Genomic DNA, 54,254 nt, shown 5'->3' on the forward strand with positions numbered 1-54,254 from the left:
CTGCCAATGAAGGCATTGAGTTTGACAACGACCTCGCTCCACAACTCCGGGTGGAGACCCGCGTCATAGATAGTCTCGATCAACTCGGACGGTTTTGGAGGTCGGGGCATCGGAAGAGCCAATGGTGACACATGGAGATGGCGAAATGTTCTTCATGCCTGGCGGCTTCCGTGAGTCTTTCGCGGGAGCGAAAGGTTCAATCGTGAAGGCAAAATTCAACAGTCTAATTCACAAGCGGATTGGAGAATCCTGCCGCGAGCTTAACGAGATCGGCCTGACGCGAAACGCCCGTCTTGGCGAACACGCGATGCAGATGCGTCTTCGCCGTCGTTTCCGCGATACCAAGCGCGACCGCCGTCTCCGGGACGCCGCCAACCTCGACGATCGACAGGAACACGCGCAGCTCGGCCGGCGTAAGGTCGAATGTCCGCGCGATCAATTCGCCATAGGACTGTCCGCCGAGCGATACCTTACGCAGCAGCAGCGCACCGACGGCATCGACCACCCGCTCGCTGCCGTCCCGCAGGACGGACGACAGCGGCAGGATGTGCGCGACGTAGCGCTCGCCCGAAGGCGAAAGCAGCGAAAACGCGTGCCCCTTTGCGGCAAGCAGCGCAATTTCATGGCGGGTCGCGAACGCTTCCCACAGTGTCTGATTGGCCTCCGCACTGCTGGTCACCAATTGCCCGGCAACGGACCGAACCAGATCGTCGGCCGCAAGCAAGGCGTGCCCTGCGGAATTCGCGTGCACCACCCGGCAGAAGCCATCGAGCAGGAAGATGCCACAGGCCAAATTGTCCAGGACCTCCGCCAACGCCGTCGCCAGCGTCAGTTGCGAGGTCATGGCGCGGTTGATCAGCAACGCTCGGCTGGCGTGCGGCAAGATCAGCGAGAGGCGCTGCTTCATCACCGGATCCACCATCCGGCGGCCCGACAGCACCGTCATCATCACGGGGCAGCTCGCATTCGAATTCTCGAGCACGACGTTAGCCGCATCGCTGCAACCCTGCGGCCGCATCCATTCCTGGTAAAAGCGTCCTCGCCGATATTCATCGAAATTGACGAGATCCGGGATGCTGACGATCTGGCCATGCGGCGGCAGGACCGTCAGCGGATCGAACTTCGAATGCGTCTCGGAATAGAGCCGGATGTAGTGCGGGTCCGCCCCGCAATAATAGTGCGTGACGCCGAATTTGCTGATCGAGTCCTTGGAAAACAGCCCGCAGGCCTGGCCGCCGACGAAGTCGCGGATGCCGGTGACGACGTTATTCCACAGCGAGGGATCGAGCCCGGCATCGTAGATGGCCTCGACCAGGTCGGGCAGTTTCCGTGGTCCGTGCATGGCTATAAATGGCCTGGGTGATCAATATCACCAAGCATACCACAACCACAGCATGCGGCATCCTCCGATCGGATGAGGCGTCGGCCGGTAACGAGCGGATATTCGTTTCGGGTGCTACTGATGCAGAGTCGCGATACCGCACCGGGATGCTCACATCTCGTCCCAGCCGACCTTCTCCAGATTCTCCGACCAGACCGCGGCGCGATAGATCTCGCGCCCGTCGGCGTTTCTGACCCGGATGCAGGCATCGCGGTCGCGCAAATCGTCGCGCCAGACGAACAGGTGGCTTGCCATCTCGTTGGCCACCACGAATGTCGCTTCGGGGCATTCGAACACCATGCCGCCCGGATCGATCTTCACGATATTGCCGATCATAAGATCAAAGAAAAAACGGCGCATGCAACACTCCAACTGGGGGCGGCGCACGCCCGCCCCTGCCGTCTCCAAGCGGCATTTGACTTGAAACTCAGTCGTGCGCGGTCACGACATTTCGCCGCTCCTGACGTCACTGGGCGTGGCGCCATAAGTTCGACGGAAGCAGCGGTTAAAATAGGAGAGATCGCCGAAGCCGACATCGTAGGCGATCGAGCTGACCGTCCGCTCGGCGTATCCGGGTTCCCGCAACATGCGATGGGCGCGCTTGACGCGTTGTTCGATCACGAAGGACGAGAACGTCTTGCCGTCGGCCTCGAACAGGCGCTGGAGATAACGCGGCGTCACGCCGAGCTCCTGGGCGACTGTGGCCACCGACAGGTCCTGCCGCCAGCAATTGTTGGCGATGGAGACTTTGGCCTTCTGCAGCCGTGCCGCCTTCACGCCGCGCCGCCCGGCCAGCTCCCGGGGCTCGTTGGTGGCACCGAGAACGATTGCCAGAAGATCGTGCAGATGCCCGACCCCGAGCTGGCGCAAATTTGGCGTCGCGAACGCCTTCTCCCGCACCAGTGTCTCCGCATAGTTGACCAGCAATCGAAGTCCTGTCGAGCTCTCCGGCATGACACGCATTACCGCGTCATCGACATCCACGATCATCGGCGCCAGCACGCGTCTCGGCACGCGTAGGGAGAAGCAGCTACCCAGCGACAATCGCTCGAACGTCGTGACGTCCTCCGCGCTGGTCAGGACCGCCTCCCCTGCACGAAGGCTCAGATCGTGTCCCCGCTCGGATATTCCAAGTACGCGAGATCGATTCACGATCAGGGCCAGGCTGTCGTCGCCATCGGCAACCAGGTGTTTGGTGCGACTGACGCGCGCTCCGCACAATCCTCCGATCAGCAATTGGGCTTCCGGCAAGACGTGGGACGTGAAGCTCGCCGTAGCCGGCTTTCCTTCTCTCGCCTCGACCTCCGCCTTCAACACCCCGCGGCAGTAGAAATCGCGAAGCAGCGGGATACGCTCGTTTTCGGGAATTTCGTTCGTCGAAACATTAATAATGGAAAAATCAAACTGGCTCACTGCAATCCTCCAACCGACGAGCAGGTCCGGCCGTGCGCTGTCGTTTCCTCACACTCGCGTTTGACGCCGTCGTCGCATCTCTTCGTGGCGCTTGCTGCTCTTCACTTTTCTGGATCGCGATATACGAAAGTATCAAATGACTCGCGTCCTGCATTCGGAGGACACGGGAGCTGGGCTCATCACAATGCATTGAGATCGCGGCACGTATCGGCGAGCCTTGTGAAATGGATCACACGGCGTCGTCACCGCCATTCGTTCGATGCGCGAATGGAACGGCAAAGCCGGTGGCGATCTTGACCAAGTCGGCCTGCCTGCCGGCGCCGGTCTTCTCGAACAGGCGCCCGAGATGCGTCTTCACCGTCGTCTCGGCGATGCCGAGCTTTGCCGCAATGTCGGGGACACCGCCAATCTCGATAATGGCCATTAAAACACGCAGTTCGGACGGTGTCAGCCTGAAGGCCGCCGCAATCGCATCAGCCGCGAGCCATGTCGCCGCCGATGCCTTCTGAACGAACAGCACCGTGGCTGCAGCATCTCGCGATGGAGTGCGATAGCGCTTCAAGGGAAAGGCGTGGAGCAGATAATGCTGTCCATCGACTGATGTCGCAAGCTCGATCTGACGGCGGGCGGCGGAACGAGTTTCGTTGCCTGCATCGATTTCGCTCAGGCCGCGGAATATTTTGTCGGTCTGGGTGTTGCGGGCCACGATCCGGTCGCCGACCATTGCGAGCAGGCTGGCATCGGCGAACAGCCCGCGGCATGCTGCGTTGGCATGCACGACGCGGCCATCTGCGTCGAGCAGGCAGATCGCCGTGCTCAGCCCATCCAAGACCTCGGCAAGGTCGTCCACGGTATGCGAGCGTGCCCTGATCTGTCGGCCCATGATCCTGGAGCGCTGAAGGTGCGGAGCCAGCAGCCGCATGCGCTCACGCATCGGCTCGTCAACCATTCCGCGCGACCGGTGGCGCAACACCTGCAGGATTGTGGTGCGCGTGTCCGACTTCTCGAGTGCAACGGTTGCAAAGTCTATCGCTCCTTGCGGTTCCACCCACTCGCGATAGAAGCTCGTTGCCAGGAAATCCGCCTGAGGCATGATGTCGGCTACGCCGATCGTCTGCTCCGCCACGAGCGTAAAATGGCGATCGAGCAGAGGGTCCAGCTCCACATATCGGTCGCGATAAAGCTGGCGGAAGCGGGATTCGGTGCCAAAATGCTCGTGGATCTCGATCGAGAGCCTGGCTCTGTCCCTGGACAGGATGGTCGCGGCACATCCGCCGACGAAATGCGAAACCTGTTCCAGCACCCCGCTGCGCAGCGCGGGATCGACCGCGGCGTCGTAGATCTCGCCGACAAGGGACGAGAATCGATTTGCGTGGAGGATTGTCATCGGCCGGACGACGCAATCTGCGTATGGCTCGGGCGTGCGAGAAAGATCGCGATCCGGGGACTGGCGAAGGAGACGGGCCGTTCAATGGCCGCCTTCGACTGGGAGAAAACGTTGCAACGAAATGCTGGAATATCGAACATCGTCCTTGCGTAACGTCAACCGCAGGATGCGGCTTGGACGTTTTCGCCAAAGACTAGGATAAATGCGAACAGCGCGCGGACTGTGTGCGATGAGTCACGCGTGCGATGCGTCAGGCAGCGCGCGCACCGCAGAACCCTGTCGCCACCGATCCCGCCGGCCTCGCATTCGGCTCCGGCAGTTTACTTGCGATTCTCCTCGCAGAATTTCAATGCCGCCAGCGCTTCACCGGCACGCGGCACCTGCATCTCGATGCTGTCGTCGTCATCGTCCTCGAAATCGAGCGAGAGACGCTTGGCCTTGGACAGCCGGTCCATCATGGACTGCTCGTATTCGAAGATGCCGCGCACGGTAGTTTTGTCCATGACCTCCCACTTCGCCTTCTTCATGATATCGGCGTCGTCGGTGCCGACATCGGCCCGGAGGATCTCGCCGACCTTGTCCCACTCCCAACCGTCATAGATCATCACGATCACGATCGCCTTCTCGGAATAGGTGATGACGATGACGTAGTCCCGGTTCTCGTCTTCCTTGTCCTTGTAGCCGCGGCTCGCATTGCAATGCGCGTCCTGCATACGCTTTTCGATGGTCCAGTCGCCGACCTTGGATTGTTGCGCCTGCACCGGTCTTGCGGTCAAAGCGACTGCGCTCAAGGCGCCTGCCAGGAGCCCGGCGGCGAGAAGATATCGTTTCATGTCAGCCTCCAGCGTGTTCCCCGGACAGAGATGACCACCTCTGCCGGTGACCCGCAAGGGCTTCAGGCGGTTCGCCGCGGCACGATCGCGATCGGGGTGAAGGTGTAAACCTCCTCGCCGTTCTGATTGAACATCGTCCATTTCACCAGTGCGATGCCCTGCGGCTTCGACTTCGATGGCGTCAGGCTCATGACCTCCCCGACCAGATGCAGGCGGTCGCCGGGCCGCACCGGGATGGTCCAGCGCAGCCCGTCGACGCCGGCACCGATCAGCGGATGCGGGCCGAACGGACGGGTCTGGATCGCGAGGCTCATGGCAATCGCGGCGGTGTGCCATCCCGAGGCAGCGAGACCCCTGAACAGGGTCTGCTTGGCGGCTTCGTGGTCGAGATGCATCGGCTGCGGATCGAACTCGGCCGCGAACCGCTTGATGTCGGCCTCGGTGACGTGAACTTCGGGGGATTTGAACTGCATTCCAATGGTGAGATCGTCGAACCACTCGACCTGCGCCATGATTTCGCCTCGCAATGTGATGCGCCGCCTCGCGGCTAATGGGATTGAGCAAGAGCGGGATGTAGCGGCTCCGCAGCGCACAAACCAGCCCGGGGTTCCCCAAGAAACCCGTTTCCAGATGCGACGAAACACGCCTGAAACAGATGGTCGGTTATCTCGTTGTCAAAAGCATACAGGGACGGCCACCATGCAATTCTTCCTCAACCTGATCTGGGATTATTCCTGCTGTCAGCACCTCGTCGCCCTGCCGCCGCAGGAGGACGAACTATGATCGAGCTGATCTCGGCCTTGCTCGCGCTTTGCAGCGTCGGCGTCTTTGCAGCGCACGCGGTGGATGCCTATCGCTCCACCCATTACTGATAGCCCACGCCCTAGAACGGCCGCCGGTAGAAGTGCTCCGAATGCGTCGCTGGCGGAAACCTGTTGGCGAGCGCGAGAGCTCCCCTTTCGTCGGTTTCGAGCGCGATCTTCTGTGCGAGCATCACGTCGCCGGGAACGAGAAAGCCTGACGGGACGAAGCACCACCCCATCGTCGCATTTCCGGCCTCGTCGATCTCATGGACGTTGGCGGCGGTGCCATAATGGATGCGATAGGTCTTGCCGGTATCGCCGCCGACGACATCGAAATACCGGTGCTGCTCGAATTGGGCGCGCTGCGCCGGTGACAGCCATTCGGCCAGGAGCCGGCGACCGCGAGCATCCGGCGTGTTCTCGCCGAAGAAGCGCCGATAGAGTTCGCGGAGCGCATGCAGACGCGCACGCGCCGGCCCACGGAGCCAAACTGCCGCGATCATGAGCAGCTCAGATCAACCGCCAACCAGGCGGGGATAGAACAGCGTTTCCTGCGCGGTCGGGTCAAACGATCGGATCCGGGTGACTTCGCCAGGTCCGGTTCGCAGCGCGGCGGTGAAGCCCGCTCCGGTCAGCTCCCGAAAGCGCCGCTCGGCTCGCGCCAGCGCTTCGGCATTGCCAGGATCAAACTCGTGGCGCGTGTCGCCAGTCTGGTCCATCACGATCTGGGTTGCCATGTTGAGTCTCCTCATGCCCAGCCCTGTTCGATCAAAGCAAACCTCGTGCCGTCGGTTCCAGTTGGCAACAACTTTCTCTTGCCGGCGCATCACGCCTTGCTGAGCAGGAGCGTTCTCAAGCGAAGTGGATGCCGGTTCGCATAAAGCAAACGCGCCAAAACCAAGAAGCTTGAGCCCCTTCGAAACGCGGCTCTGGTCAGCGCGAGGCGGCCGTACCTCCGCCCTCGTCGATCTGCCGTCCCATCAGGGCGATCGCTTTCTGATAAACGCCGGCGGCATTCCAGGCTTCGATGGCAGCGAAATTCGGCTCGCCCGGCTGGTAACCCGCTCCTGCACGCCAGCCATGGGCCTTGAGGAAATTCGCCGTCGAGTTCAGCGCATTGGCGGCAACTTCGAGATTGCCGGTGCCGTAGGCCAGGATGTTCTTGGGCATGAACTGGGTCTGACCGACTTCGCCGTGCATCGAGCCGCGGGTTGCCCCCGACAGCGTGCCCCGATCGATCAGCTTCAGCGCCGCATAGAGCTGCTCAGTGAAGAATTCGGGACGGCGGCAGTCATAGGCGAGCGTCGCGATCGAAGAGAGCATGTTCTGGTTGCCGCGCTGGCTGCCGAACCCGGTCTCCATGCCCCAGATCGCGATCAGCGGCCCCGGCGGGACGCCATAGCGCTGCTGGATCGAGGTGAACAAGGCGGCTTGCGACTGCTTGAGCTGGCGACCCTTGGCAACGATGGTGGTGGCGCCGCGCTTGGCGAGGAACTGGTCGAGCGTCAGCGAGAAGCTGCGCTGGCCACGGTCGGCCGCGATGGTGGCACTGGCGTAATTGGTCTGCATCAGCGCCGAGAGCGCAGTCTGGCCGACGCCCTTGCCCTGCGCCTCCGCGCTGAACTCGCTCTTCCAGGCCTCGAAGCCGGCCGACGAACTGCCGCATTGCGCGGCGTGGGCGGCGGGCGCCAGGCAGCCGAGCAGCGTCATCGCCCCAAAAACCGCCGCAGCTACAGTTCTGCCCCTGATCATGTCCGACGTCCTCTCCCTGGGTGATCCAATGCCCGAGCTTACCCGGACGAAGGCGCCGACTCCATGGCGTGATCATACGACAGTTCCAGTCCATCCAAATTGCCCTCCTGGCGCCACTTGTCCAGCAGCCGCAGGAATGCCACCGGCCCGCGCCAATACTGGCTGTTTCTCGCCGCGATCGGATCGAACACGCCTTCATTGTTGTAATAGCCGGGCGTGCATTCGGCGAGATAGGTCTGGCGGCCGAGCGCAGCTTTGACCACCTCCTCGACCCAGGCGTTCTCGGCATCGAGCGTCGGCTCCAGCGTCCGGGCTTTGCGCTTGCGCGCCTCGGCTATCACATAGGCGATGTGCTGCGACTGCTCGTCGATGATGTGCGGGAAGTTGGCGCTCTGGCCGGCCTGCACCATGACGATCAGGAAGCAATTCGGGAAGCCGCGACTGTAGAAGCCGTGCAGCGTCTTGACGCCATCGCGCCAGCGCGCCGACAGGCTCACGCCGTCACGGCCGTAGACCTCAAAGCCCATGCGGCGGGCGTAGTCGGTGCCGACCTCGAAGCCGCTGGCATAGATCAGGCAGTCGAGCTCATAAGCCCTGCCGTCGACCACGACCGCGTTCTCGGTGATGCGCTCGACGCCCTGTCCCCTGGTGTCGACGAGATGCACGTTGGGACGATTGAAGGTGTCGAGATATTCGTCGTGGAAACACGGCCGTTTGCAGAATGCCTTGTACCAGGGTTTCAACGCCGAAGCCGTCGCCTCATCCTTGACGATCGCATCGACGCGCGCTCGGATCTCTTCCATCTTGCGATAATCGGCCTGCTCGATGACCTTGAGCGCCTCCTCGATCGAAGTCACCGGCTGCGGCTGGCGGCGCGGCGCCAGCAGGATCTCGCCGAGCAGGCCGGTCCAGCCGTCCTGCACCAGATCCTGTTCGAATGGCTCGCCCGAGATCACGGCGGTGAAATTGTCCATGCGTTCGCGCTGCCAGCCGGGCCTGAGCCCCTGCGCCCAGCTCTGATCCGTCGGGCGGTCGTCGCGCACGCCGATCGCCGACGGCGTACGCTGGAAGACGTAGAGCTCCTTGGCCGAGCGGCCGAGATGCGGCACACATTGCACGGCGGTGGCCCCGGTGCCGATGATACCGACGCGTTTGTCGCCAAGACCACTAAGATCACCTTCGGCCGTGCCGCCGGTGTAGGCGTAATCCCAGCGGCTGGTGTGGAAGCTGTGTCCCTTGAAGCTTTCGATACCGGGAATGCCCGGCAGCTTCGGACGGCTCAGCGGGCCGCCAGCAAGGATGACGAAGCGCGCGCGGATGCAATCACCGCGATCTGTCTCGACCAGCCAGCGTGCCTCCTGCTCCCGCCATTCCATGTGGGTGATGACGGTCTGAAACAGCGCGCGCTCATAGAGGCCGAAATGACGGCCGATGCGGCGCGAATGCTCGTAGATCTCGGGGGCTCGCGCATATTTGCGCACCGGCATGTAGCCAGTCTCTTCCAGCAACGGCAGGTAGATGTAGCTCTCGGTATCGCAGGCCGCACCGGGGTAGCGATTCCAGTACCAGGTGCCGCCGAAATCGGCGGCCTTTTCCACGACCCGGAAATCATCGATGCCAGCTTCGCGCAGTCGCGCGCCGCACAGAAGGCCGCCGAAGCCGCCGCCCACGATCAGCACCTCGGTCTGTTCGCTGACGGCCTCGCGGGCAAATCCGGAATTGGCCCAGGGATCGTCGAGATAGCGCCCGAACTCGCCGGTCACTTCGACATATTGCGCCTTGCCTTCGGCGCGCAGACGGCGATCGCGCTCGTCGCGATAGCGCGCTCGGAGTGCGGCAATGTCGATTGTAGATTCGCCGGCTGCGCCGGTCTTGTGTCTTTGCGCTGACATCCGTTTCCTCCCCCGGCGGACACTGCTTCGCCGGCAGCTCGCATCAGTTAGCCCTGAAAAAGTGACGCATGCAATCGCGTCTCTCGCTTTTTGCGTGAACGTCGCGTGGCGTTCCGCTAACCTCAAGCGCACATCACAAGCGTACGTCATGCAGCGACATGGCGGTCCGGAGGAGACGATGCAGGGATTGATGATGGATATGCCGCTCCTGATCAGCGGCCTGATCCAGTATGCCGCCGACTATCACGGCGAGGCTGAGGTCGTCGCTCGCGAGATCGAAGGCGACATCCATCGCTATACCTATGCCGACGCACATCCGCGCATCAAGCGCATGGCGTTGGCGCTCAAGAGGCTCGGCATGATGTCCGGTGACCGCGTCGGCACGCTGGCCTGGAATACGCACCGGCATTTCGAGATGTTCTACGCCGCGCCGGGCATGGGATATGTGCTGCACACCATCAACCCGCGGCTGTTTCCCGAACAACTCGTCTACATCGTCAATCATGCCGAGGACCGGCTGCTGTTCATCGACCGTGCCACGCTGCCGATCGTGGAGGCGATCGCGCCGCAGCTCACATCGATCGAAGCCTATGTCGTGATGTGCTCGCGCGAGCGGATGCCGCAGACCAAGCTTGCCAACGTGCATTGCTACGAGGAGCTGCTGGAGAACGAGAACGACGCCGGCTTCGCCTGGCCGGAGTTCGACGAAAAATCGGCGTCCACCATCTGCTACACCTCCGGCACGACGGGCAATCCGAAGGGCGTGATCTATTCGCACCGCGCCGCGATCCTGCAGACCATGGTCTCCTGCAATTTCGACTTCCTGCCCGGGCACCTGGAAGGCGTGCGCGAGGTGATGATGCCGATGGCGCCGCTGTTCCACGGTAACGGCTGGAACATGCCGTTCACCGCGCCCTATACCGGCTCGAAGCTGGTGCTGCCCGGTCGCAATTACGAGCCCGACAAGCTTTATGAACTGCTCGAAGGCGAGAAGGTGACGCTGTCGGCGGGCGTACCGAGCTTCTGGCTGATCCTGCTCGACTGGCTCGGGCGCACCGGCAACAGGTTCTCGACACTTCGTGCAACATTGTCGTCGGGCTCGGCGCCGCCGCGCGCTATGGTCGAGAAGCTCAAGCGCGAATATGACATCGACTACGTCCAGGCCTGGGGCATGACTGAAGCCTTGGGCTGCTCGATGCCGGGCTTGCGGCCAGGCTCCGAGCATCTCGACGACAAGGAGAAGTTCGAGCGCCGCCAGGTGTCCGGCCGCGCCTGTTTCGGCACCGCCTTGCGCATCGTCGACGACGGCGGCAACGAGCTGCCGCGTGACGGCAAGAGCGTCGGCCATCTGCGCGCGCGGGGACCGTGGGTTGCGTCCGGCTACATGAAACTCGACGAAGGCCTCGACCGCGACGGCTGGCTGATCACCGGCGACATGGCCGTAATCGACCCCCAGGGCCACGTCACGCTGACCGACCGCTCCAAGGACGTGATCAAGTCCGGCGGCGAATGGATCTCCTCGATCCAACTCGAGGACGTGGCCTTGTCTCACCCCGATGTGCTGCAAGCCGCCGTGGTCGCGATCAACCATGAGAAATGGCAGGAGCGGCCGCTGCTCCTCGTCGTCCGCAAAAAGGGCGCGACCGTCGACGGCAAGACGTTGCTCGACCACATGCGTCCGAAAATCGCGAGCTGGTGGATGCCTGACGCCGTCGAATTTCTGGACGAATTCCCGATGACCGGCACCGGCAAGGTGCTCAAATCGGCCCTGCGCGAGAAATTCAGAGAGTATCGCGTCGCTTGAGCCGACCGCGCATCGCCCCGCCCATCGATCGAGGAGGCCAAAGATGCTCTACCCGATGTCCCCCAAAGTCGTCGAGCTCAAGCGCAAGCTCGACAGTTTCATGGATCGGCACATCTATCCCAATGAGGAGCGCTTTTATCGCGAGGCGGAGGAGCTGGGTCCCTGGAAAGTCTATCCGGTCGTCGAGGAGCTGAAGCCGCTGGCGCGCGCCGAAGGCCTCTGGAATCTGTTCCTGCCGGACTCCGGCCACGGTGCCGGCCTGACCAATCTCGAATATGCCCCGCTCTGCGAGGTCATGGGCCGCTCGCATCTCGCACCCGAAGTCTTCAACTGTTCGGCGCCCGACACGGGCAACATGGAGGTGCTGGAGCGCTATGGCACGAAGGAGGACAAGGAGCGCTGGCTGAAGCCGCTGCTCGCAGGCGAAATCCGCTCCTGCTTCGCCATGACCGAGCCTGCCGTCGCCTCATCCGATGCGACCAACATCGAAAGCTCGATCGTTCGCGAGGGCGACCATTACGTCATCAACGGCCGCAAATGGTATACCACCAACGCGACCGACCCGCGCTGCAAGATCTGCATCTTCATGGGCAAGACCGATCCCGACAATGCGGACCGCCACAAGCAGCAATCCATGATCCTGGTGCCGATGGACACAGCGGGCGTCGAGGTCAAGCGTGCCCTGCCCGTGTTCGGCTTCTACGGCGTGCCCGACCGTGCCTCCGAGGTCGTCTTCACCAACGTGCGTGTCCCCAAGGAGAACATGCTGCTGGGCGAAGGCCGCGGTTTCGAGATCGCGCAGGGCCGCCTCGGCCCCGGCCGCATCCACCATTGCATGCGGCTGATCGGGCTTTCCGAACGCACGCTGGAGAAGATGTGCCGGAGGGTGCGCAGCCGCGTCGCCTTTGGCAAGCCGGTTTCCGAGCAGACGGTGACGCAGGAGCGCATCGCAGAGGCCCGCATCATGATCGAGCAGGCCCGGCTGCTGACGCTCAACGCCGCATACGCGATGGACACCGTCGGCAACAAGGTGGCGACAGCGGAGATCGCGATGATCAAGGTCGCCGTGCCCAACATGGCCTGCCAGATCATCGACTGGGCGATCCAGGCCCATGGCGGCGGCGGCACGTCGAACGACTTTGGATTGACCCAGGCCTATGCGACCGCGCGTTTGCTGCGTCTCGCCGACGGCCCGGACGAAGTCCACAGGAACCAGATCGCGCGGTTCGAGCTGAAGAAATATTCGAACGCCTAGCGTCGCAAGCATTCCGCCCGTGCGGCTCGCTCTCTTTCCTTCTCCCCTTGCGGCAGAAGGTGGCGCGAAGCGCCGGATGAGGGGTCTGCTTCCGCGGAGACAAACCCCTCACCCCAGTGAGCTGCATCAACCAGCGGAGCTGCCCTCTCCCGCAAGGAGCGAGGGCAGGATGACACGCAGCCCGATTACAACCAGCGCCGTGGCGCCCTCACTCAATTCACCACGTACACATCGGGATCGAAGCTTGAGCTCGGCTTCTTGAAGGCGTTGCGCAAGGCGCCCGACATCGGGACGTTGTAATTGAGGCCGTTCGGCGGCGTCGGCGATTCCAGCCACTTCTTGTAGAGGGCCTCGATCTCCGGGCTCGCGTACAGCTCTGCAGTCGCGCGGTCGGCGAGCGCCTTGAACGGCGCGTCCTCCCGCCGTAGCATGATCCCGTAAGGCTCCGGCTTCGAGAAGGTCTCCTCGCTAATCATGAAGAGCTGTGGTTCTTTCGAGCGCGCGATCGCGACCGCGAGCTGCACGTCGTCGAGCGCGTAGGCTTGGGCGCGATCGGTTTCCAGCAGCAGGAAAGCTTCGGCCTGGTCCTTGGCCGGCATCACATTGATGCCGAGATTGCGCTCGGTGTTAACCTTGGCGAGCTGCGTCAGGTTGACCGAGCCGGCCACCGCCGTCACCGCTTTGCCCTTGAGATCGTCGATGGTGTTGATCTTTGCGGCTTTCTTGGCCGCAGATCGCGTGGCGCTGAGGAAGTGCGTGTTGGTGAAGGCGACCTGCTTCTGGCGATCGGCATTGTTGGTGGTCGCCGAGCAATGCAGGTCGAGCGTCCCGTTGACCATCAGCGGAATCCGGTTCGACGATGTCACGGCGAGGGTGTCGACGGCGATGTCGGGTATACCGAGCTGCTTCTTCACGGCATCCACGATCCTGAGGCAGATATCCATGGCAAAGCCGACCGGCTTCTGGTTGCCGTCGAGATAACTGAACGGGACCGAGGCCTCCTGGTAGCCCAGCGTGATTTTCTTGGTCTCTTTGACCTTCTGAAGCGTACCCGACAGGTCTTCGGCGGAGGCGGCAGTTGCAAGGCATGTGAGGGCCAGGACAACGGTGGGTAAACGCATCGGGAACTCCTTGAGGAGGCTTGCGCCCCCATGCCGGGCGCAGCAATCGCGCCGTTGATAGCGCAGGCGCGCGGCAGCCGCCAGACGAGCTTGCACCTATCAGCTATCGCGGCTTGCGATAGGGTGGACCGGCCTTTTGTCCCCCTGGAGTCGGGGCGCTCAAGCGCCAGGATGGCGCTTACGCGTCGATGCCGCGCTGGACCAGGATCCGCTCGGCGCTGTCGTTCCAGACGTCCATCTTGGTGATCTGGCCATTCCGCACCACGAAGCGGTCGACATAGCGGTTGCCCTCGAACGCGGACCCATCCATCCATTCGCCGTAGAGCGTGCCGACGCTATAGACCACGGTCTCGCCGTCGCCGGGGCAGACGTCGAAACGGTCCATCTTCTTCTTGACCCAGCGGTAGCGCTTGGCGTTGAAAGCGGTCGGGCCGCGCGGATGATCGAACTCGCGCCCACCGGTAAAGGTGATCACCGTGCCCGGCGCCATATAGGCAGCCGCGGCGTCCGGATCGGGGATCATCGACGCCGTGAGATAGGCTTCCACGATCTCGGCGTCGGACGACGGGCCGGCTTCGGCTTTTGCGGCAGCGGACATGGCTCATTCTCCAGGGCTTGCGAATACTAGCGCCGCTCTCGGGGAATACGTGCATATATTTTGAACATTTCCGTCGCTACACTGCCGACAATCTGGAGCCGCCAAACGCGGCCGAATGCACTAAATTCCTTCCGCAAGAGCCATGACCGCCCAATCCGCCTTTGACCTCATCTTTCGCAACGCCTTGCTGCGTGGTGCCGCCGACCCGATGGACATCGGCGTCACGCGCGGCCGGATCACCGCCATCGAACCGACGCTCGCTTGCGAGGCCGCCGAAGTCGATGTCGGCGGACGCCTCGCCCTGCCCGGCTTCGTCGACAGCCACATCCATCTCGACAAGGCCTGCCTGCTCGGCCGCTGCGGGCATGATCACGGCAGCGTCTCCGAAGCGATCCGCGCCCTCTCCGAGATGAAGAAGGGTTTCTCGGTCGAGGACGTCTACGCGCGCGGCGCCCGGGTACTCGAACGTGCCATCGTCCACGGCACCACGCGCATGCGAACCCACGTCGAGATCGATCCCCGCATCGGATTGCGCGGCTTCGAGGCGGTGAAGGCGCTGAAGCGTGACTATGCCTGGGCGATCGACCTGTCGCTCTGTGTCTTTCCGCAGGAAGGCCTCACCAACGATCCCGGCAGCGAGGAGCTTCTGATCCAGGCGCTGCGCGATGGTGGGGAGGTGATCGGCGGCTGCCCCTACACGGACACCGACCCGAACGCCCATCTCGCACGCATCTTCGACCTCGCCGAGGCGTTCGACCTAGACGTCGATCTCCATCTCGATTTCGATCTCGATCCCTCCTGGTGGCACCTCGACGAGGTCTGCCGGCAGACCGAGCGGCGCAACTATGGGCGGCGCGTGGCAATCGGCCACGCCACGAAACTCTCCGCACTGCCACCGGAGCGGCTGAGGGCCGCCACCGCGCAGCTGGCCAAGGCTGGCGTTGCCGTCACCGTGCTGCCGGCAACCGATCTGTACCTGATGGGGCGGGAAGCGACCCACAACGCGCCACGCGGGCTGACGCTCGCCCACAAGCTCGCCGCCGACGGCGTGCTGTGCTCGATCGCGACCAACAACGTGCTCAATCCCTTCACGCCGTTCGGCGATGCCTCACTGCTGCGAATGGCGAATTTCTACGCCAACGTCGCGCATGCCTCGGTGAACGACTTCGATACCTGCCTTGATCTCGTGACCGAGCTGCCGGCGCGGCTGATGAACCTTGGGGATTACGGCATCAAGGTCGGAAACCCCGCCGATCTCATCGTGCTCGATACGCAAGACAGCCGCTTCGCCGTCGCCGAGCTGCCGGATGTCGTAATGGGCTTCAAGAGCGGCCGGCAGACTTTTGCGCGGCAACGGCCCACTGTGTTCCGCCCCGGCTCCTGAGCCGCTCTGGACGCATATCTGCATTGAAGCGGGGCGAATTGCCGCGTTATTTCCGTTAGATGTTACCGTCGATCGCTCTCATATTCCGAATCCGGTAGAATACCGGATAGTCGATCCGCGCTGATTGCCGATAGCTGAGCGTATTGCCAGTCCCGCGGTGCCGTTCAAAGCAGAACCTGCACTGAAGTCTGCATTCAACGGGGAAGCATCGACATGTTCAGCGCATTCAGCAGCATCGACCATCGCGCCATTCGAGCGAGAACGCCCGGCGATGCCGCTATAATACGGCTCGACGGCATCGGGCATGTCCTGTCAAACCTCGATCTGGCGAGCATCCGGACCCAAGATGACTTGACGCGCATGCTCCTGACGCTCGACACCGCCGACAAGTGCATTCGGGTGATCCGCGCGGAATACCGGACCCAAGTCGCGAACGATCGGCTGGCCCGGAAGTCCGAAGACCTGATGGCGTTGATCGAACACGTCCGCGACGAGCTCACGGGCTGTTGCACCGTAAAATCCTGAGCAAGAGCCGCCCTATTTCTCGCGATTGATCTTCGCCAGGATTCGGTCCGCCTCGGTGCGCCAGTCAGCGTTGCGGGCGAACTCCTTGGTACCCTTCGTTCCGAACAGGCCCTCGTCGGCGAGGTCCGCCACCCAGGCCTGCCGCTCGGCGGTGCCCTGCGCGGACCACGGCGTCAGCCCGGCTTCACGCACGGTCTCGGCGACCTCGCGTACTTCCTCGGCGCGGCGGCGGCCATGCTCGATCACACGCTGGAAGCAATAAGCACCCTGCTTCTCCCAATCGATCGTGGGAAAGGTTTCCGCCAGTGAAGCCAGCACCGCATCCTCGACGCCATGGGCGCGCGCGGTGGTGAAGCTTTCGATGACCATGGCCTCCAGCCCCTTGATCATGATGCTGCGACACATCTTCACCGCCGATGAAACACCGAGCTTGTCGCTCGCAACCCTGGCCGCAAAACCCATCGCGTTCAAAAGCGGCTCCAGCTCCCTGGCCCCGGGACCGCCGAGCAGCAGCGGCACCTTGATGCGATAAGGCGGCACCGACGTCATAACCGCGCCCTCGACATAACGTCCGGCGGCGCCATCAATCAGCGCGGCAGCGCGCTGCTTGGCGGCGGGAGACGCCGAATTGAAATCCAGGAACCAGGTGCCCTGATTGATCGCGGCCGCGCAGGCCTTTGCCACCGGCACGGCCTGGCTCGCGGTGACCGCGGAGATGATGAAATCGGACTTGGCGGTCAGCTCGGCGTGCGAGGCTGCGCGCCCCACACCGAATTTTTCAGCATGCTCGTGCAGCGAACCACCCTGCTCGCCCGCGAGCTTGATGTCAAAGGCTGTGACCTTGATGTCCTGCTGGCGCAAATCCTCGGCCAGAATCCTGCCGACCTCGCCATAACCGACCAGCCCGACCTGCCATCGCTTGGGATCGCCCGCCATCAGTTCAGTCCTCGCGTTGTTGCGTCGAACAGGTCCTCAACCGCATAGCGGCGCGGGATCAGCGCCTGCTGGAACGCGTAGTCGACGATCAACTCCAGCGACCTTCTGTTCGCTTCGATTCCGAACGGAACCAGGTCCGGCGTTGCCGCAGGCCCCGCCTGCGCCTTATTTTGCTTGAGGAGATCATAAATGCCCGAAACTACGTCAGGACGCGATTTCGCTAGCTGCTCGGTCACGACCACGAGATGGTTGACCGGCACGACGCCGCGGCGCGCGTACCATATGGCGGCTTCCGCGGCCGGATCGGGGAACAGCGGCCTCAGCTTGGGATCGTTCGAGGCCTCACCAAGGACGACGTCGAGCTCGCCGTCGAGCAGCATCTGAAGTATCTTCTTGTGCTTCGGCGCGCGCTCGGTGGTGTCGACATATTCGGCGACATGCGGGTCTTCGAACGTGACCCAGCGGATCTTGTCGAGGTTGACGCCGTAGTCGTTGGCGAGGATGCCCCTGATCCAGGCGCCGGTCGTAGTCGTGAACGAACGGATGCCGACGCGCTTGCCTTCGAGATCGGACGGCCCGAGGGTTCCCTGCGCAGGACTATAGAGCGCGTAGGAATGCTGGAAGCGGCCGAGCATTGTGGCAGGCAGCAGCACCAAGGGCTTGCCTTGCGCCTTTGCCATCAGATAGGTGACGATCGCCATCTCGCAGACGTCGAACGCTTGCTCGCGCACCATCGGTTTGAACGCAGTGTTGGTCGGCGTGTATTCGATGAAGTCGAGGTCGAAGCGGTTGGAGCGGAGCTCGCCGCTCTTCACCGCCTGGACATGGGGGTGACTGCCGAGCACGGCCTTCAGCTTGAGACGATCCATCGGCCCACTCCGCTGATTGTTTTAGACGTCCTCGGGATTGTCGACATAGACGAGCCCGGCCTTCGCCAAGGCCTCGCGCATGCTGTACATGTCGAGGCCCAGCTCGCCCGAAGCCAGCCGCTTGCGTTTGCCGCCTTCGTCCGCGCCTCGCCTTCTCGGCGACCTCGGCCGCGTAGCGCTTCGGCACCGCCACGACGCCGTCGTCATCGGCCACGATGATGTCGCCGGGATCGACGTTGACGCCGGCGCAGACCACGGGGACATTGACCGAGCCGAGCGTCGCCTTCACCGTGCCCTTGGCCGAGACCGCGCGCGACCACACCGGAAAGTTCATCTCGTGCAGTGCCCTGATGTCGCGGCAGCCGGCATCGATGATCAATCCCTGCACGCCGCGCGCCTGCAGCGAGGTTGCGAGCAGCTCGCCGAACATGCCGTCGGTGTTGTCGGTGGTGCAGCCCACGACGAGGATGTCGCCCTTCGTGCACTGCTCGACCGCGACATGAATCATCCAGTTGTCGCCGGGCTGCGCCAGCACGGTGACGGCGGGGCCGGCGATCGCCGCGCCGGCCCAGACCGGCCGCAGATACGGCTTCATCAGTCCGAGCCGATCATAGGCCTCGTGCACGGTCGAGACGCCGTACTCCGCCATCCCAGCGGGATCGGCACGCTTGATGTTGCGAACGACGACCGGCTTCATGCCAGCTCCTCCGCAACCGTCGGAAACAGCCGCTGATAGGCCTCGCCATAGGTCATGGACACGCCGGTGTTGCGGCTGCCCTGGATGCCGCGGTTGAGCGCGACGCGCTCGTAATATCCCCACAGGTGCTTCTGCGCGGCGAGGATCTGGAACGCCTCGTACTTCTCCTTCCAGACCTCGTCGATCTTGAGGAGCAGGTCCGGCTTGTAGTTGCATTGCTCCGGCTGGTGCGGCTCGAACAAAAACACCGGCGGGGCCGAATATTTGTACTGCGCGCCGGGCTTGTGGCCCATCGCCTGCGCGACCACGCGGGTTTCCTGCGCGAAATGCGCCGCGTTCGGATGGTCGAAATTATAGGGATCCTCCAGCGCGTGCGTCAGCACGAAGCGCGGATTGAGCTCGCGGTAGATGTCGACCATGCGGTCGAAATGGGCCTCGGCGAGCTTCAGCGGATAGTCGCCGCAATCGAAGAACTCGATCTCGGCGCCGAGCAGCTTGGCCGCCCGCTCCGCCTCGTCCTTGCGGCCGGCCTTGACCGATTCCAGCGTCGCAGCCTTCTCCTTCCAGGCGAACTGGCTCTCGCCGCGCTCGCCGAAAGACAAGCAGACGATCTTCATGCGGTAGCCCTTCTTCGCATGCAGCGCGATGGCGCCGCCGGCGCGCCAGACGAAATCGCCCGGATGGGCCGTGATCACGAGACCTGTTTTCATGGGACAAACTCCCCTCTATCGTTCGTCAACGTCATCGGTTCATCGAGTCGCGACAGCGGATTCCTCGCCGTCGAGCACGCGCCTCAGGCGGTCGGCATCGAGTGCGCCTTCCCATTTGGCAATCGCGATCGTCGCGACCGCGTTCCCGATCAGATTAGTTGGCGTCAGCCCCTGCGACATCAGGCGGTGGATGCCGAGCACGAGCGCCACGCTCGTCACCGGAATGCTGCCGGTGGCGGACAACGTTGCCGCCAGCACGACGAAGGCGGCGCCCGCGATTCCCGCCGCGCCCTTGGAGGTCACGAGCAGGATCAGAAGCAGCTCGATCTGCTCGGCGAGCCCAAACGGCGTGTTGGTCGCCTGTGCTAGGAACACCGAGGCGGCGGCAAGGTAGAGGCAGGTGCCGTCGAGATTGAAGGAATAGCCGGTCGGGATCACCAGCCCAACGACGCTGCGCTCGCAGCCGGCCTGCTCCAGCTTGGTTAGCATCCGCGGCAGCACCGTCTCGGACGATGTCGTGGCGATGCAGATCAAGAGCTCTTCCCAGATGTAGCGGATCAGCTTGAGCAGCGAGAAGCCACACAGACGCGCGACCGGGCCGAGCGCCACGATGATGAAGATCACGCAGGTGAGATAAAAGCCGCCGAGGAGCTTGCCCAGCGAGGCCAGCGAGCCGACGCCGAACTTGCCGACCGTGAAGGCGATGGCGCCGAAGGCGCCGATCGGCGCAGCCCACATCACGAATCCGACGATGGTGAATACCATCTTGGCGGCGATGTCGATGAGATGGACCAGCGGCGCGGCGCGCTCGCCGAGCTGCACCAGCGCAAATCCGCACAGTACGGCGATGAAGAGCACCTGGAGGATGTTGCCCTCGGCAAAGGCGCCGACGAACGTCGCGGGCACAATGTTTATCAGGAACGGCACAAAGCCGATCACGCCCGACTGCTTGACATAGGGCTCGATCGCGCTGGCATTGATGCTGGCGGGATCGATGTTCATGCCGACGCCGGGCTTGAGCAAGTTCACCGCAATGAGACCGATGATCAGCGCGATCGTGGTCATGATCTCGAAATAGACGATCGCCTTGACGGCGACGCGCCCGACACGGGCCATATCGGCCATATGCGCGATGCCATTGACGACCGTGCAGAAGATGATCGGCGCGATCAGCATCCGGATCGCCTTGATGAAGGCGTCGCCAAGCGGCTGCATCCTGGCGCCCCCCTCGGGATTGACGATCCCAAGCGCGATTCCGGCCGCCATGGCGATGAGCACCTGGATCCAGAGCTCCTTCCACCAAGCGCGGCCGCGCGGCTTGTCGATCGCTAGCGCCGTCATTGGCCGAACTCGAACAGCCGCGCTGGATTATCGACGAGGATCTTCTGCTGATACTCCGGCTCCGGCGCGAACAGCGGGATTAGGTCGACGAGATCGCCGTCGTTCGGCATCGCCTTGACATTGGGATGCGGCCAATCGGTGCCCCAGATGACGCGGTCGGGCGCCGTCTCGACAATTTTTCGCGCGAACGGCACGGCGTCGGTGAACGGCGGACCGGCCGATGACACCCGCTCCGAGCCGCAGATCTTGACCCAGCATTTCTCGTCGCGCTGCATCAGCTCGACCAGGATCTTGAACGGCAGCTGGTCGAGCCCTTCGGACGCCTTCACCCGTCCCATATGGTCGATGGTGTAGCTCAGCGGCAGCCTTATCAGCGTGTCGGCATGTTCAGGCAGGTCGATCGCATCGAAATGCAGATCAATATGCCAGCCGAGCGGTGCGACCAGCGCGACGATGCGGTCGAACACCTGCTTGTCCGGGACCCCGCCGAGATGGCGGACGAAATTGAAGCGGCAGCCGCGGAAGCCGCCCTCATGCAGCACGCGAAGCTCGCGCTCGGTGATGGTGTCGTCGATATTGGCAACCGCGCGATAGGCCCCGTTGCTCTGCGCGATGGCGTCAAGCGCCACCGTGTTGTCGGTGCCATGCACACTCGCATTGACGATGACGGCACGTCCAACGCCGAGCTTGGCATGCAGCGCGCGGAAATCCTCGAGCGGCGCATCCGGCGGCGTGTAGGAACGCTCCGGCGCGTAAGGGTATTTCGCGCCGGGCCCGAAGATGTGGCAATGCGCATCGCAAGACAGGTTCGGCAGTCTGAACTTCGGCGTGCGCGTGTCCGGATCGGGCGGCGGAATGGTCGGCGTGTACATCATTGCCATCAGATAAACCGCCGAACCAGATCGTGTCTTCAAGTCTTGCTGCTGACGACCGGCCGTCGCCGTGCTGGCGCCTGATCCAGCGCCGGCGCCTGGAACGCGGCCACGGTGGCTTGCACCAATTGCTCGATGGCACTTGCGGCATCGCTGCCGTCGGCCTCGCCGCGCGACAGGCGCGAGACGCGATCCGGCGTCACCAGCGAATAATAGAGTGCGCCAAGCAGGAAGTGGCTGCGCCAGACGATATCGGTGCGCGGAACGTGCGGCAGGCTTTCGTGAACAGCATCGATGAAGGCGTGGCCGGTGTCGTCAAAAGTCTGTGCGATGATCTTTCGCGCGACTTCATTGCCCTCCGCGGACATCACCGCGCGCAGCCGCGTGAACCGCGCCCCGCCCCCGGCAAGATCACTGCCCGAGGTGAAGGCCGGCACGACATAGGCCCGCACCACCGCTTCGAGCCGATCCTGGAGATCGCGCACGCGCTTGGCGGCCGCGAGCAGCTCGGAACGGCGCAAATTCATTGGCCCGCAATGGCGCCGGTAGATCTCCAGCAGCAGGCCGTCCTTGGTCTTGAAATGATAGGTGACGCTGCCGGGATTGGCGCCGGCGGCCTGTGCGATATCGCGCACCGACACGGCGTTGAAGCCGTTGGTGGCGAACAGCTCCTCGGCCGCGGCGAGGATCGCCTCGCGCATGTTCGGCTTGCGGGCCGTTTCCTTGCTGGCGGGGTTGCGGATCATGTGATTTGTACTATCGTACAAAAGATCAGGTCTCGTCAACAAAAACCATGGATGACACCCGGAAAGGCCGAGAGACCGCCGCTGGGTGCAAAGGAGTGCTGGGAAATGCTGGGTTTCAACAAGACCATCAGCGGTCTGATGGTGGGCGCCGGTCTGCTGCTCGCGGGGACCGCCGCACAGGCCGACAAATATCCGAGCAAGCCGGTCCACATCCTGGTGCCTTATGCGGCCGGCGGCGCCGTCGACGTGCTCGCGCGCACCTTGGCTCAGGCGCTGGCCGGGACTTGGGGCCAGCAGCCGGTGATCGACAATCGTCCCGGCGCCGGCGGAATCGTCGCGTCCCAAGCGCTGACGCAGGCCGCGCCCGACGGCTACACGCTGATCCTCGTCGCGAGCGGCCATCCACTCAACCAGTTCATCTATCCGAGGGTGCCCTACGACACGTTCAAGGATTTCACCGCGATCAGCGAAGTCGCCTCCTCCCCGCTCGCGATCGTCGTGGCCAAGGACAGCCCCTATAAGACGCTCAGTGATCTCCTCATCGCGGCGAAAAAGGAGCCGGATAAGCTCTGCTACGGCATGTCCGGCAACGGCACCTCGGCGCACCTCGCGGGTGAGCTGTTGAAATACATGTCCGGCACCAAGATCGTCGCGATCCCCTACAAGGGCGGCGCCCCCGCGCTGACCGCCGTGATCGCCGGCGACATTCCGCTCAGCATCAATCCACTTGCGGAAGCCATCAGCCAGATCGAAGGCGGCGCGGTGCGCGCGCTCGCGGTGACCTCGGCCGAACGCTCCAAGGCGCTGCCCAATGTTCCGACCGTCGCCGAGTCGGGCGTGCCGGGTTACGACGTCTCCGTCTGGTGGGGCGTTCTTGGTCCCGCAAAAATGCCGCCGGAGATCGTCACGAAGCTCGAAAGCGATCTGAAGGCGGCGCTGCAGGACCCAAACGTACTGTCGACGCTCGGCAAGATCGGCGCGGCCCCGGTCGGCTCATCGTCGAGGGATTTCGGCGCCTACATGCATGCCGAGGCGACCAAATGGGAGCCGGTGCTGAAGGCCGCCGACATCCGCGCGCAGTGAGGTGCTTCGCATGAGGACCAGCGCGCTGGACACGATCCAGCGCCAGGCAGGCTTGTGCGGCGCCACGAAGGCCGACGCGCAAGTAGGTCAATTGCGTGCGCTCGCCCGCATCTTCTCCGGCGGCGCGGGACGCCGCACGAAATCGGCGTCATCGTCGCCTCCTCCCGACGGGATCAGGATCGCGCGCTCGCGCGGCAGCGCTTCCGGCATCTCGTCCCGGATGAAGGCGATGAGCTTCTCCCTCATCTCGCAGCGCAGGTCCCAGGACTGCGGCGCGTTCCTGGCGCTGACGAGGGCGCGGAGCTCGATGGTGCGAGCATCCGCGTCAACGACCTGGAGATTGACCACCTCGCCGTCCCAGAGCTTGGACTCCTTCACTGCTTCTTCCAGCCAGCGCCGGATCCGCGGCACGTCGGCACGATAATCGACATGAAACGCAATCACGCCGATCAGGGACGCAGTGTCGCGGGTCCAGTTCTGGAATGGCTTTTCGATGAAATAAGACAGCGGCACCACCATGCGGCGCCAGTCCCACAGCCGGATCACCACATAGGTCGCGGCGATGTCCTCGACCCAGCCCCACTCGTTCTCGATGATGACGGCATCCTCGATGCGGATCGGCTGGGTGATTGCGATCTGCATGCCCGCGATCAAATTGCTCAGCAGCGGCCGGGCGGCAAGACCAACGATGATACCGGCGGCACCGGCGGAGGCGAACAGGCTGACGCCGTATTGCCTGACCGAGTCGAATGTCATCAGCGCGGTCGACACCGTGATGATGACGATGATGATATCGGTGACGCGCTTGAAGACGCGGACCTGGGTGACGTGCTTGCGCGCGACAAAATTCTCGGTGACGTCGCGAAAGTTCTGGAGATACCGTGCCGCGCTCATATCCACGATCCGGATCGAGATCCAGCCGATCAGCGCAATGAAGGCGACGACGAACAGGCGCGTCAGCGGCGTGCGGAAGGCGTCGTCCAGCGGCGCGAGCGGCAGCACCAACGCTACGGCGGCAAGACTGAGGGCCAGCTGAGTTGGGCCCGCGGTGCGGGCGATGAACACGCTCACGAGCGGGAGGCGGGTTCCGAAGGCGCGGTTGAACAGCCAAACCGAAAGGCGATAGATCGACAGGGCGATCAGGATCGCGCCCAAGACTAGAGTGAGGCCGACGAACCACGACGGGATCCACCCGAACATCCTGTCGATGTCGGCCAAAAGGGTCTGCCAATCCATTAATGTCCCCGCATTGCATCCGCGCTTGCGTTCAACGCGTTGCAGCGTCGTTCGCTCCCCCGCTCGGTGCAATGCAGCATCCCTCTGGTGCAATCATCGCCGAACTGCGCTATTTGTGGTCAATCATGACTCGACGGACCGGCAGCGCCGATCTTCCCCTTCACACCGGCCGGGTTCCACCCTGGCTGGCGACCCGCATGTCGTCGCTCGGCGCGATCGTCACACAGGCGATCGTGCATCACTACGGACGCGATGCATTCCTCCAGCGGCTCTCGCACCCGTTCTGGTTCCAGTCGTTCGGCGCCGTCATGGGGATGGATTGGCACTCCTCCGGCATCACGACGTCGGTGATTGGCGCGCTGAAGCGCGGGCTGGGACCGCTCCAGGACGAGCTCGGAATCTACGTCTGCGGCGGGCGTGGCCAGCACTCGCGCAAGACCCCGGACGAGCTGATGCAGCTCGGCGACCGAATCGGCTTCGACGGCGCAAAGCTCACGCGTGCGAGTCGCCTCGTGGCGAAGGTTGACAGCGCCGCGGTCCAGGACGGCTTTGACCTTTACCTGCACGGCTTCTTCGTCACCGCCGACGCCAAATGGACCGTGGTGCAGCAAGGCATGAACGGCGACAAGCGGCAGGCCCGCCGCTATCACTGGCATTCCGAGGCGCTGAAGAGTTTTGTCGACGCACCGCACAGCGCGATCGACGGGCCGCGGCAAGGCGAGATCGTCAACCTCACCGACCATCGCGCCGAGATCTCGCGCACCGCGCAGCTCGAGCTTCTGAGCGATCTCGGCCCGGATCGTATCCTTTCCGAATTCGAGCGGCTCACCGGAACTGCGCCCGCGCCCGCACAGGCGACGCTGCCGCACCTGATCATGCCCGGGCATCACGACGTGCGGCCGAAGGACGTGTTTGCGCGCCGCCTGCACGGCACACTCGCTGCTGCGGCCGAGCGCGGCCCGGTCGACTTTCCGGAGCTGCTGCTGACTCCCGGCGTTGGCGCTCGCACCGTTCGTTCGCTGGCGATGGTCGCCGAAGTCGTGCACGGCGCGCCCTACCGCTTCAACGATCCCGCGCGCTTCTCGCTTGCCCACGGCGGCAAGGACCGGCATCCCTACCCTGTTCCACTCAAGGTCTATGACGAAACCATTCGCGTGCTGAAGGGGGCGATTCAGAACGCAAAGCTCGGGCGCGAGGAAGAGATGCAAGCCATCAAGCGCCTCGACGACCAGGCGCGGCGGCTGGAGCGCACCGCGCATGGGCCATCCGTCGAATCCTATATCGCCGGAGAGCGTGCGGCCTCGCCCGATCTCGACGGCCGTTCCGTGTTCGGCTGGGAGCGTGATCTCGGGTCGACAAAAAAGCAGACCGGCTGAAAGCCGGTCCGCGAGTTCAGCGGGAAGGAACGCCGCTCTCAGGTCTCGTCGGTGCCCGGCTCCTCGTCGAGCCGGTTGGCCGAGTGGTCCTGATATTGTTCGGTCTGGATCGCCTTGCCGTCCATGCCGCGAATGTCCGAGTGCTGCGCCTTGTCGCGGTTTGACAGCACCATGTTGTCGCCGATCTTCTCCTTGGGCACGTCCGTCATGGCGCCGCTGCCGTCGCCCTTGCCATGCATGCCCGATCTGAAATGCGTCTTGCTGCCACGACCACCTGGCATCTTTTTCTCCTCTTGCTTTGATCGCCCGTGCAGCTCAATGCTTCTGCTGTGCCGGCGTCGGTTTCGGCGGCTTGTGTCCGCTTTGGCCGGAATCATTGTGCTTGTTGTGATCGCTTTCCTGGTTGAGGCCGCCTCGGCTCACCGGGAATTCACTCTGTCGCGCCTCAGGTCGCGCCCGGTGAACGGCCGTATTCTCCGGATTGTGGCCGAGGGCGCGCTCAAGCTCTCGCGCGTCTGGAACATCCGGCTTGCGCTCGAGGATGCGAACCTGTTGCTCGTGGGTCTTCTTGCCTTGCATGCTCGTCCTCCGGAGCTATCGGCCTCTTCGGTGCGTGCCACTGCGTGCGATGTCCTTGTCGATGCCGCCAGCGGCGTTCACGTCGTTCTCGACGTCGCCTTCGATCGTGTTCTCGCCCAAGGCGTCCTCGAGGTCCTCAGGCGAGATACCGGCCATCGTTGCGCCCTTCGATCCGCCGATCATGGGGTTATTTTGCATATCCTTTTCCGTCGGTGCGTAGAGTTTGGGTTGCTTGTTGGTCATGCCTCACCTGCCTCCGCCTTTTCCGGCCTCGTCATGCCTGTGGTGTGAATCGTGCTCGCCACCTCCGCCGGAGACGCGGCTGTGGTTGCGCTGCGGGTCGTCCGCCGCGGGCTTCTTCACTTCGAGCGGTGCCTTCGCATTCTCATGCGATGCGCCTGGTCCGCCCTGACGGTTGCTGTTCGGTGTCTTGGTGGATGTCGACATGAGGGTCCGCTCCTCAGCGATCTTGCTGATAGCCTTGGTTGGTGGTGTTCTGCTTGATGTTGCCCTGCTGCCCTTGCTGGTCCGGATTTTGCGCACGCTGCTGGCCGCGCGGGGCAGTCGAGGACACTTGCTTGCTGTCGCCGGTTCCCTTCGGACTTTGATTCTCGGCGGGAACAGGTGGCATCTTGCCGGTCATGATGCTGTCTCCTGTTGTTGATCTGCGACATCGACCGGAGGAACTCGTCGCGGCTTTCGATGTCGCAAAAACAACTAGAGCAACGGCATGCCGTTCCTACCGACGAGTGCAGAGAAATTTTCCGCAAGGTGTAAGTCTCAGCAGGCCACTGGCTGGGAACGAACCAACATCGATCCAGCTGATGCTGTCGCCTGTGCTGCGTGGCCGTCGGGCACGACAGGGAGGTTCGCGATCGCTCGCATGCCCGGTCGCTTGCGCCAGTGGATCTGAGACACGTCCACAGCAAAGCCAAGCCGCGGCCATCGCACAAACAACGCTTCCAGGGCACACGCTGCCTCGATGCGCGCGAGTTGATGGCCGAGGCAGAAATGGATGCCCGTTCCGAAGGACATGTGACGGTTCGGCTTGCGCGCGGGATCGAGGCTCTCGGGGCGCTCATGCATCGCCGGGTCCATGTTCGCGGCGGCGAGCATCACCATGACGCGATCGCCCTTCTTGAGACGCACGCCCGCGAGCTCGATATCCCGCCTCACATAGCGGGGCTTGGAGAACTGCACCGGCGACACGAAGCGCAGGAATTCCTCCACCGCAAGCCCGACGCGGCTCCAGTCCTGTGCCAGCCAGTCGCGGACGCCGGGATTTCTGAGGAGCTCGTAGACAGAACCGCTGATGAGATGCGTGGTGGTCTCGGAGCCCGCCGCGAGCAGTAGGAACACCATCGACACCATTTCGTCCGGCGTGATCTGGCCGCCCTCGCGCTCGACCTGAACCAGCTCCGCGATCAGGCCTTCGCCGCCCCGCACGCGGGCAATCTGCAGCTGCCGTTCGAGGTAGGCTCGCATCTTGCGGAACGCGAACAGCATGCGGAAGAAGCTGGCGACGTTCGTAAGTGAGGACATCGTATTGGCCCAGGCGATGAAGCGGGGGCGATCGGCCAATGGCAATCCGAGCAGCTCGGAGATCACCGCGAGCGGCAGGATGCGCGCATAGCGCTGGACGAGATCGGCCGGGCTTCCTGCCAGGAACAGCTCGTCGGCGAGCCCGTCCGCGATGGCGCGGATGCGCGGCTCCATCGCGACGATCGCGCGGCGGCGGAAGGCCTCGTCAACAATGCTGCGCAGCCTTGTGTGGTCAGGCTCGTCCATTGTCAGCATGTTGTTGGCGATGGTTCTGACGTAGTTCGGCATCCACCAGCGTAAACCCGCGACGTCCCCATCCTCCTTGCGCAGCGTGAAATCGGTGCCGTCCTTCAGGACCTGCGCGGTGGCCTCATGGGTCGTGGTGATCCAAACATCGCCGACGAGAGGAAATCGCGCCGCGACCACAGGACCGGACATGCGCAACGTTGCGATCGCCTTGGGCAGATCGCGAAAGAAGGCCTCGCTGGTGAAATCGAGGCGTGGTGCCATGTGATCACCGAAGCGGTTGACGGGGTCTCACCAAGATGGTGCACGACGCCGCCCGCGCAAGGGAACCCGGAACCTCCGCTTCGGCTTCGGTGCAGGCGTGAGAGTCGAGTCTACCCCCGCCCCGGCGAACGCGGGCCGATCTTGCGCTGCTGCTGGTTGGTGTAGGCGTCCCAATTGCTCCAGCTGCCGTTGCTGAGGCTTCGCAGGTCGGTGGTGAGCGGACGGCGCGTGCGCTTGTCGTGATCGGCGATCACGCGCTCGGATTGCACGATCTTGCGCTTGAGTTCCCCGAGCGCCTTCTGGGTCTGGCCGTTCCGCTTCGAAGACGCGATCTCGCCCATCGTGAAGCGCGCGGTTTCGAGCGCCTTCAACTCGGCGCGGTTCTTCTTCAACTGAACCCGGTGCCAGGCGATATTGCTGTCGCTGTCCGCAACCATGTGGGAACTCCGCTGATTCGTTCCCACAGTGTATCGCGTGCCGAATCGACGCCGCAACGGGCGCGCGGCGGCGAAAATACGGTCTTCTTGCGCGGGGGTTCCGGGCTCAGCGCTCGGCGAAGGCCTTTTCGACCACGAATTGGGCCGGCTCGCCGTGATTGCCCTCGACAAGACCCCGCTCGCCGAGGAGCACGCGGGTATCCGCCACCAGCGCCGGGCTGCCGCAGATCATGACGCGATCGTGGGCCGCTTCCAGTGCCGGCAGGCCGATGTCGGAAAACAGCTTGCCCGACGTGATGAGATCGGTGATGCGCCCGCGATTGCGGAAGGGATCGCGCGTCACGGTCGGATAGTAGATCAGCTGGTTGCGGATGTACTCGCCGATCAGCTCGTCCTTGGGCAGCGTCTCGGTGATCATCTCGCCATAGGCGAGCTCCTTCACGTGTCGGCAACCGTGCAGCAGCACGACCTTCTCGAACCGCTCGTAGGTTTCGGGGTCCTTGATCACGCTCAGGAACGGCGCAAGACCCGTACCGGTGCCGATGAGGTAGAGGTTGCGGCCGTCCTCCAGATTGTCGATCACCAGCGTGCCGGTGGCCTTGCGGCTGACGATGATCTCGTCGCCTTCCTTTAGATGCTGGAGCCGTGAGGTGAGCGGGCCGTCCGCGACCTTGATCGAGAAGAACTCCAGCGTGTCCTCGTAATTGGCGCTGGCGACGCTGTAGGCCCGCAGCAGCGGCTTCTCGCCGACCTTGAGCCCGATCATGGTGAATTCGCCGTTGCGGAAGCGGAAGGTCGGGCTGCGGGTGGTCTTGAAGGAGAACAGCGTGTCGGTCCAGTGGTGGACGCTCAAAACGGCTTCCTGATTGAAATTGCTCATCTCACCCTTCCGTGGCGCGTCGTGGCGGTTTTCAAGGCGGCAGCTATGCGTCGTTTGTATACGATCATTTGTGTACTAATGAATAATCCGGCTTGATCCCGCGGTCAAGGCTGCCCAAGATCGGAAGCGTTGCAGTTAAGGACAAGGACCCATTCCATGGCGCATGACGCACCCCAGGCCACCGGACCCTCGAAGCTCGTGATCCGCAATATCGGCCTGATCCTGTCCGGCGCGCTGGAAAAGCCGATCCTGGACGGCGACACCATCGTCGCCGAGAACGGCAAGATCACCGCGATCGGCCGCTTCAAGGACCTCAACACCGAAGGCGCGACCACTATCGTCCAGGCCAACGGCACCACGGTGGCGCCCGGCCTGATCGACAGCCATGTCCATCCTGTTGCGGGCGACTGGACGCCGCGCCAGAACCAGATCGGCTGGATCGACAGCAATTTGCATGGCGGCGTCACCACGATGATTTCCGCCGGCGAGGTGCATATGCCCGGCCGCCCGCGCGACGTCGTGGGGTTGAAGGCGATGGCCATCTTCGCGCAGCGTGCATTCTGGAATCTGCGGCCTGGCGGCGTGAAGGTTCACGCCGGCGCGCCTGTGATCGAGTGCGAGATGGTGGAGGAGGACTTCAAGGAGTTGGCCGCAGCCGGCGTCAAGCTGCTCGGCGAAGTCGGCCTGGGCGGCGTCAAGGACGGCCCCACGGCGCGAAAAATGGTCGGCTGGGCTCGCAAATATGGCATCCAGAGCACGATCCACACCGGCGGTCCTTCGATCCCCGGCTCCGGATTGATCGACAAGGATGTGGTGCTTGAGGCAGACACCGACGTGGTTGGCCACATCAATGGCGGTCACACCGCGCTTCCCGACGACCAGATCCGCTGCATCTGCGAGGGCTGCAAGCGCGGCCTCGAGCTCGTTCACAATGGCAACGAGCGCTCGGCGCTGTTCACGTTGCGCATTGCGCGCGAAATGGGCGATCTGCACCGCGTCATCCTCGGCACCGATGCGCCGGCCGGCTCCGGCGTGCAGCCGCTCGGCATTCTCCGCATGGTGTCGATGCTGTCCTCGCTTGGCGACCTCCCGGCCGAGGTCGCGTTTTGCCTGGCCACCGGCAACACGGCGCGGATGCGCGAATTGGATTGCGGCCTGATCGAAGTGGGCCGCTCGGCCGATTTCGTCATCATGGACAAGGCGCAGCACTCGGCCGGCAAGAACATTTTGGACAGCGTCCAACTCGGCGACCTCCCCGGCATCGGCATGACCATCATTGACGGTATCGTGCGCACCCAGCGCAGCCGCAACACCCCGCCGGCCGGCAGGGTGCCCGAGGTGGTGGCGAAGTGACGCAGCCGGAGCGGCTCGCCGCTCCCGTGCTCCCTTGACAGCATTGAACAAGTCGTCGGCCTGCTGCGTCTAACGCAGGCAGTTCATTGCTGGAACGCCGAGGGAGACATGAAGAATTCGTCGCGGATTGCCGCCGGTGTTGCCGGTGCGGTCGGAGGTTATGTCGCGACCTTTGTGCTGTTTTCAGTGCTCGATCTGGGCAACCGGGCGGACCCGATCACGTCTGGCCTGTTGGCACTGTTCGTCTACTCACCCATCGGAGGGCTGGCGTGGTGCTTGCCAGCTGGCTGGTGACGCGTTCCGGCACGGATGCAGGCAATAGCGGTCTCGCGCGCAACAGCCTGAAATCGCTTGGTGTCGTGGTCCTGCTTTGCGTGGCCGCCGCCGCCACCTACCTGGGCGTCGCGTACATGACGGCCACGCCCTGGCTCAACCGAAACGGCGCCACTCCTCTGCTCGTCTTCGAGGTTCGCCTTCCGGCCGGCGCAACCGTGCCGAAATCACCGCAAGATATCACCATCGAATTGCAGACGGACCTCAACACCATGCCGGGCGAATTGAACGCAGCTGGCTTCCATAGTGACGGCGATCAGCCCGTCATCGCAGGCGAAGTCGAACTGGCGTTCCGAACCTCGCACCGGCAACTCGCCGTCACATCCAGGGACAGCCCAGCCGAGTCTACCCGATCGGATTGACGGCCTCGGCTCCGCACACACCGGAGTTCGGGTCGTGGCGACGGCTCGCCGACGGCAGCGAAATCCGCTATCGCGCAAAATGGCCGGGGAAGACGTAGCGGGATCACCGCGGTTTCGCTATCTCACAACGCACATAGGTCTGTCGCTTGCCCGGCCCGACCGGGCTGTTGTCCATCACCAGCTTGCCATCCGCGGCAATGGAAACCCGGGGACTGGAGCGATACTTCTCGCCCTCGCCTTCGCAGGCGAGCTTCATTTTCCAGGCGAGCTTCCCGTCGGCAGTGATCTCGCTGGCGCGGCACCGGGTCTCGTACCAATAGAGACGGTTGCCGCCCTCGATGCTCATGCGGTTGGCGCTGTCCTCGTCGCGGCAATCCTTTTTGGTTGACGCCCAGAACCCCTCATAGGCTTGCGCCGCCAGGGCGGGAGCAGACTGGCCCGCCAGCATCACACTCATGCTCAGAGCCATAGCAAACCGGGTCGCCGCTCTCATGTCAAAAACCTCGACAAGACCTTCACCGAGGTTAGTCGCGCCTCACCGCAGCTTGTTCAACAGCGCCATCAGCATCTCGCGCTCCTTTGCCTCGAGCGGCGCCAGCGTCTCTCGTGTGATCGCAAGCGCATTCGGCGCGACCTTTTCCGCCAATTGCTGGCCCGCGCGCGTCAGGCTGACCAGAAGCCGCCGTCCATCCTCCGGATCCTGGCTGGTCTCGGTGAGGCCGCGCGCCGTCAACCGATCGATCACGCCCTTGATGGTCGCCACGTCCATCGCCGTCAGGCGCCCGAGCTGGTTCTGCGAGCATGGCCCGGCCTCGGCGAGCTTCGACAGCGCCGCCCATTGCGTCGGCGTAATGTTGGTGCCGATCTCGCGAGAGAAGATCGCGCTGTGGCGCTGCCAGACCTGGCGAAGGATGAAGCCGACCTGCTCGTCGAGCACATAAGGCGGCTTTGCCGGTTTGACGCTTTTCTTCGCCGCGACGCTTCTCGCCATCCGCTCGATGCCCTTGCCCTTTGCCTTCACAACGACAGATGCGCGTCGCGGATATCCGGACGCGCGTCGAGCTCGGCCATGGTGCCGCCGAAGCAGATGCGGCCGCGCTCGATGATATAGGCGCGATCGGAGATCAGCCGCGCAAAATGCAGATTCTGCTCGGAGACGACGATGCTGACGCCCTCCTTCTTCATGGTCAGGATGGCCTCGACCATCTGCTCCACGATTTTCGGCGACAGGCCTTCCGAGGGCTCATCCAGCAGCACCAGCGATGGATTGCCCATCAGCGTGCGCGCGATGGTGAGCATCTGCTGCTCGCCGCCGCTCATGCGGCCGCCCGGGCGATTTTTCATCTCGCCGAGGTTAGGGAACAGCGAAAACAGCTTGTCGCGAGTCCAGTGCGGCGCGTTCGGGCGCTTCGGCTGGCGGCCGACCTCGAGATTCTCTTCCACCGTCAAATCGGTGAAGATACGCCGCTCCTCCGGCACGTAACCAAGCCCATCCCGCACGATCTCATGCGTGGGACGTGCCGATACATCCTTGCCTTCGAACATGATCCGCCCCGACCGCTGCGCGACGAGCCCGACGATCGAGCGGAACGTCGTCGACTTGCCGGCGCCATTGCGGCCGAGCAACGCCACGACTTCCCCCTGGCCGACCTCGAACCCGATGTCGAACAGGATATGCGCCGGGCCGTAATGACTGTTGAGATCCTGTACTGTGAGCTTCATGCCGATGCTCCCTCGCGATGCCCGGCCTCGTAAAGGAGGCCCTCGCCGAGGTAGACCGCCTGCACTTGCGGATTGCCGCGGACCTGGGCGGGCGAGCCCTCGGCGATCAGCGTGCCGCGGTTGAGCACGATGATGCGATCGGCGTGCTCGAACACCACGTCCATGTCGTGCTCGGTGAAGAGAACGCCGATCGATTTTTCCCGGGCGATCTGCGCGGTCAGCCGCATCAAATCGACCCGCTCGCGCGGCGCCATGCCGGCGGTCGGCTCGTCCATCAGCAGCAGCTTTGGCTGGTTGGCGAGCGCGACGGCGAGCTCGAGCCGCTTGAGATCGCCATAGGCAAGCTCGCCGCAGGGGCGATCGGCGTAACCGCCCATGCCGACCAGCTCGAGCAGTCGCCCGGCTTCGCCGCGGTCGAAGTTCGGCGCCGAGCCCCAAAGATTGTACAATTGCTTGCCATGCGAGATCAGCGCGACTTGCACGTTCTCGCGCACCGTCATGGTCGCGAAGGTCGCGGTGATCTGGAAGGTGCGACCCACGCCCATCCGCCAGATCTCGCGCGGCTTCCTGCCGGTTGTGTCCTCGCCGAGCAGGCGGACGTGGCCGGTATCAGGCTTGTTCTGGCCATTGAGCATGTCGAAACAGGTGCTCTTGCCCGCGCCGTTCGGTCCGATCAGCGCCAGGATTTCACCGGCGCGCAGCGAGAACGAGACGCCGCGCACGGCATGGACGCCGCCATAGGATTTGGTCAGTCCTTCGACCGCGAGAAGTGGGGGCGCGACGCTCATTCGGCGGACTCGATCGGCTTGGCAAGCAAGGGTGACCCCGGCGGCGACGTCTTCCTGCGGCGCTGCGCTAGCATCTCCAGCATGCCGACGATGCCCTTGGGGAAGACGACGACGATCAGAACGATGAAACCGCCGAGCACGAGTTTTGACAGGTCGGTCTGACTGACCAGCCAGATGTTCAAGGCCTTGTAGACGATGGCGCCGATCACCGCGCCCGACACCGTCTCGACGCCGCCGAGCAGCACCATGACAAGGGCGTCGACCGAGAGCGAGATGCCGAGATTGTCCGGAAAGACGCTGCCCTTGAGGTAGGCGAACAGCGCGCCGCCAATGCCCGCGGTCGTGCCCGCGATCACGAAGGCGGTCCACTGGATACGCTTGGTGTTGATGCCGACCGCTTCGCTGCGCAGCAGCGAGTCGCGCGTCGCCCTCAGCGCATAGCCGAACGGCGAGAACACCATGGCCCGCAAAGCGATCGTCACGAGCGCCGCAACACCGAGCGACAGCCAATAGAAATGCGATGGGCTCGCCGCCCAGCTCGAGGGCCAGACGCCCAGGATGCCGTTGTCGCCGCCGGTGACGCTCACCCACTGGAACGCGATCGACCAGACGATCTGCGCGAAGGCGAGCGTCAGCATCGCAAAATAGACGCCGGAGAGCTGCACCGCGAAGAAGCCGAACACGGCAGCGCCCATGCAGCCGAGCAGCGGACCGAGCAACAGGCAGACGATCATCGGCAGTCCGGCCATCTTGGCGAGGAAAGCGACGCCGTAAGCGCCGAGGCCGAAATAGGCGGCGTGACCAAAGGACGCGAGCCCGCCGACCGACATCAGGAAGTGCAGGCTGACGGCGAAGATCACCGAGATCGCGATCTCCGAGCCGACGGTCAGTGCATAATTGCCGGCGAACAGCGGTAGTGTCGCCGCGACGACGAGCGCTGCAAACGCAGCCAACCGCTCATTCGACGTCAGCGGTCGCCAGGGATTGACGGTGAGACCGGGCGTCTTGCGGGCCGGCGCCTCGGGCCTGCCGAACAAGCCCCAGGGCCGCACGATCAGCACCACCGCCATCACCAGGAAGACCAGGATGATAGAGATTTTTGGAAAGATCAGGATGCCGAAGGCGTTGAGCTCGGAGACCAGCACAGCCGCGACGAAAGCGCCGATGATGCTACCGAGGCCTCCGATCACCACGACGACGAAGACCTCGACGATGATGCGCAAATCCATCGCATGATGCACGGCATCGCGTGGGATCTGGAGCGCACCGCCGAGAGCGGCGAGGAAAACGCCGACCGCAAACACGCTCGTGAACAACCATTTCTGATTGACGCCCAGCGCCGCGACCATGTCGCGGTCCTGCGTCGCTGCGCGCACCAGAACGCCCCAGCGCGTGCGCTGGAACAAGAGCCAGAGAATGCCGAGCACGACCGGTCCGAGCACGATCAGAAACAGATCATAGCTCGGAATGTTCTGGCCGAAGAAGTCGATCGCCCCCTTGAAGCCGGGCGCACGGCGCCCCACGAGATCGTCTGGGCCCCAGATCAGGACGACGAGGTCCTCGACCATCAAGGTCAGGCCGAAGGTCGCAAGCAGCTGGAACAGCTCGGGCGCGTGATAGATGCGCCGGAGCAGCACCATCTCGACGATGACGCCGATCAGCCCCACCGCGAACGCCGCCACCACGATGCCGCCCCAGAAGCCGAATGCACCTGACAGGCGCTCCGTCAGCGTGAAGGCGACATAGGCGCCGATCATGTAAAAGGCGCCATGCGCAAAATTCACGATCCGCGTCACGCCAAAGATGATCGACAGGCCCGACGCCACCAGGAAAAGCGACGCTGCGCTGGCGAGACCGGTCAGAAACTGTACGACGTAAAAGGCCATCTGCGGTCCGGCTTAAGCGTAAGTCGCAATATTAGGCTTCATCCTTCGAGGCGGCGCTACGCGCCTCCTCAGGATGAGGTCGGGACCCTCATGGTGAGGAGCGCGGCTGCGCCGCGCGTCTCGAACCACGAGGCCCCGGTCTCACTTTGGATCAATCCTTCGGACGCAGCTTCTCGACTTCGGCATCACTTGGTAGATAGTCCGCGCCCTTCTTGTAAGACGAGTCCACCATCACGCCCTTACCGTCCTTCAGCGCGGTCTTGCCGACATAGGCACCGAGCGTCGACTGGTGATCGATCTTGCGGAAGGTGATCTCGCCCAGCGGCGACGGCATCGAAAGTCCTTCCGCCGCAGTGATCAGCTTCTCCGGATCGGTCGAATTGGCCTTCGCCAGGATCGCCGCCGCCGACTTGATGGTCTGGTAGCCAACGATCGAGCCGAGGCGCGGATAGTCGTTGTACTTGGCCTGATAGGCCTTCAGGAACGCGTCGTGCTCGGGCGTCTTGATCGAGTACCAGGGATAGCCGGTGACGATCCAACCCTCGGGTGTCTCCTCCTTGAGTGGATCGAGATATTCCGGCTCACCGGTGAGGAAGGAGACGACCTCGCGTCCCTTGAACAGGCCGCGGGTGTTGCCTTCGCGCACGAGCTTGACGAGATCGGCGCCGAAGGTGACGTTGAGGATCGCTTCGGGATTGGCCGCGGCAACCGCCTGCACTACCGGACCGGCGTCGATCTTGCCCTGCGGCGGCCACTGCTCATCGACCCACTGGATGTCGGGCCGCTTCTCCGACATCAGCTTCTTGAACACCGCGACCGCGGACTGGCCGTATTCATAGTTCGGCGCGATCGTCGCCCAGCGCTTTGCGGGCAGCTTGCTGGCCGCTTCCACCAGCATCGCGGCCTGCATGTAGTTCGAAGGACGCAGTCGGAACGTGTACTTGTTGCCTTTCGACCAGGTGATGGCGTCCGTCAGAGGCTCGGCCGCCAGAAAGAACACCTTCTTCTGGTTGGCGAAGTCGCTGACCGCAAGACCGATGTTCGACAGGAACGTACCCGTCAGCATCGCCACGCCCTCGCTCGACACCAGCTCGTTGGCCGCGGTCTGCGCATCTGCCGGCTTGCCACCATCGTCCTTGGAGACGACGATGAGCTTCTTGCCGTTGATGCCGCCGGCCGCATTGATCTCTTCGACCGCGAGCTGCCAGCCCTTGCGATAGGGCTCAGTGAACGCCGGCAGCAGCGAGTAGCTGTTGATCTCGCCGATCTTGATGTCCTGCGCAAGGGCCGAATGAGCCATGCCGCTTGCCAACAGCGCGAACGCCGCCCCGACAAAATAGTTCTTTGCTCGCATCCCAACCTCCACTTTCTGAAAAGATTAACGCAGTCCGTCTTCGCCCTTGATCTCCGCAACGGTCAGCCCGCCGACGCGCGGCAAAGGACGGCCACTGTCGGTGACGGCGACCGCGACCATGATCTCGTTGGCGCGCGGCGCGTCGTTGATCTGCACTTCCATGCCATCGAAATGACTGCGCACGAAGGCTGCATCCTTGTGGCCCAGCGGAACGTCCAGCGTCGTGCCGGGTCCACTGCGCTTCTTCGACGACGGGATCAGCGCAGCGCCTTTGCCCAGCACTTTACGCACCGGCGCGCCCATTTTCGGGTGAAGGATGGCGGCTGCATGCTCCAGCTCGCCATTCTCGCCGACGGCCGCGGCCTTGCCATAGCTCTGCGCCTTGGACCCGTCGATGCCGAGCGCCGCCACCGCGCGCTTCGAGAGCAGCTCGCCGAGCTCCTCGCCAATCGCGATCAGCGGCGAGAGATCCTCGACATACTTTCCAGCAAACGGATTCTCGATCACGGCGATCGCCGCCGCACGCCGCGTCGGCGGTGAGACCTGGCGGCCCATCTCCATCTGCGTCTCTTCGACGACGGTGACGATCTTGCGGATGATCGCGCTCATGATTGTTTCCTCAAACCGCTTCCCAGTTCAGGCATGGACCGCGTTCTCTTGTACAAGCGGGCGCGATCGTTGCCGTTCAATATCCTTGGTCCCGATGACAATCATATCACCACAAAGCTGCAACACGGCACCCTCGATCAATCCGCGATCGAATAATTGCCGTGCACATTCCGCGCCAGATTCGAGCGCGGTGGTGATCTCGTTCTGCGACAATCCACCAACGTTGCGGGTCACGAGCCGCGCGCCAAGATCGCTGTCGGGCTGAAGTTCGTTCGCAGGTTTTCGGATGATGGCGGGATGCCCCGGCAGATCGACGGCGTTCGCAACGATCGTCGCGGCCGCGTCGGCTTGCGACGCCGTTCCGGCCAGCACGGTCACCGCATCGGCAATCCCGAGGGAAAAGCTGCGGCCGTGCCGTCCGCTGGTCGCAATGCCACGCACGGGATCATCGGCGTCCACCCTGATTGTCCGCATCACGCCGTCGCGATCGGGCCGGTCCATCAGGCCGACCGAAAAATGCTCGCCCTCGCCGAGATGCAGGGCAATGTCTCCGCCATTGTTGACATAGGCCCGATCGAGCGCCGCAGCGTTCAGCATTGCGCCCAACACCTCCTCCGCCACGCTGCCGGCCACAGCGGCCATCGGCGTGATGAAGCCATCACCGGCATAGGGCGCCACCGCGGCGTGCATGCGATGCGCCACAACGCCTCTCAACGAGGTCCGCTCCTCGACAACGGTCCGCAGTTCCGGCAGTTCCGCGCAGAGCTCGTCGAGAAGCCCGGTGAACCGTTCGGCCGCAGCCTTATAGGCCTCGCGCACTGCGTCGGCCGCCCCCCTCGCCTCGACGATCAGGTCAATCGGTCCATCCTGCAAATGCAGCCGCCGGCCGTCAGACAGCAACGCGATTTGCGGGAGCCTTGTCATGCCCGGGGGCCCGGGATCGGGTTCTGCCAGGGCAATTGGCGGACATCGTCGCCGCCCTGAACTTCGGCGAGCGGCTTCACATAATCCATGTGCCCGCCGAGCGCCGCATAGTCCGACAGCTTCATCGTGAATTCGATCGGCGCCACCAGCGCGGGCGTCGGCACGTAACCGAATGCCCCCGCCGGCATCTGCGTCACGTCGACCATGTAGGTGATGCCGCCGCCCGGCCAGACATAGACCGGCGCGCCGCCACTGGTGACGCGCGTCAGCGCCTCCTTCACCGAGCGCGTCAGCCGCACCGGATTGTCGGTCACGCCCGCCCGCAAGGAACCACCGGCGCCCGCCATGAACAGCACCGTGCACAGCGCCGGCTCGCAATTCTCCTGAATGCGCTCGACCGAAAACTTGAGGTCATCCGGCATCTCGGTCTCGACCGGCTTCAAGGCTTCGTCGAGCACGTAATAGGACGAATGCTCGCCCGTCGTGGAGACCATCAGCATCGAGAGGCCAGGCCTGGCCTCCTTCGCGTCGAACGGTCCCAGGATTGCGAGCGGATCGGAGATATTGGTGCCGCCCCAACCCGTGCCGGGATCGGCGACCTGGAAATAGCGGCCGGGCGTCGAGCGGCGCCCCTTCATCTTGATGCCGGTATCGGCGATGTCGAGCAGCTTGCCGGCCTGATGCTCCGAGAGCACGCCGGTGATATGGTCGTCGACCACGACAACCTCGTCGACCTTGCCGTGCCATTGTTTGGCGAACATGCCGATCGTCGCCGAGCCGCAGCCGACGCGCATGCGCTCTTCTTTCATGCCGTTGACGATCGGCGCCTGGCCGGCCTGCACCACCACGCTCGCCCCGCCGTCGATGGTGAGCTCGACCGCCTTGCAATTTGCGAGGTCCATCAGCGTGTCACAGGTGACGCGGCCTTCCTTCTTGGAGCCGCCGGTCAGATGGTGCACACCGCCGAGCGACAGCATCTGCGAACCGTATTCGCTGGTGGTGACATGACCGACCGCCTCGCCTTGTGCACGAACGGTCGCCGTCTCCGGCCCGAGATAGCGGTCGGTGTCGATCTTCACCTTGATGCCGCAATAGGAGAAGATGCCCTCGGTGACAACAGTCACCATGTCGACGCCATCGACCTCCGCCGAGACGATGAACGGCGCCGGCTTGTAGTCGGGATAGGTGGTCCCCGCGCCGATCGCCGTTACAAAGGTGGAAGGCTCGTGGACGATCTTGCCGTCCCAATCTTCGGTGCGGCTGAACGGAACGAGCTTGCCGCCATGCGACACGGTGCGCTCCAGGATCACATGCGGATCGACGCGGACGAGCTTGCCTTCGTGATTGGCATAGCGGTCGCAGGCGCCCGCCGCGCCCGGCTTGATGTAGCACATCACCGGACACGCATCGCAGCGGATCTTGTCGATGGCGGCGCTCGTAGGTTCAGTCACCATGTCAAAGCCAGCCGACAGTGCAGTTATCATTTGTACACGAACGATGTTGCGCGCCCTCCCGATGACTGTCAAGCGGCGGTGCGGCGCAAAACATACGCCTGCCGCATAAAACCTCATTTGCCTATCCGCCCTGTCCACAAAGAAGGCACTCGCGCTGCACTGCGGCATGTCCGGCTTGCACGTTTGTGTACAAACGGTATCGTCGCAACGTAGATTTTGCGCGGACTTGGAATTCGCGAAGCCTTGGCCGCGGCGCTCAACGACTCGACTTGGGAACGAGGATGACGCAGACACCGATCCGCATCACCGTGAACGGCAGAATCCACGAGATCACTGCGGCGCGAGACACGCCGCTGCTCTACGTGCTGCGCAACGATCTCGCGCTCAACGGTCCGAAATACGGATGCGGCCTCGGTGAATGCGGCACCTGCACTGTCCTGATCGATGGCGCGGCGGCGCGCTCCTGCGTCATTCCGATCAGTGGCTGCGCCGGCCGCGACATCGTGACGCTCGAAGGGCTCGGTACCCGCGACAATCCGGATGTGGTGCAGCAGGCCTTCATCGACGAGCAGGCGGCGCAATGCGGCTATTGCCTCAACGGCATGATCCTGACGACCAAGGCGCTGCTTGCGATCAACCCGCGGCCCACCGAACAGGAAGCGCTGGCGGCGCTGCGCTACAATCTCTGTCGCTGCGGAACGCATATCGAAATCCTGCGCGCCGTGATGCGTGCGTCTGGCCAGCTTGCCGAGGCCGGTGATTGATGGCCTCCCCGCATCCGAACGGAGCTGAGCTGCAATCCGGCTCGCTCGTCGTCGTCCGCACGGTGGACGAGTGCACATCCGAGACCTTCGTCCGCATCACCGCGGACGGTTCGGTCACAGCCTACAATGGTCATGTCGATCTCGGCACCGGCATCCGCACGGCGCTTGGCCAGATCGTGGCTGAAGAGCTCGACGTCTCCTTTGCCCGCCTCGTCGTGGTGCTCGGCGACACCGCAACGGTGCCGAACCAGGGCGCCACGATCGCAAGCGAGACCATTCAGATCACTGCCGTTCCCCTGCGCAAAGCCGCCGCGCAGGCGCGTCACTTCCTGATCGCACGTGCGGCCGAGCACCTGGAGCTGCCGGCAGCCGATCTCAGGATCGAAGACGGCCTCGTGCGCGGGCACGACAATCGCAGCGTCAGCTATGGCGAGTTGATCGGCGGAGAGACCATTCGTCTCGAGCTTGCCGACGACGTCGCCGTCAAGCCGGTCGGCGATTACGCCATTGTCGGCCAATCGATGCCACGCGTCGACCTGCCCGCCAAGGCCACGGGCGAGCTGACCTTCGTGCACGACATCCGTGTGCCGGGCATGCTGCACGGCCGCGTGGTGCGCCCGCCCTATGCCGGCGTCGACGCCGGCCCGTTCGTCGGCACCAGCCTGATTTCGGTCGATGAATCCTCGGTGCGCGACATTCCCGGCATCATGGCCGTCGTACGCATCGGCGATTTCGTCGGAATCGTCGCGGAGCGCGAGGAGAACGCGATCCGTGCGGCCGAGCAGCTTGCAGTGAGCTGGCGACCGACGCCGGATCTGACCGATCTCGCCGACGTCGAGACCGCGCTGCGCGCCAATCCATCGACGCCGCGCACGCTGATCGACAAGGGCGACGTCGATGCTGCCATTGCCGGTGCGGCCAAGCCGATGCGGCGCACTTACGTCTGGCCATATCAGATGCATGCCTCGATCGGCCCGTCCTGCGCGGTCGCCGACTTCCAGGACGGCAACATCCGTGTCTGGTCGGGCACGCAGAACCCGCACGTGCTGCGCGCAGACCTGTCACTGCTGATCGAGCGTCCCGAGAGCGAGATCGAGGTCATCAGGTTGGAGGCCGCCGGATGCTACGGCCGCAACTGCGCCGACGATGTCACCGCGGACGCTTTGTTGCTCTCGCGCGCGGTCGGCCGGCCCGTGCGCGTACAGCTGACGCGCGAGCAGGAACACGCCTGGGAGCCCAAAGGCGCCGCGCAGCTCATCGACGTCAATGGCGGCCTGGATGCGGCGGGCGACGTCGCTGCCTACGATCTCGCTACGCGCTATCCGTCGAATGCCGCGCCGACGTTGGCGCTGTTGCTGACGGGACGGATATCGCCGAGGCCGGACGTCCTCCAGATGGGCGACCGCACCGCGATCCCGCCTTACGATTACGGCCACATGCGCGTCGTAGCCCACGACATGGCGCCGATCGTGCGCGCGTCCTGGTTTCGCGGCGTCTCGGCCCTGCCCAACACCTTTGCGCATGAATCCTATATCGACGAGGCCGCAACCGAGGCCGGCGTCGATCCGATCGAATATCGCCTGCGTTACCTGAAGGACCAGCGCGCGGTCGATCTCGTCCATGCGGTCGCCGAGCGGGCGGGCTGGACGCCGCGGCCGGTGCGCGAAGAGAAAGACGGCGAGATCGTGCATGGGCGCGGCTTTGCCTATGCGCTCTACGTCCACAGCAAATTCCCCGGCTATGGCGCGGCTTGGTCGGCCTGGGTCACCGACGTTGCCGTGAACAAGTCGACCGGCGAGGTCAGCGTGACGCGCGTGGTTGCTGGGCAGGACTCCGGATTGATGATCAACCCGGACGGCGTGCGCCACCAGATCCATGGCAACGTCATCCAGTCAACCAGCCGCGCACTGATGGAGGAGGTCTCGTTCGAGCGCGGCGCAGTCGCGGCGCGGGAATGGGGCGCCTATCCGATCATCCCCTTCCCTGACGTGCCCAAGATCGACGTGTTGTTGCTGCCGCGGCCGGACCAGCCGCCGCTCGGCGTCGGCGAATCCGCCTCGGTCCCGAGTGCGGCTGCGATTGCGAACGCGATCTTCGATGCCACCGGCGTGCGATTTCGCGAGCCGCCGTTCACGCCCGAGCGCATCCTGAATGGATTGCACAGCGGCGGGCCGGCCACGCCGCAGGCGCTGCCCGCTCGCGCTGCGCCACAACCATCCCGTATCTGGGAGAATCCATTCGCCAAACGCGCCGGCATCTTCGCGACGGTCGCGGCCGTCTGCACCGCGGCGATTGGCATCGGTGCGGCTGTTTTGCCCAGCCGCGCCATCGCACCGATCGCGCGGCCAGACCCATCGGTCTATTCCGCAGCGACGATCGCGCGCGGGCAACAACTGGCCGCACTCGGCAATTGCGCGGAGTGCCACACCATGATCGGCGGTGCGCTCAACGCCGGTGGCCGCGCGCTGGAGACGCCGTTCGGCACGATCTACGCGACCAACATCACGCCCGACGTCGAGACCGGCATCGGCGCCTGGTCCTATCCCGCATTCGAGCGCGCGATGCGCGACGGGCTGCATCGCGACGGACGGCAACTCTATCCCGCCTTCCCCTACACGCACTTTTCGAAGACTGGCGATGCCGACATGCAGGCGCTTTATGCCTATCTGATGGCACAGCCTGCGGTGCGCGCGACGCAGCCGGCGAATACGCTCGCCTTCCCGTTCAATCTCCGCCCGCTACTTGCCGGATGGAATGCGCTGTTCCATCAGACGCGCGAGTTCAAACCTGATCCTGCCAAGTCCGAAGTCTGGAATCGCGGCGCTTATCTGGTCGAGGGCCTCGGCCATTGCAGCGCCTGCCATTCGCCGCGCAACGCGCTCGGCGCCGAGCAGCGCGGCGCCTATCTCGCCGGCGGCTTTGCCGAGGGCTGGGAGGCGCCGCCGCTGACCTCACTCTCGCACGCGCCGATCCCATGGAGCGAGGACGAGCTGTTCGCCTATTTGCGCACGGGCCACTCGCGGTATCATGGCGTCGCCGCCGGACCGATGGCGCCTGTTGTCAGGGATCTCACAGCCTTGCCCGATCAGGACATCCGCGCCATGGCCGTCTATCTCAACTCGTTCTATGACACCGCGACCGACGCGAAAGCGCAGGATGCGATCGCTCTGAAGCTAGAAGCTTCAACGCAAGTCACGACGGCGTCCTCCACCGGCGCACGGCTCTATCAGGGCGCCTGCGCCGTCTGCCACGAAGTCGGCGGCCTGGCGCTGTTCGGCAGCCGCCCCTCGCTCGCGCTCAACAGCAATCTGCACAGCGCCACATCGGACAATCTCGTGCAAATCATCCTGCACGGCATCGCCGAGCCGGTGTCGAGCGATCTCGGCTACATGCCGGCCTTCAAGAACAGCATGAGCGATGCGCAGGTGGAGGAACTGGTCACATTCCTGCGCAAGCAGTTCGCACCAGACAGGCCGGCATGGACCGGCGTGCGTGAGACGGTCACGTGCCTCCGGACCTCAGCACATTAAGCGTGCTTCTTCACGTCCACCGGCGGCGTGCCGTGCGTATGGAAGGACTCGATCGTCTTCAGGCCCCACGCCTGCCCCTTCTTGCGTTCCTCTTCCGTCCATACGATCGGCTTCCAGTCGGGCGCGAGGATGAGGCGCGCGCCGGCATTGGCGACTTCGACGCGATTGCCGCCGGGCTCGTAGACGTAGAGAAAAAAGGTCTGCTGGATCGCGTGCTTGTGCGGGCCGGTCTCGATGTGGATGCCGTTCTCCAGGAAGATGTCGGCGGCGCGCAGGATCTCCTCGCGGCTGTCGAGCGCGTAGGTGACGTGATGGAAGCGGCCGGGCGTGCCGGAATGGTCGAGCGAATAGGCAAAATCGTAGCTCTTGTTCGACATCGTCAGCCACATCGCCGCTTCGCGGCCGTCGTTCAGCACGATCTGCTCGGTGAGCCGGCAGCCGAGATAGTTCTCGAAGAACTCGCGGTTGGCCTTGATGTCCACGGCGAGGCAATTGAGGTGGTCGAGGCGGCGGACATTGACGCCGCGCGCGGGAAAGCGCTGTGCCTGGTTCTTCAGGGCGGGCTTCAGCTCGGGCGGCGCCTGATACCATTCGGTCTCGTAATAGAGCTCGACGATGTGTCCATCGGGATCGCGGCAGCGGAAGGTCGGCCCCTGCCCCATGTCGCCGTCGATCCAGCCGATGTCGAAGCCGGACCCCTTCAGCGCCGCGACGCGGCGCTCCAGCGCCTGCTGGCTGCGCGCACGCAACGCCATGTGCTCCATGCCTGACGTCTTCGACGCCGTCAGTTTGAGCGAATAGCGCTCATAATCGTCCCAGCCGCGCAAATAGACCGACTCGCCCTTTTGTCCGCTGACGGTCATGCCCATCACGTCGACGAAGAATTTCAGGCTCTCGTCCGGCTTCGGCGTCAGCAGCTCCATGTGGCCGAGATGAGCGAGATCGAAGATCGGTTCGGGCTGCATGGGTCTCCTCCAAGACGTGGCTTGCGATCCGCTGGACCGGTCCCGCGATCCGGCGCAGGCTGTAATGCGCTCACGAGCCGGTGGGCGGCAGCGAGGCCGCCGGTTTATTTGTACTAATGTACAAATGATTAGGTCTCGTCAACAAATTCAGCGTCGGCGCTGCGAATGACGGGCCGTTCGGGACGACGAGCCGTCCCCAGAAAGGGGGACCGACTGCCCGAATGGTAAAATCTTCCTTAAACCTCCCGGGGCCCCGGCCGGCAAAAAGCAGCATTCCCACCGTTTCTGCCCACAAGTATGTATGGGAACAAACCTCGCACCCGAATTGTCGCGGATTTAACGAAGCGCCGGCGCCTGCCGCTTAACCGTTTGTCCAGCGACGGCCGTGCATAGTCCGGGCAACCCGTTGCTCTTGCCAGGTTCATTCATTGTGACATCATTTGGACGCGTGATTTCGGTTCGCGGATCGCTCGCCCGGGTCGGGCTGCTGGCTGAAAGCCGGATGCCGGTCTCGGAAGTTCGGGCCACCGTCGGCCGCTTCGTCAGTATCCGCTGCGCCAGCTCGGTCATCGTCGCCATGATCACCGAGGTGTCCTGCGAGAACCTCTCGAGCAACGACAATCTGATCGCCATCGCCTCGGTCGACCTGCTGGGCGAAATCCTCAACGCGACCGGCAAGGCTAAATTCCAGCGCGGCGTCACCAACTATCCGACCATCGGCGATTCGGTCGACCTGATCACGAGCCAGGAGCTGCGCACGATCTACGCGCCCACCGGTTCCGACCAGATCAATGTCGGCTTCCTTCAGCAGGACAGCTCCGTCGTCGCCTATGTCGACATCGAGGAAATGCTCTCCAAGCACTTTGCAGTGCTGGGATCGACCGGCGTCGGCAAATCGACCGGTGTGTCGCTGTTGCTCAACGAGATCCTCAAGGCACGCCCGAACCTGCGCATCTTCCTGCTCGATGTGCACAACGAATATGGCCGCTGCTTCGGCGACCGCGCGCTGGTGCTCAACCCGCGCAATCTGAAACTGCCATTCTGGCTGTTCAATTTCGAGGAAATCGTCGACGTGCTGTTCGGCGGCCGCGCCGGCGTGCCCGAGGAGCTCGACGTCCTCGCCGAGGTCATTCCGCTCGCCAAGGGCGTCTATACCCAGTACCAGAACGCCGACCGCATCGGCTTGAAGCGCATCGATCCCAAGCAGATCGGCTACACCGTCGATACGCCGGTGCCTTATCGCCTGGTTGATCTGATGTCGCTGATCGACGAGCGCATGGGCAAGCTCGAGAACCGCTCCTCGCGCATCATCTATCACAAGCTGATCTCCCGCATCGAGGCGGTCCGCAACGACCCGCGCTACGCCTTCATGTTCGACAACGCCAATGTCGGCGGTGACACCATGGCCGAGGTGATCAGTCACCTGTTCCGCCTGCCGGCCAACGGCAAACCGATGACGGTGATGCAGCTCGCCGGCTTCCCGGCCGAGGTCATCGATTCCGTCGTCTCGGTGCTCTGCCGCATGGCCTTCGACTTCGGCTTGTGGAGCGACGGCGTTTCGCCGATGCTGTTCGTCTGTGAGGAGGCTCACCGCTACGCCTCGGCCGATCGCAATGTCGGCTTCGGGCCGACCCGCAAGGCGGTGTCGCGCATCGCCAAGGAAGGCCGCAAATACGGCGTCTATCTCGGCCTCATCACCCAGCGTCCGGCCGAGCTCGACGCCACCATCATCTCCCAGTGCAACACGCTGTTCACGATGCGCCTTGCCAACGAGCGCGACCAGGCGCTGCTGCGCGCCGCGGTGTCGGATGCGGCCGCGAACCTGCTTTCGTTCGTGCCCTCGCTCGGCACCCGAGAAGTGCTGGCATTCGGCGAAGGTGTCGCGCTGCCGACGCGGCTGCGCTTCAAGGAGGTGCCGCCGCATCAATTGCCGCGCGGCGAAGCCACGATCAGCAGCGTGCCCTCCGTCACCTCCGGTCACGACATGCATTTCGTCGGCGCCGTGCTCGAGCGCTGGCGCGGTGCCACCTCGCAGCGCGACGTGCCGAACGATCCGGTGTTCTCGGCGCCGCCCGCGAAGACGCTCTCCAGCATCGAAACTCCGATGCTGCAACCGTCGATGGGGTTGGATCCGGACCGCTTCTCGCTGCTGAAGAAGCCGCTGCGGTAAAGCGACGCTCGTTTTCCAGCGCCGGCATTGCGAGCCTGGCGTCACGTTGAGCATGGCACCCGCATCGACTATGGTTGCCGGCCCCAAGCCGGAATCCATGCCCATGACAAAGCCTGTGCAACGCTTCGCCGCTCCCGCCCTCGATGCGCTCCCTGACGACATCCGCACGCGTCTCCTCGCCGTCCAGGAGAAGAGCGGCTTCGTGCCGAACGTGTTCTTGACGCTGGCCTACCGCCCGGACGAGTTCCGCGCCTTCTTCGCCTACCACGACGCACTGATGGAGAAGGACGGCGGCCTCAGCAAAGCCGAACGCGAGATGATCGTGGTCGCGACCTCGGCAGCCAATCAGTGCCAGTATTGCGTGATCGCGCATGGCGCGATCCTGCGTATCCGTGCCAAGAACCCGCTGATCGCCGACCAGATCGCCACGAACTACCGCAAGGCCGACATCACGCCGCGGCAGAAGGCGATGCTCGACTTCGCGATGAAGGTCTCGGCCGATGCGCAGCGGATTTCCGAGGACGATTTCACCGCGCTCGCGCCGCATGGCTTCAGCGACGACGACATCTGGGACATCGCCGCAATCTCCGCCTTCTTCGCACTGTCGAACCGGCTGGCGAATTTCACCGGCATGCGGCCGAACGACGAATTCTATCTGATGGGACGGTTGCCGAAGAAATGACCGACCGCCGCGAGGGCGGAAGGAACGCATCGCCACAATGCAGCGGATGAGTTCCCGCTTGACGGGAACTCTGTGTTTTCGCAATCGCACACGTTTAATTAAGAATCTCACCCTAAACTAGCACAAACGCCTTGGCACAACTTGCGCAGTTTCCGTCCCCGGAGACGCGGATGAGTCGTGCCTGTTGGGGGGCTTCTCATGAACGTGCGGGCATTTGTTATCGCGACCTGTATTGGCACGACATTCTTCGCTGCCGGATACGCATGGAACTATCAGCCGGAGATCATCAACGCGAACGAGATATGGAGCATGTACGAATCGGAGCACGGCAAGGCGCGGGCTGCCGTCTTACGCGTCCTCGTTGCGCCGAATTCAGCTCACTTCAACGGCCTGCGAACGATCGATGCAGACCAGGCAAGATACGTATGCGGCTCCGTAAAAGCGATGGACAAGGAGAGGCAGTATGTCGAGGCCGCGTTCGTTTACACCGTCTCGATCGATTTTGCCCGTATCGACGACGACGGCCGGATGACGTCGCAGCGCTCTGCTTACAAGCCCTGCCCAGGCGCGGCCGACGACAAAATTGCCGACCAGAACACGCTGATATCGCCAGGCGCGCTGTCGATGATCAAGACCATCGAAAAAGTCATCCCCAAGTCGAGCGGCGGAACGATGGAACAACAGCTTGGCCAGCTGGCCGGACAGACAGCGGCGGTGGCGCCAGGTTCGGCGGTCCCGCGGAGATCAGCCGGCTCATCGGGTTCGCCAGCCTCAGCAGGGGCAGGATGGGCGCCAGCAGCACAGCATTCAGGTTCGGGCGTGGAGGCGCGACAAGCAGATGAACTGACGTGGCGTGTCGATCAGCCGCCGGCTGCATGGCCAAGTTTCCCCTCGGACCATCCGCTGGCGAAATCGGCGCAGAAGCGGACGAGCGCCGAGGCCCTGGCTTTCGCAACAGATATCGAGGCTCGCTGGGAGAAGGCCAAATCATCTGGCGTTCCGGCCAAGCGTCCTTCGCCTGAGGAGATCAAGGAAGCATGCCGCGCGCTACTTACGATTGATCCCGCGGACAAGGATTATCCGCGGGCCTGGGCCGCCTTTGTGCGGTTGCGCAAAATCGATCGCGACGCTGCTGGTTGAACTGGCGTGAACCTGTCCTAGCGCTGCGCCATCAACTCGAGCGCCGGGGCAAAGCCCTCGGAAAAAGTCAACGTCTTGGCATGGTGAACTGCGGCAAACGACGCCGAGATCCCGGCTGAAGCGACCACGAGCAGGGCAACGGCGAAAACCAGACGGCGCATTTCGGCCTCCTGTGTGAGCTCGACAATTCCAACAGATGGCACGGCTTTGTTTCAGCACTGCTTCGCGCGGACGGGAGATGGTTTCACTCAAGAGGCTGTGATCAGATCCGGTTTGCGAAGCCGCATGCCTTGCTGCTGCGAGCGTTGCGCCTAATCATCCTCCGCTGGCCCACACCAGCCGGGCAGATAGATCGCATCCTTGCTCTTGGCTGAGGACATCGCCTTCTCGAGCGCCTTGTCGAAATTGGCATCCACAGTCTTGCGCGACAGCTTTCGACGCAGATAGTCGGCCCACAGGAATTCGGAGAAGGGCGTGGTGTCCTTGGCGAAGCCGCCCATGCGGCGCAGTTCGCCGGCAAGGCTCCGGAAAGGATCGTCCTTGAGGTCGACGACGGATTTGGGCAAATCGCGGAACGGTCGCCGTTCGCCCTTGGCGTCGTAGGGGTAAACCCAGCGCTTGTTGTCCATCACGCCCCAGAACGCTTCGCGCTCAACCATCCTGAGGTCGCCGACAATGGTGACCAGCACCTCCTTGACGCCCTCGTCGTGCAGCGCGCGACCGAGATGATGATGGTCGATCACGTAATAGCGCTCGTCGGGGCCGTGCACGACGGGGATCATATGCTTGCCGAGCAGATCGGCCTGCTTCTTCTTGTCGTGCTCGCGCCAGCGCTTGCGCTTCTCCTTGACCTCGCGCATCCCGACCGTCATCTGCGTCGGCCGCAGCGACAGGATCGACACCGGATGCACTCTCGGTTCGCGCGTATTGGTCATGGTCGAAAGGCCCCTAACATGGTTGCAGCTGCGTGGTCAGGTTCCCTGGACTATGTCATGGGCACCGCGCCGGCAAATGCATTCGGCTCGGTGGATATTATTGCATCGCACCCTCTGCAGGCCCGGAACGACCACGGTTCCACGGTCCTTCGTTCGCAGTCCTGCAGGATAGTGCGAACGCGCAATGCACGTGCGCGTTGAGAAAATTGTCTGCAACGCGTTCACTACGTGTGCTATCTAAAAATCGCTGCTTCGGAGTGATCCCTGCACCATGACAACCCAGCGGCCCATAAGCTCGGATGACGAGCACCGGGTGCTCCAGTTCAGGCCGCGCACCTCGCCTTCCCCGACGGCCCACCGCGGCAACGCTAGCGTGCAGCAATTGCGCGTCGCGCCCGAGCGGCTCGACCTGTCGCGCTACGAGGAGCCCCGCACCGAACCGGACGATTTCCGCCATCGCATGCTCGCCAATATCGCGGCGCTGGCCTTCACCATCGCACTGACCGCGATCGGGATCTGGCTCGCGGTGAGCATCGCCGACCTGCGCCGGACCCAGGATTGCGTGCTGATGGGCCGCCGCGACTGCGTCAAGATCACGACGCCGCACATCTAGGCAGGACATCTGGTAAGCAAGACGTCTGGTAGGCCCGCTGGCGCTCCTTCGGCCGAAACGGCTCAGCCGGGGCGTCCCCAGCCCGGTCCCCACACCCGTCCGGCTCCATTGAACTCAGGGCGGCGCTCCGATATACGGGCTTTCGACCCGGCCAGAGGGGGGTTGAGGGCGTCATCGGGGCGCGATGCCCACCCATCGTTCCACTCTGGAAAATCTGACAAACATCTGCAATATATCAAAGGCTTAGTGATGTCCTCCACATTCGATCAGGTCGCTACGATCATCGCTGAAACCTGCGACATCCCGCGCGACACGATCACGCCGGATAGCCATGCCATCGATGACCTCGGCATCGACAGCCTCGATTTCCTGGACATCGCGTTCGCGATCGACAAGCAGTTCGGTATCAAGCTGCCGCTGGAAAAGTGGACTCAGGAGGTTAACGACGGCAAAGCGACCACCGAGCAGTATTTCGTGCTGAAAAACCTGTGCGCCCGCATCGACGAACTGGTTGCGGCCAAGGGCGCGAGCGCCTAAGCGCGCGGTCATGCAACTCGAATACTTCCACATGATAGATCGCGTCGTCGACCTCAACGTCGACGCGAAGACGATTGTTGTCGAGGCTCAGGTCCCGATGGAGAGCACCATCTTCGAAGGGCACTTCCCGGGCTATCCCCTGATGCCCGGCGTGCTCCTGATCGAATCGATGGCGCAGGCCTCGGGCTGGCTTCAGCTTGGCGTGCTCAAATTCGAGCGTATGCCGATCCTGGCTGCCGTCAAGGAGGCCAAGGTCCGCGGCTCGGTCTTCCCCGGCGATCTCATGAGCATCGAGGCGAGCCTGGCCCATCAGGGCTCAGGCTACGCCGTGACCAAAGCCAAGATCAAGGTCGGCGGCAAGCTGCGCGCGAATTCGACGCTGACCTTCACGCAGATTCCCTTTCCCCATGCGGATATGCGCGCCCACATGGACGCGGTCGCCAAACGCGTCGGCTTTCCGCAACAGGCCGTATTGCCATGACCGAGACTGCTTCGAAGCCTGCCCAGACGGAAGTCTGGATCACCGGCATTGGCCTGGCCACCTCGCTCGGCGAGGGCCTGGACGCCAACTGGGCCGCGCTTCAGGAGAAGCGCATCAATGTCGACGAGAAGGGCTTTGCACCCTACATTGTGCACCCCCTGATGCCTGTCACCTTCGACAGCCAGATCCCCAAGAAGGGCGACCAGCGCCAGATGGAAGCCTGGCAGCGCATCGGCACCTATGCGGCCGGGCTTGCGCTCGACTCCGCCGGGATCAAGGGCAACAAGGACATCCTGTCGAAGATCGACATGGTGGTCGCCGCCGGCGGCGGTGAACGCGATCTCAACGTCGACACCGGCGTGCTCACGGCCGAGGCCAAGGGCGCCAACGCGCCCGGCTTCCTCAATGAGCGGCTGATGAGCGATCTCAGGCCGACGCTGTTCCTGGCCCAGCTCTCCAACCTGCTCGCCGGCAACATCGCCATCGTGCACGGCATTGGCGGCACCTCGCGCACCTTCATGGGTGAAGAGGTTGCCGGCGCCGATGCCGCCCGCATTGCATTGTCGCGCATCGCCTCCGGCGAGAGCGACATCGCGCTGATCGGCGGCTCGCACAATGGCGAGCGCAAGGACCTGATGGTCCTCTACGAATTCGGCGACTTCAATCTGAAGGACAAGTTCGCCCCCGTGTGGGCGCGCAAGGACCACGCCGGCTTCGCGCTCGGCTCGGCTGGCGCGTTCCTGGTGCTGGAATCGAAGGCCCATGCGGAAGCGCGCGGCGCAAAACCATTCGCAAAGCTGTCGAGCGTCGTTGCCGACCTTGCCCGTCGTAAGACCCCCGGCGACATGGCCGCGACGCTGGAGAAGCTTTGGGCAAAGTTGCCGAAGCGCGACGGCAAGGGCGCGATCATATCCGGCGCGACCGGCGCGGAGCCTGCGACATCAGAAGAGCGCGCCTTCCTGAAGGGCCACGCCGAGTTCCCGGTGCGCTCGACCGGCACGATGTTCGGCCACACCATGGAGACGCAATTCCCGCTCGGCATCGCGCTCGCCGCGCTGTCGATCTCTCGCGGCGCGCTGTTTCCGCCGAACGATTCCACGGGCACCGAGATTGAAATGCAGGGAGCGCCCACCCAGATTGTGGTGGTGGGGGCCGGACACTGGCGCGGCGAAGGCATGGCGCTGGTCGAGGCAGTAAGCTAAAGCGCGTTACGCTTTGGCAGGTTATTGTTTGGGTATGATCTTCTCGGAAAACCGCGTCACGCTTTTTCGGATCATGCTCCAGCTCAAGCGGGGATCGACATGACTGCACCACGCGACAAACTCGGGCGTCCCGTCGTCGTCGTCACCGGCATGGGCATCATGACCTCGCTCGGCAACGGCAAGACCGACAATTGGGCGAAGCTCGTCGCCGGCGAATCCGGCATCCGCACCATCACGCGCTTTCCGGTCGACGGCCTCAAAACCACGATGGCCGGCACGGTGGATTTCGTCAGCGTCGATCCGTTCTCCTCCACCGGCCTGTCCGAACGGATGGCCGAACTGGTGACGCAGGAAGCGCTGGACCAGGCCGGGATCGGCACCAAGGCGGATTTCCCGGGTCCTCTCTTTCTTGCGGTCGCACCGGTCGAAGTCGAATGGCCGCAGCGCCGCGAACTCGGCCGCGCCGTCGGCAAACCCGACTTCAATTA

60 protein-coding genes and 1 pseudogene (2 of these 61 running past the window's edge) are annotated in these 54,254 nt (G+C 63.6%); 20 read left to right on the top strand and 41 right to left on the bottom strand.

Annotated features, from left to right (window positions below; translation table 11 throughout):
- From IVB54_RS23200 to IVB54_RS23230, 7 genes are all read right to left on the bottom strand, one after another.
- A protein-coding gene (locus IVB54_RS23200; protein ID WP_026233770.1) for a helix-turn-helix transcriptional regulator crosses the window boundary here: on the bottom strand, window positions 1–110 show its 5' end (the start). It extends 1,009 nt beyond the left edge of the window; the window shows 110 of its 1,119 coding nt (coding positions 1–110); its start codon is at window positions 108–110; its stop codon lies beyond the left edge, outside the window.
- Window positions 111–223: 113 nt separating this feature from the next.
- A complete protein-coding gene (locus IVB54_RS23205) occupies window positions 224–1,342 on the bottom strand; it encodes a helix-turn-helix transcriptional regulator (RefSeq protein WP_018459277.1) in 1,119 nt (372 codons plus the stop codon).
- 150 nt (window positions 1,343–1,492) lie between these two features.
- Entirely contained in the window at window positions 1,493–1,741 is a 249-nt protein-coding gene (locus tag IVB54_RS23210) for a hypothetical protein (RefSeq protein ID WP_204510928.1), read from the bottom strand.
- An 81-nt stretch (window positions 1,742–1,822) separates the two neighbouring features.
- Window positions 1,823–2,794 (bottom strand): helix-turn-helix transcriptional regulator, encoded by a 972-nt coding sequence (locus tag IVB54_RS23215; RefSeq protein WP_247776461.1) that lies wholly within the window; start codon window positions 2,792–2,794, stop codon window positions 1,823–1,825.
- A 229-nt stretch (window positions 2,795–3,023) separates the two neighbouring features.
- Window positions 3,024–4,181 carry a LuxR C-terminal-related transcriptional regulator gene (locus IVB54_RS23220; protein WP_018459280.1) on the bottom strand — a complete coding sequence of 386 codons (1,158 nt, stop codon included), beginning with the start codon at window positions 4,179–4,181 and terminating at the stop codon, window positions 3,024–3,026.
- A 320-nt stretch (window positions 4,182–4,501) separates the two neighbouring features.
- Window positions 4,502–5,014 carry a hypothetical protein gene (locus tag IVB54_RS23225; RefSeq protein WP_018459281.1) on the bottom strand — a complete coding sequence of 171 codons (513 nt, stop codon included), beginning with the start codon at window positions 5,012–5,014 and terminating at the stop codon, window positions 4,502–4,504.
- Between the two features lie 62 nt (window positions 5,015–5,076).
- Entirely contained in the window at window positions 5,077–5,526 is a 450-nt protein-coding gene (locus tag IVB54_RS23230; RefSeq protein WP_018459282.1) for a MaoC family dehydratase, read from the bottom strand.
- Here IVB54_RS23230 and IVB54_RS23235 point away from each other — a divergent pair.
- The gene (locus IVB54_RS23235; protein WP_018459283.1) at window positions 5,525–5,797 is read left to right on the top strand and encodes a hypothetical protein; all 273 of its coding nucleotides are present in this window, start codon (window positions 5,525–5,527) and stop codon (window positions 5,795–5,797) included. The two genes, IVB54_RS23230 and IVB54_RS23235, sit on opposite strands and share 2 nt — an antisense overlap.
- A 100-nt stretch (window positions 5,798–5,897) precedes the next feature.
- Here IVB54_RS23235 and IVB54_RS23240 read toward each other — a convergent pair whose 3' ends face one another.
- From IVB54_RS23240 to IVB54_RS23255, 4 genes are all read right to left on the bottom strand, one after another.
- On the bottom strand, window positions 5,898–6,320 hold the full coding sequence (locus IVB54_RS23240) for a hypothetical protein (RefSeq protein WP_018459285.1): 423 nt from the start codon (window positions 6,318–6,320) through the stop codon (window positions 5,898–5,900).
- A gap of 12 nt (window positions 6,321–6,332) precedes the next feature.
- Window positions 6,333–6,554 carry a hypothetical protein gene (locus tag IVB54_RS23245; RefSeq protein ID WP_007592399.1) on the bottom strand — a complete coding sequence of 74 codons (222 nt, stop codon included), beginning with the start codon at window positions 6,552–6,554 and terminating at the stop codon, window positions 6,333–6,335.
- Window positions 6,555–6,750: 196 nt separating this feature from the next.
- Window positions 6,751–7,569 (bottom strand): lytic murein transglycosylase, encoded by an 819-nt coding sequence (locus IVB54_RS23250; protein WP_026233772.1) that lies wholly within the window; start codon window positions 7,567–7,569, stop codon window positions 6,751–6,753.
- Between the two features lie 38 nt (window positions 7,570–7,607).
- Window positions 7,608–9,461, bottom strand: a complete 1,854-nt coding sequence (locus IVB54_RS23255; protein ID WP_018459287.1) for an NAD(P)/FAD-dependent oxidoreductase — start codon at window positions 9,459–9,461, stop codon at window positions 7,608–7,610.
- Between the two features lie 178 nt (window positions 9,462–9,639).
- Here IVB54_RS23255 and IVB54_RS23260 point away from each other — a divergent pair, with 178 nt between their 5' ends.
- Together IVB54_RS23260 and IVB54_RS23265 are read left to right on the top strand one after the other, a co-directional pair.
- On the top strand, window positions 9,640–11,265 hold the full coding sequence (locus IVB54_RS23260) for a long-chain fatty acid--CoA ligase (protein WP_026233773.1): 1,626 nt from the start codon (window positions 9,640–9,642) through the stop codon (window positions 11,263–11,265).
- A 43-nt stretch (window positions 11,266–11,308) separates the two neighbouring features.
- Entirely contained in the window at window positions 11,309–12,520 is a 1,212-nt protein-coding gene (locus IVB54_RS23265; protein ID WP_018459289.1) for an acyl-CoA dehydrogenase family protein, read from the top strand.
- A gap of 212 nt (window positions 12,521–12,732) precedes the next feature.
- Here the strand turns inward: IVB54_RS23265 and IVB54_RS23270 are convergent, their stop codons facing one another.
- Window positions 12,733–13,641, bottom strand: coding sequence for an amino acid ABC transporter substrate-binding protein (locus IVB54_RS23270; RefSeq protein WP_018459290.1), 909 nt, complete (start codon window positions 13,639–13,641; stop codon window positions 12,733–12,735).
- 178 nt (window positions 13,642–13,819) lie between these two features.
- Entirely contained in the window at window positions 13,820–14,239 is a 420-nt protein-coding gene (locus IVB54_RS23275) for a nuclear transport factor 2 family protein (protein ID WP_018459291.1), read from the bottom strand.
- Between the two features lie 142 nt (window positions 14,240–14,381).
- Between IVB54_RS23275 and IVB54_RS23280 the strand changes: the two genes are divergently transcribed.
- Both IVB54_RS23280 and IVB54_RS23285 read left to right on the top strand, forming a co-directional pair.
- On the top strand, window positions 14,382–15,623 hold the full coding sequence (locus IVB54_RS23280; protein WP_247776462.1) for an amidohydrolase family protein: 1,242 nt from the start codon (window positions 14,382–14,384) through the stop codon (window positions 15,621–15,623).
- A 213-nt stretch (window positions 15,624–15,836) separates the two neighbouring features.
- Window positions 15,837–16,148 (top strand): hypothetical protein, encoded by a 312-nt coding sequence (locus IVB54_RS23285; protein WP_018459293.1) that lies wholly within the window; start codon window positions 15,837–15,839, stop codon window positions 16,146–16,148.
- A 12-nt stretch (window positions 16,149–16,160) separates the two neighbouring features.
- Here IVB54_RS23285 and IVB54_RS23290 read toward each other — a convergent pair whose 3' ends face one another.
- The 7 genes and pseudogenes from IVB54_RS23290 to IVB54_RS23320 all read right to left on the bottom strand — a co-directional run bounded on the left by IVB54_RS23290 (window position 16,161) and on the right by IVB54_RS23320 (window position 22,319).
- Window positions 16,161–17,084, bottom strand: a complete 924-nt coding sequence (locus IVB54_RS23290) for an NAD(P)-dependent oxidoreductase (RefSeq protein ID WP_018459294.1) — start codon at window positions 17,082–17,084, stop codon at window positions 16,161–16,163.
- Window positions 17,084–17,953: an ABC transporter substrate-binding protein gene (locus IVB54_RS23295; protein WP_018459295.1), complete on the bottom strand. Its 870-nt coding sequence runs from the start codon at window positions 17,951–17,953 to the stop codon at window positions 17,084–17,086. Before IVB54_RS23295 ends, IVB54_RS23290 begins: the two co-directional genes overlap by 1 nt.
- Window positions 17,954–17,974: 21 nt before the next feature.
- Window positions 17,975–18,650 (bottom strand): annotated as a pseudogene (locus IVB54_RS23300) (4-carboxy-4-hydroxy-2-oxoadipate aldolase/oxaloacetate decarboxylase).
- The gene (locus IVB54_RS23305; RefSeq protein ID WP_247776463.1) at window positions 18,647–19,360 is read right to left on the bottom strand and encodes a PIG-L deacetylase family protein; all 714 of its coding nucleotides are present in this window, start codon (window positions 19,358–19,360) and stop codon (window positions 18,647–18,649) included. Before IVB54_RS23305 ends, IVB54_RS23300 begins: the two are co-directional and overlap by 4 nt.
- 39 nt (window positions 19,361–19,399) lie before the next feature.
- On the bottom strand, window positions 19,400–20,701 hold the full coding sequence (dctA, locus tag IVB54_RS23310) for a C4-dicarboxylate transporter DctA (protein WP_018459298.1): 1,302 nt from the start codon (window positions 20,699–20,701) through the stop codon (window positions 19,400–19,402).
- A complete protein-coding gene (locus IVB54_RS23315; protein WP_018459299.1) occupies window positions 20,698–21,582 on the bottom strand; it encodes an amidohydrolase family protein in 885 nt (294 codons plus the stop codon). Before IVB54_RS23315 ends, dctA begins: the two co-directional genes overlap by 4 nt.
- Window positions 21,583–21,611: 29 nt before the next feature.
- Window positions 21,612–22,319: a TetR family transcriptional regulator gene (locus tag IVB54_RS23320; RefSeq protein WP_018459300.1), complete on the bottom strand. Its 708-nt coding sequence runs from the start codon at window positions 22,317–22,319 to the stop codon at window positions 21,612–21,614.
- Window positions 22,320–22,424: 105 nt separating this feature from the next.
- On the opposite strand from IVB54_RS23320, the gene IVB54_RS23325 reads away from it, so the two are divergent.
- Entirely contained in the window at window positions 22,425–23,402 is a 978-nt protein-coding gene (locus IVB54_RS23325; protein ID WP_247338100.1) for a tripartite tricarboxylate transporter substrate binding protein, read from the top strand.
- 87 nt (window positions 23,403–23,489) lie between these two features.
- Here IVB54_RS23325 and IVB54_RS23330 read toward each other — a convergent pair whose 3' ends face one another.
- Window positions 23,490–24,638 carry a mechanosensitive ion channel domain-containing protein gene (locus IVB54_RS23330; RefSeq protein WP_018459302.1) on the bottom strand — a complete coding sequence of 383 codons (1,149 nt, stop codon included), beginning with the start codon at window positions 24,636–24,638 and terminating at the stop codon, window positions 23,490–23,492.
- Between the two features lie 125 nt (window positions 24,639–24,763).
- Here IVB54_RS23330 and IVB54_RS23335 point away from each other — a divergent pair, with 125 nt between their 5' ends.
- Window positions 24,764–26,014: a DUF763 domain-containing protein gene (locus tag IVB54_RS23335; protein WP_026233776.1), complete on the top strand. Its 1,251-nt coding sequence runs from the start codon at window positions 24,764–24,766 to the stop codon at window positions 26,012–26,014.
- A gap of 38 nt (window positions 26,015–26,052) precedes the next feature.
- Here the strand turns inward: IVB54_RS23335 and IVB54_RS23340 are convergent, their stop codons facing one another.
- The 8 genes from IVB54_RS23340 to IVB54_RS23375 form a co-directional block, all read right to left on the bottom strand.
- Complete coding sequence (locus tag IVB54_RS23340) at window positions 26,053–26,295, bottom strand: hypothetical protein (protein WP_026233777.1); 243 nt, start codon at window positions 26,293–26,295, stop codon at window positions 26,053–26,055.
- Window positions 26,296–26,329: 34 nt separating this feature from the next.
- The gene (locus IVB54_RS23345) at window positions 26,330–26,593 is read right to left on the bottom strand and encodes a hypothetical protein (RefSeq protein WP_018459305.1); all 264 of its coding nucleotides are present in this window, start codon (window positions 26,591–26,593) and stop codon (window positions 26,330–26,332) included.
- Window positions 26,594–26,608: 15 nt separating this feature from the next.
- A complete protein-coding gene (locus tag IVB54_RS23350; protein ID WP_018459306.1) occupies window positions 26,609–26,836 on the bottom strand; it encodes a hypothetical protein in 228 nt (75 codons plus the stop codon).
- A 3-nt stretch (window positions 26,837–26,839) separates the two neighbouring features.
- Window positions 26,840–27,040 (bottom strand): hypothetical protein, encoded by a 201-nt coding sequence (locus IVB54_RS23355; protein ID WP_018459307.1) that lies wholly within the window; start codon window positions 27,038–27,040, stop codon window positions 26,840–26,842.
- Window positions 27,041–27,053: 13 nt separating this feature from the next.
- Window positions 27,054–27,236: a hypothetical protein gene (locus IVB54_RS23360; protein WP_018459308.1), complete on the bottom strand. Its 183-nt coding sequence runs from the start codon at window positions 27,234–27,236 to the stop codon at window positions 27,054–27,056.
- Window positions 27,237–27,373: 137 nt separating this feature from the next.
- Entirely contained in the window at window positions 27,374–28,645 is a 1,272-nt protein-coding gene (locus IVB54_RS23365; protein WP_018459309.1) for a cytochrome P450, read from the bottom strand.
- Between the two features lie 110 nt (window positions 28,646–28,755).
- On the bottom strand, window positions 28,756–29,082 hold the full coding sequence (locus IVB54_RS23370; RefSeq protein WP_018459310.1) for a hypothetical protein: 327 nt from the start codon (window positions 29,080–29,082) through the stop codon (window positions 28,756–28,758).
- Window positions 29,083–29,188: 106 nt separating this feature from the next.
- Window positions 29,189–29,962: a ferredoxin--NADP reductase gene (locus IVB54_RS23375; protein ID WP_018459311.1), complete on the bottom strand. Its 774-nt coding sequence runs from the start codon at window positions 29,960–29,962 to the stop codon at window positions 29,189–29,191.
- A 156-nt stretch (window positions 29,963–30,118) separates the two neighbouring features.
- On the opposite strand from IVB54_RS23375, the gene IVB54_RS23380 reads away from it, so the two are divergent.
- The 3 genes from IVB54_RS23380 (at window position 30,119) to IVB54_RS23390 (ending at window position 32,010) form a co-directional block, all read left to right on the top strand.
- Window positions 30,119–31,315: an amidohydrolase family protein gene (locus tag IVB54_RS23380; protein ID WP_247776464.1), complete on the top strand. Its 1,197-nt coding sequence runs from the start codon at window positions 30,119–30,121 to the stop codon at window positions 31,313–31,315.
- A gap of 108 nt (window positions 31,316–31,423) precedes the next feature.
- Window positions 31,424–31,609 (top strand): hypothetical protein, encoded by a 186-nt coding sequence (locus tag IVB54_RS23385; protein WP_245288530.1) that lies wholly within the window; start codon window positions 31,424–31,426, stop codon window positions 31,607–31,609.
- Window positions 31,585–32,010 carry a hypothetical protein gene (locus IVB54_RS23390; protein WP_245288531.1) on the top strand — a complete coding sequence of 142 codons (426 nt, stop codon included), beginning with the start codon at window positions 31,585–31,587 and terminating at the stop codon, window positions 32,008–32,010. Before IVB54_RS23385 ends, IVB54_RS23390 begins: the two co-directional genes overlap by 25 nt.
- Window positions 32,011–32,113: 103 nt before the next feature.
- Here the strand turns inward: IVB54_RS23390 and IVB54_RS23395 are convergent, their stop codons facing one another.
- The 9 genes from IVB54_RS23395 to IVB54_RS23435 all read right to left on the bottom strand — a co-directional run bounded on the left by IVB54_RS23395 (window position 32,114) and on the right by IVB54_RS23435 (window position 40,747).
- Window positions 32,114–32,503: a hypothetical protein gene (locus IVB54_RS23395; protein WP_018459313.1), complete on the bottom strand. Its 390-nt coding sequence runs from the start codon at window positions 32,501–32,503 to the stop codon at window positions 32,114–32,116.
- A 42-nt stretch (window positions 32,504–32,545) separates the two neighbouring features.
- Window positions 32,546–33,001 carry a MarR family transcriptional regulator gene (locus tag IVB54_RS23400; protein ID WP_007592445.1) on the bottom strand — a complete coding sequence of 152 codons (456 nt, stop codon included), beginning with the start codon at window positions 32,999–33,001 and terminating at the stop codon, window positions 32,546–32,548.
- Window positions 33,002–33,027: 26 nt separating this feature from the next.
- Window positions 33,028–33,732, bottom strand: a complete 705-nt coding sequence (locus tag IVB54_RS23405) for an ABC transporter ATP-binding protein (protein WP_018459315.1) — start codon at window positions 33,730–33,732, stop codon at window positions 33,028–33,030.
- On the bottom strand, window positions 33,729–34,520 hold the full coding sequence (locus tag IVB54_RS23410) for an ABC transporter ATP-binding protein (protein WP_018459316.1): 792 nt from the start codon (window positions 34,518–34,520) through the stop codon (window positions 33,729–33,731). Before IVB54_RS23410 ends, IVB54_RS23405 begins: the two co-directional genes overlap by 4 nt.
- The gene (locus IVB54_RS23415; RefSeq protein WP_247776465.1) at window positions 34,517–36,406 is read right to left on the bottom strand and encodes an ABC transporter permease; all 1,890 of its coding nucleotides are present in this window, start codon (window positions 36,404–36,406) and stop codon (window positions 34,517–34,519) included. Before IVB54_RS23415 ends, IVB54_RS23410 begins: the two co-directional genes overlap by 4 nt.
- A 151-nt stretch (window positions 36,407–36,557) precedes the next feature.
- Entirely contained in the window at window positions 36,558–37,760 is a 1,203-nt protein-coding gene (locus tag IVB54_RS23420) for an ABC transporter substrate-binding protein (RefSeq protein ID WP_018459318.1), read from the bottom strand.
- Window positions 37,761–37,784: 24 nt separating this feature from the next.
- A complete protein-coding gene (locus tag IVB54_RS23425; protein ID WP_085352760.1) occupies window positions 37,785–38,369 on the bottom strand; it encodes an amino acid synthesis family protein in 585 nt (194 codons plus the stop codon).
- 27 nt (window positions 38,370–38,396) lie between these two features.
- On the bottom strand, window positions 38,397–39,293 hold the full coding sequence (locus IVB54_RS23430) for a UPF0280 family protein (protein WP_018459320.1): 897 nt from the start codon (window positions 39,291–39,293) through the stop codon (window positions 38,397–38,399).
- Window positions 39,290–40,747, bottom strand: a complete 1,458-nt coding sequence (locus tag IVB54_RS23435; RefSeq protein WP_018459321.1) for a hypothetical protein — start codon at window positions 40,745–40,747, stop codon at window positions 39,290–39,292. The genes IVB54_RS23430 and IVB54_RS23435 overlap by 4 nt, the downstream gene beginning before the upstream one ends.
- Before the next feature lie 281 nt (window positions 40,748–41,028).
- On the opposite strand from IVB54_RS23435, the gene IVB54_RS23440 reads away from it, so the two are divergent.
- Together IVB54_RS23440 and IVB54_RS23445 are read left to right on the top strand one after the other, a co-directional pair.
- Window positions 41,029–41,511, top strand: coding sequence for a (2Fe-2S)-binding protein (locus tag IVB54_RS23440; protein WP_018459322.1), 483 nt, complete (start codon window positions 41,029–41,031; stop codon window positions 41,509–41,511).
- Window positions 41,511–45,041, top strand: coding sequence for a molybdopterin cofactor-binding domain-containing protein (locus tag IVB54_RS23445; RefSeq protein WP_247363279.1), 3,531 nt, complete (start codon window positions 41,511–41,513; stop codon window positions 45,039–45,041). The genes IVB54_RS23440 and IVB54_RS23445 overlap by 1 nt, the downstream gene beginning before the upstream one ends.
- On the opposite strand, the gene IVB54_RS23450 is transcribed toward IVB54_RS23445, so the two are convergent.
- A complete protein-coding gene (locus IVB54_RS23450) occupies window positions 45,038–46,006 on the bottom strand; it encodes a catechol 2,3-dioxygenase (RefSeq protein ID WP_018459324.1) in 969 nt (322 codons plus the stop codon). The two genes, IVB54_RS23445 and IVB54_RS23450, sit on opposite strands and share 4 nt — an antisense overlap.
- Window positions 46,007–46,436: 430 nt before the next feature.
- Here IVB54_RS23450 and IVB54_RS23455 point away from each other — a divergent pair, with 430 nt between their 5' ends.
- The 3 genes from IVB54_RS23455 to IVB54_RS23465 all read left to right on the top strand — a co-directional run bounded on the left by IVB54_RS23455 (window position 46,437) and on the right by IVB54_RS23465 (window position 49,998).
- A complete protein-coding gene (locus IVB54_RS23455; protein WP_026233778.1) occupies window positions 46,437–48,176 on the top strand; it encodes an ATP-binding protein in 1,740 nt (579 codons plus the stop codon).
- Between the two features lie 103 nt (window positions 48,177–48,279).
- Window positions 48,280–48,858 carry a peroxidase-related enzyme gene (locus IVB54_RS23460; RefSeq protein ID WP_026233779.1) on the top strand — a complete coding sequence of 193 codons (579 nt, stop codon included), beginning with the start codon at window positions 48,280–48,282 and terminating at the stop codon, window positions 48,856–48,858.
- A 198-nt stretch (window positions 48,859–49,056) separates the two neighbouring features.
- Window positions 49,057–49,998, top strand: coding sequence for a hypothetical protein (locus tag IVB54_RS23465; RefSeq protein ID WP_018459327.1), 942 nt, complete (start codon window positions 49,057–49,059; stop codon window positions 49,996–49,998).
- A 17-nt stretch (window positions 49,999–50,015) separates the two neighbouring features.
- On the opposite strand, the gene IVB54_RS23470 is transcribed toward IVB54_RS23465, so the two are convergent.
- Both IVB54_RS23470 and IVB54_RS23475 read right to left on the bottom strand, forming a co-directional pair.
- Complete coding sequence (locus tag IVB54_RS23470; RefSeq protein WP_018459328.1) at window positions 50,016–50,159, bottom strand: hypothetical protein; 144 nt, start codon at window positions 50,157–50,159, stop codon at window positions 50,016–50,018.
- 150 nt (window positions 50,160–50,309) lie between these two features.
- The gene (locus IVB54_RS23475) at window positions 50,310–50,933 is read right to left on the bottom strand and encodes a ParB-like protein (protein WP_018459329.1); all 624 of its coding nucleotides are present in this window, start codon (window positions 50,931–50,933) and stop codon (window positions 50,310–50,312) included.
- Window positions 50,934–51,204: 271 nt separating this feature from the next.
- On the opposite strand from IVB54_RS23475, the gene IVB54_RS23480 reads away from it, so the two are divergent.
- The 5 genes from IVB54_RS23480 to IVB54_RS23500 all read left to right on the top strand — a co-directional run.
- Entirely contained in the window at window positions 51,205–51,546 is a 342-nt protein-coding gene (locus IVB54_RS23480) for a hypothetical protein (RefSeq protein ID WP_018459330.1), read from the top strand.
- A gap of 249 nt (window positions 51,547–51,795) precedes the next feature.
- Window positions 51,796–52,083 carry an acyl carrier protein gene (locus IVB54_RS23485; RefSeq protein ID WP_007592476.1) on the top strand — a complete coding sequence of 96 codons (288 nt, stop codon included), beginning with the start codon at window positions 51,796–51,798 and terminating at the stop codon, window positions 52,081–52,083.
- Window positions 52,084–52,093: 10 nt separating this feature from the next.
- Window positions 52,094–52,564 (top strand): 3-hydroxyacyl-ACP dehydratase FabZ family protein, encoded by a 471-nt coding sequence (locus tag IVB54_RS23490; protein WP_018459331.1) that lies wholly within the window; start codon window positions 52,094–52,096, stop codon window positions 52,562–52,564.
- The gene (locus IVB54_RS23495) at window positions 52,561–53,766 is read left to right on the top strand and encodes a beta-ketoacyl-ACP synthase (protein ID WP_018459332.1); all 1,206 of its coding nucleotides are present in this window, start codon (window positions 52,561–52,563) and stop codon (window positions 53,764–53,766) included. The genes IVB54_RS23490 and IVB54_RS23495 overlap by 4 nt, the downstream gene beginning before the upstream one ends.
- 99 nt (window positions 53,767–53,865) lie before the next feature.
- Window positions 53,866–54,254, top strand: partial view of a beta-ketoacyl-ACP synthase gene (locus IVB54_RS23500; RefSeq protein ID WP_018459333.1) — the start only. The gene runs 889 nt beyond the window's last position; 389 of the gene's 1,278 nt are visible here — the first part of the coding sequence; its start codon is at window positions 53,866–53,868; its stop codon lies off the right edge, out of view.

It is taken from the genome of Bradyrhizobium sp. CW1 (genome assembly GCF_023100665.1).
Lineage (GTDB): Bacteria > Pseudomonadota > Alphaproteobacteria > Rhizobiales > Xanthobacteraceae > Bradyrhizobium > Bradyrhizobium canariense_D.

Excerpts from the sequence above, each read along its gene's own strand:
- IVB54_RS23205 (WP_018459277.1), bottom strand. The coding sequence starts at position 1,342 with ATGCACGGACCACGGAAACTGCCCGACCTGGTCGAGGCCATCTACGAT.
- IVB54_RS23210 (WP_204510928.1), bottom strand. The coding sequence starts at position 1,741 with ATGCGCCGTTTTTTCTTTGATCTTATGATCGGCAATATCGTGAAGATC.
- IVB54_RS23220 (WP_018459280.1), bottom strand. The coding sequence starts at position 4,181 with ATGACAATCCTCCACGCAAATCGATTCTCGTCCCTTGTCGGCGAGATC.
- IVB54_RS23225 (WP_018459281.1), bottom strand. The coding sequence starts at position 5,014 with ATGAAACGATATCTTCTCGCCGCCGGGCTCCTGGCAGGCGCCTTGAGC.
- IVB54_RS23235 (WP_018459283.1), top strand. The coding sequence starts at position 5,525 with ATGATTTCGCCTCGCAATGTGATGCGCCGCCTCGCGGCTAATGGGATT.
- IVB54_RS23230 (WP_018459282.1), bottom strand. The coding sequence starts at position 5,526 with ATGGCGCAGGTCGAGTGGTTCGACGATCTCACCATTGGAATGCAGTTC.
- IVB54_RS23240 (WP_018459285.1), bottom strand. The coding sequence starts at position 6,320 with ATGATCGCGGCAGTTTGGCTCCGTGGGCCGGCGCGTGCGCGTCTGCAT.
- IVB54_RS23245 (WP_007592399.1), bottom strand. The coding sequence starts at position 6,554 with ATGGCAACCCAGATCGTGATGGACCAGACTGGCGACACGCGCCACGAG.
- IVB54_RS23250 (WP_026233772.1), bottom strand. The coding sequence starts at position 7,569 with ATGATCAGGGGCAGAACTGTAGCTGCGGCGGTTTTTGGGGCGATGACG.
- IVB54_RS23255 (WP_018459287.1), bottom strand. The coding sequence starts at position 9,461 with ATGTCAGCGCAAAGACACAAGACCGGCGCAGCCGGCGAATCTACAATC.
- IVB54_RS23260 (WP_026233773.1), top strand. The coding sequence starts at position 9,640 with ATGCAGGGATTGATGATGGATATGCCGCTCCTGATCAGCGGCCTGATC.
- IVB54_RS23265 (WP_018459289.1), top strand. The coding sequence starts at position 11,309 with ATGCTCTACCCGATGTCCCCCAAAGTCGTCGAGCTCAAGCGCAAGCTC.
- IVB54_RS23270 (WP_018459290.1), bottom strand. The coding sequence starts at position 13,641 with ATGCGTTTACCCACCGTTGTCCTGGCCCTCACATGCCTTGCAACTGCC.
- IVB54_RS23275 (WP_018459291.1), bottom strand. The coding sequence starts at position 14,239 with ATGTCCGCTGCCGCAAAAGCCGAAGCCGGCCCGTCGTCCGACGCCGAG.
- IVB54_RS23280 (WP_247776462.1), top strand. The coding sequence starts at position 14,382 with ATGACCGCCCAATCCGCCTTTGACCTCATCTTTCGCAACGCCTTGCTG.
- IVB54_RS23285 (WP_018459293.1), top strand. The coding sequence starts at position 15,837 with ATGTTCAGCGCATTCAGCAGCATCGACCATCGCGCCATTCGAGCGAGA.
- IVB54_RS23290 (WP_018459294.1), bottom strand. The coding sequence starts at position 17,084 with ATGGCGGGCGATCCCAAGCGATGGCAGGTCGGGCTGGTCGGTTATGGC.
- IVB54_RS23295 (WP_018459295.1), bottom strand. The coding sequence starts at position 17,953 with ATGGATCGTCTCAAGCTGAAGGCCGTGCTCGGCAGTCACCCCCATGTC.
- IVB54_RS23305 (WP_247776463.1), bottom strand. The coding sequence starts at position 19,360 with ATGAAAACAGGTCTCGTGATCACGGCCCATCCGGGCGATTTCGTCTGG.
- dctA (WP_018459298.1), bottom strand. The coding sequence starts at position 20,701 with ATGACGGCGCTAGCGATCGACAAGCCGCGCGGCCGCGCTTGGTGGAAG.
- IVB54_RS23315 (WP_018459299.1), bottom strand. The coding sequence starts at position 21,582 with ATGGCAATGATGTACACGCCGACCATTCCGCCGCCCGATCCGGACACG.
- IVB54_RS23320 (WP_018459300.1), bottom strand. The coding sequence starts at position 22,319 with ATGATCCGCAACCCCGCCAGCAAGGAAACGGCCCGCAAGCCGAACATG.
- IVB54_RS23325 (WP_247338100.1), top strand. The coding sequence starts at position 22,425 with ATGCTGGGTTTCAACAAGACCATCAGCGGTCTGATGGTGGGCGCCGGT.
- IVB54_RS23330 (WP_018459302.1), bottom strand. The coding sequence starts at position 24,638 with ATGGATTGGCAGACCCTTTTGGCCGACATCGACAGGATGTTCGGGTGG.
- IVB54_RS23335 (WP_026233776.1), top strand. The coding sequence starts at position 24,764 with ATGACTCGACGGACCGGCAGCGCCGATCTTCCCCTTCACACCGGCCGG.
- IVB54_RS23340 (WP_026233777.1), bottom strand. The coding sequence starts at position 26,295 with ATGCCAGGTGGTCGTGGCAGCAAGACGCATTTCAGATCGGGCATGCAT.
- IVB54_RS23345 (WP_018459305.1), bottom strand. The coding sequence starts at position 26,593 with ATGCAAGGCAAGAAGACCCACGAGCAACAGGTTCGCATCCTCGAGCGC.
- IVB54_RS23350 (WP_018459306.1), bottom strand. The coding sequence starts at position 26,836 with ATGACCAACAAGCAACCCAAACTCTACGCACCGACGGAAAAGGATATG.
- IVB54_RS23355 (WP_018459307.1), bottom strand. The coding sequence starts at position 27,040 with ATGTCGACATCCACCAAGACACCGAACAGCAACCGTCAGGGCGGACCA.
- IVB54_RS23360 (WP_018459308.1), bottom strand. The coding sequence starts at position 27,236 with ATGACCGGCAAGATGCCACCTGTTCCCGCCGAGAATCAAAGTCCGAAG.
- IVB54_RS23365 (WP_018459309.1), bottom strand. The coding sequence starts at position 28,645 with ATGGCACCACGCCTCGATTTCACCAGCGAGGCCTTCTTTCGCGATCTG.
- IVB54_RS23370 (WP_018459310.1), bottom strand. The coding sequence starts at position 29,082 with ATGGTTGCGGACAGCGACAGCAATATCGCCTGGCACCGGGTTCAGTTG.
- IVB54_RS23375 (WP_018459311.1), bottom strand. The coding sequence starts at position 29,962 with ATGAGCAATTTCAATCAGGAAGCCGTTTTGAGCGTCCACCACTGGACC.
- IVB54_RS23380 (WP_247776464.1), top strand. The coding sequence starts at position 30,119 with ATGGCGCATGACGCACCCCAGGCCACCGGACCCTCGAAGCTCGTGATC.
- IVB54_RS23385 (WP_245288530.1), top strand. The coding sequence starts at position 31,424 with ATGAAGAATTCGTCGCGGATTGCCGCCGGTGTTGCCGGTGCGGTCGGA.
- IVB54_RS23395 (WP_018459313.1), bottom strand. The coding sequence starts at position 32,503 with ATGAGAGCGGCGACCCGGTTTGCTATGGCTCTGAGCATGAGTGTGATG.
- IVB54_RS23400 (WP_007592445.1), bottom strand. The coding sequence starts at position 33,001 with ATGGCGAGAAGCGTCGCGGCGAAGAAAAGCGTCAAACCGGCAAAGCCG.
- IVB54_RS23405 (WP_018459315.1), bottom strand. The coding sequence starts at position 33,732 with ATGAAGCTCACAGTACAGGATCTCAACAGTCATTACGGCCCGGCGCAT.
- IVB54_RS23410 (WP_018459316.1), bottom strand. The coding sequence starts at position 34,520 with ATGAGCGTCGCGCCCCCACTTCTCGCGGTCGAAGGACTGACCAAATCC.
- IVB54_RS23415 (WP_247776465.1), bottom strand. The coding sequence starts at position 36,406 with ATGGCCTTTTACGTCGTACAGTTTCTGACCGGTCTCGCCAGCGCAGCG.
- IVB54_RS23420 (WP_018459318.1), bottom strand. The coding sequence starts at position 37,760 with ATGCGAGCAAAGAACTATTTTGTCGGGGCGGCGTTCGCGCTGTTGGCA.
- IVB54_RS23425 (WP_085352760.1), bottom strand. The coding sequence starts at position 38,369 with ATGAGCGCGATCATCCGCAAGATCGTCACCGTCGTCGAAGAGACGCAG.
- IVB54_RS23430 (WP_018459320.1), bottom strand. The coding sequence starts at position 39,293 with ATGACAAGGCTCCCGCAAATCGCGTTGCTGTCTGACGGCCGGCGGCTG.
- IVB54_RS23435 (WP_018459321.1), bottom strand. The coding sequence starts at position 40,747 with ATGGTGACTGAACCTACGAGCGCCGCCATCGACAAGATCCGCTGCGAT.
- IVB54_RS23440 (WP_018459322.1), top strand. The coding sequence starts at position 41,029 with ATGACGCAGACACCGATCCGCATCACCGTGAACGGCAGAATCCACGAG.
- IVB54_RS23445 (WP_247363279.1), top strand. The coding sequence starts at position 41,511 with ATGGCCTCCCCGCATCCGAACGGAGCTGAGCTGCAATCCGGCTCGCTC.
- IVB54_RS23450 (WP_018459324.1), bottom strand. The coding sequence starts at position 46,006 with ATGCAGCCCGAACCGATCTTCGATCTCGCTCATCTCGGCCACATGGAG.
- IVB54_RS23460 (WP_026233779.1), top strand. The coding sequence starts at position 48,280 with ATGACAAAGCCTGTGCAACGCTTCGCCGCTCCCGCCCTCGATGCGCTC.
- IVB54_RS23465 (WP_018459327.1), top strand. The coding sequence starts at position 49,057 with ATGAACGTGCGGGCATTTGTTATCGCGACCTGTATTGGCACGACATTC.
- IVB54_RS23470 (WP_018459328.1), bottom strand. The coding sequence starts at position 50,159 with ATGCGCCGTCTGGTTTTCGCCGTTGCCCTGCTCGTGGTCGCTTCAGCC.
- IVB54_RS23475 (WP_018459329.1), bottom strand. The coding sequence starts at position 50,933 with ATGACCAATACGCGCGAACCGAGAGTGCATCCGGTGTCGATCCTGTCG.
- IVB54_RS23480 (WP_018459330.1), top strand. The coding sequence starts at position 51,205 with ATGACAACCCAGCGGCCCATAAGCTCGGATGACGAGCACCGGGTGCTC.
- IVB54_RS23485 (WP_007592476.1), top strand. The coding sequence starts at position 51,796 with ATGTCCTCCACATTCGATCAGGTCGCTACGATCATCGCTGAAACCTGC.
- IVB54_RS23490 (WP_018459331.1), top strand. The coding sequence starts at position 52,094 with ATGCAACTCGAATACTTCCACATGATAGATCGCGTCGTCGACCTCAAC.
- IVB54_RS23495 (WP_018459332.1), top strand. The coding sequence starts at position 52,561 with ATGACCGAGACTGCTTCGAAGCCTGCCCAGACGGAAGTCTGGATCACC.